General features: G+C 70.8%; 45 protein-coding genes, 2 tRNA genes and 3 pseudogenes. 32 read left to right on the top strand and 18 right to left on the bottom strand.

Features of this window, described 5'->3' with window-relative positions:
* Positions 1-97: 97 nt before the first annotated feature.
* The 3 genes from AB0I68_RS07445 to AB0I68_RS07435 form a co-directional block, all read right to left on the bottom strand.
* Positions 98-1,615 carry a DHA2 family efflux MFS transporter permease subunit gene (locus AB0I68_RS07445; RefSeq protein ID WP_363176259.1) on the bottom strand — a complete coding sequence of 506 codons (1,518 nt, stop codon included), beginning with the start codon at positions 1,613-1,615 and terminating at the stop codon, positions 98-100.
* Positions 1,616-1,773: 158 nt separating this feature from the next.
* Positions 1,774-2,895, bottom strand: coding sequence for an NUDIX hydrolase (locus AB0I68_RS07440; protein WP_363176258.1), 1,122 nt, complete (start codon positions 2,893-2,895; stop codon positions 1,774-1,776).
* Between the two features lie 72 nt (positions 2,896-2,967).
* The gene (locus AB0I68_RS07435) at positions 2,968-3,591 is read right to left on the bottom strand and encodes a LysE/ArgO family amino acid transporter (RefSeq protein ID WP_363176257.1); all 624 of its coding nucleotides are present in this window, start codon (positions 3,589-3,591) and stop codon (positions 2,968-2,970) included.
* 69 nt (positions 3,592-3,660) lie between these two features.
* Between AB0I68_RS07435 and AB0I68_RS07430 the strand changes: the two genes are divergently transcribed.
* The 7 genes from AB0I68_RS07430 to AB0I68_RS07400 all read left to right on the top strand — a co-directional run bounded on the left by AB0I68_RS07430 (position 3,661) and on the right by AB0I68_RS07400 (position 11,287).
* Entirely contained in the window at positions 3,661-4,581 is a 921-nt protein-coding gene (locus AB0I68_RS07430; protein WP_363176433.1) for a LysR family transcriptional regulator ArgP, read from the top strand.
* Positions 4,582-4,590: 9 nt separating this feature from the next.
* Positions 4,591-4,983: a TOBE domain-containing protein gene (locus AB0I68_RS07425; protein ID WP_363176256.1), complete on the top strand. Its 393-nt coding sequence runs from the start codon at positions 4,591-4,593 to the stop codon at positions 4,981-4,983.
* Between the two features lie 158 nt (positions 4,984-5,141).
* The gene (corA, locus tag AB0I68_RS07420; RefSeq protein ID WP_363176255.1) at positions 5,142-6,224 is read left to right on the top strand and encodes a magnesium/cobalt transporter CorA; all 1,083 of its coding nucleotides are present in this window, start codon (positions 5,142-5,144) and stop codon (positions 6,222-6,224) included.
* 362 nt (positions 6,225-6,586) lie between these two features.
* On the top strand, positions 6,587-7,414 hold the full coding sequence (locus AB0I68_RS07415) for a chitosanase (protein WP_363176432.1): 828 nt from the start codon (positions 6,587-6,589) through the stop codon (positions 7,412-7,414).
* 399 nt (positions 7,415-7,813) lie between these two features.
* Entirely contained in the window at positions 7,814-8,167 is a 354-nt protein-coding gene (locus AB0I68_RS07410) for a DUF805 domain-containing protein (protein WP_363176254.1), read from the top strand.
* Between the two features lie 216 nt (positions 8,168-8,383).
* Positions 8,384-10,603 (top strand): NADP-dependent isocitrate dehydrogenase, encoded by a 2,220-nt coding sequence (locus AB0I68_RS07405; protein WP_363176253.1) that lies wholly within the window; start codon positions 8,384-8,386, stop codon positions 10,601-10,603.
* A gap of 135 nt (positions 10,604-10,738) precedes the next feature.
* Positions 10,739-11,287, top strand: a complete 549-nt coding sequence (locus AB0I68_RS07400; protein WP_363176252.1) for a GNAT family protein — start codon at positions 10,739-10,741, stop codon at positions 11,285-11,287.
* 619 nt (positions 11,288-11,906) lie between these two features.
* On the opposite strand, the gene AB0I68_RS07395 is transcribed toward AB0I68_RS07400, so the two are convergent.
* From AB0I68_RS07395 to AB0I68_RS07385, 3 genes are all read right to left on the bottom strand, one after another.
* Positions 11,907-13,901 carry an FAD-dependent oxidoreductase gene (locus AB0I68_RS07395; RefSeq protein WP_363176251.1) on the bottom strand — a complete coding sequence of 665 codons (1,995 nt, stop codon included), beginning with the start codon at positions 13,899-13,901 and terminating at the stop codon, positions 11,907-11,909.
* A 169-nt stretch (positions 13,902-14,070) separates the two neighbouring features.
* Entirely contained in the window at positions 14,071-14,556 is a 486-nt protein-coding gene (locus AB0I68_RS07390) for a hypothetical protein (protein WP_363176250.1), read from the bottom strand.
* 44 nt (positions 14,557-14,600) lie between these two features.
* Positions 14,601-15,266, bottom strand: coding sequence for a hypothetical protein (locus AB0I68_RS07385; protein ID WP_363176249.1), 666 nt, complete (start codon positions 15,264-15,266; stop codon positions 14,601-14,603).
* On the opposite strand from AB0I68_RS07385, the gene AB0I68_RS07380 reads away from it, so the two are divergent.
* The 4 genes from AB0I68_RS07380 (at position 15,255) to AB0I68_RS07365 (ending at position 21,470) form a co-directional block, all read left to right on the top strand.
* A complete protein-coding gene (locus AB0I68_RS07380; RefSeq protein WP_363176247.1) occupies positions 15,255-16,928 on the top strand; it encodes a glycoside hydrolase family 71 protein in 1,674 nt (557 codons plus the stop codon). The two genes, AB0I68_RS07385 and AB0I68_RS07380, sit on opposite strands and share 12 nt — an antisense overlap.
* 155 nt (positions 16,929-17,083) lie before the next feature.
* Positions 17,084-18,634: an alpha/beta fold hydrolase gene (locus AB0I68_RS07375; protein ID WP_363176246.1), complete on the top strand. Its 1,551-nt coding sequence runs from the start codon at positions 17,084-17,086 to the stop codon at positions 18,632-18,634.
* A gap of 12 nt (positions 18,635-18,646) precedes the next feature.
* Positions 18,647-20,260, top strand: a complete 1,614-nt coding sequence (locus tag AB0I68_RS07370; protein ID WP_363176245.1) for an alpha/beta hydrolase — start codon at positions 18,647-18,649, stop codon at positions 20,258-20,260.
* 61 nt (positions 20,261-20,321) lie between these two features.
* Positions 20,322-21,470 carry an aminotransferase class V-fold PLP-dependent enzyme gene (locus AB0I68_RS07365; RefSeq protein WP_363176243.1) on the top strand — a complete coding sequence of 383 codons (1,149 nt, stop codon included), beginning with the start codon at positions 20,322-20,324 and terminating at the stop codon, positions 21,468-21,470.
* Between the two features lie 6 nt (positions 21,471-21,476).
* Here AB0I68_RS07365 and cobF read toward each other — a convergent pair whose 3' ends face one another.
* Complete coding sequence (cobF, locus tag AB0I68_RS07360; RefSeq protein WP_363176242.1) at positions 21,477-22,229, bottom strand: precorrin-6A synthase (deacetylating); 753 nt, start codon at positions 22,227-22,229, stop codon at positions 21,477-21,479.
* An 18-nt stretch (positions 22,230-22,247) separates the two neighbouring features.
* Here cobF and AB0I68_RS07355 point away from each other — a divergent pair, with 18 nt between their 5' ends.
* From AB0I68_RS07355 to AB0I68_RS07340, 4 genes are read left to right on the top strand one after another with little or no spacing between them, the layout of a single operon-like run.
* Positions 22,248-23,003 carry a (Fe-S)-binding protein gene (locus AB0I68_RS07355; RefSeq protein WP_363176241.1) on the top strand — a complete coding sequence of 252 codons (756 nt, stop codon included), beginning with the start codon at positions 22,248-22,250 and terminating at the stop codon, positions 23,001-23,003.
* Positions 23,000-24,550, top strand: a complete 1,551-nt coding sequence (locus AB0I68_RS07350) for a lactate utilization protein B (protein WP_363176240.1) — start codon at positions 23,000-23,002, stop codon at positions 24,548-24,550. The genes AB0I68_RS07355 and AB0I68_RS07350 overlap by 4 nt, the downstream gene beginning before the upstream one ends.
* Positions 24,547-25,182 (top strand): LUD domain-containing protein, encoded by a 636-nt coding sequence (locus AB0I68_RS07345; protein ID WP_363176239.1) that lies wholly within the window; start codon positions 24,547-24,549, stop codon positions 25,180-25,182. Before AB0I68_RS07350 ends, AB0I68_RS07345 begins: the two co-directional genes overlap by 4 nt.
* A 5-nt stretch (positions 25,183-25,187) precedes the next feature.
* A complete protein-coding gene (locus tag AB0I68_RS07340) occupies positions 25,188-25,577 on the top strand; it encodes a VOC family protein (RefSeq protein ID WP_363176238.1) in 390 nt (129 codons plus the stop codon).
* 132 nt (positions 25,578-25,709) lie between these two features.
* On the opposite strand, the gene AB0I68_RS07335 is transcribed toward AB0I68_RS07340, so the two are convergent.
* Positions 25,710-26,333: a DUF309 domain-containing protein gene (locus AB0I68_RS07335; RefSeq protein WP_363176237.1), complete on the bottom strand. Its 624-nt coding sequence runs from the start codon at positions 26,331-26,333 to the stop codon at positions 25,710-25,712.
* Positions 26,334-26,450: 117 nt separating this feature from the next.
* Here AB0I68_RS07335 and AB0I68_RS07330 point away from each other — a divergent pair.
* Positions 26,451-26,524, top strand: a tRNA-Pro gene (locus AB0I68_RS07330).
* A gap of 227 nt (positions 26,525-26,751) precedes the next feature.
* Here the strand turns inward: AB0I68_RS07330 and AB0I68_RS07325 are convergent.
* Entirely contained in the window at positions 26,752-30,372 is a 3,621-nt protein-coding gene (locus AB0I68_RS07325) for a serine protease (protein ID WP_363176236.1), read from the bottom strand.
* Positions 30,373-30,411: 39 nt separating this feature from the next.
* Positions 30,412-30,714, bottom strand: a complete 303-nt coding sequence (locus AB0I68_RS07320) for a trypco2 family protein (RefSeq protein ID WP_363176235.1) — start codon at positions 30,712-30,714, stop codon at positions 30,412-30,414.
* 321 nt (positions 30,715-31,035) lie between these two features.
* Here AB0I68_RS07320 and AB0I68_RS07315 point away from each other — a divergent pair, with 321 nt between their 5' ends.
* The 5 genes from AB0I68_RS07315 to AB0I68_RS07295 all read left to right on the top strand — a co-directional run bounded on the left by AB0I68_RS07315 (position 31,036) and on the right by AB0I68_RS07295 (position 36,508).
* The gene (locus AB0I68_RS07315; RefSeq protein ID WP_363176234.1) at positions 31,036-31,449 is read left to right on the top strand and encodes a hypothetical protein; all 414 of its coding nucleotides are present in this window, start codon (positions 31,036-31,038) and stop codon (positions 31,447-31,449) included.
* 13 nt (positions 31,450-31,462) lie between these two features.
* Positions 31,463-34,207 carry an AAA family ATPase gene (locus tag AB0I68_RS07310; protein ID WP_363176233.1) on the top strand — a complete coding sequence of 915 codons (2,745 nt, stop codon included), beginning with the start codon at positions 31,463-31,465 and terminating at the stop codon, positions 34,205-34,207.
* A 221-nt stretch (positions 34,208-34,428) separates the two neighbouring features.
* Positions 34,429-35,826, top strand: a complete 1,398-nt coding sequence (locus AB0I68_RS07305) for a hypothetical protein (protein WP_363176232.1) — start codon at positions 34,429-34,431, stop codon at positions 35,824-35,826.
* Positions 35,827-35,854: 28 nt separating this feature from the next.
* On the top strand, positions 35,855-36,286 hold the full coding sequence (locus AB0I68_RS07300) for a hypothetical protein (RefSeq protein WP_363176231.1): 432 nt from the start codon (positions 35,855-35,857) through the stop codon (positions 36,284-36,286).
* A 139-nt stretch (positions 36,287-36,425) separates the two neighbouring features.
* Positions 36,426-36,508 (top strand) — tRNA-OTHER (locus AB0I68_RS07295).
* A 302-nt stretch (positions 36,509-36,810) separates the two neighbouring features.
* Here AB0I68_RS07295 and AB0I68_RS07290 read toward each other — a convergent pair.
* On the bottom strand, positions 36,811-37,479 hold the full coding sequence (locus AB0I68_RS07290) for a rhodanese-like domain-containing protein (RefSeq protein ID WP_363176230.1): 669 nt from the start codon (positions 37,477-37,479) through the stop codon (positions 36,811-36,813).
* A 214-nt stretch (positions 37,480-37,693) separates the two neighbouring features.
* Here AB0I68_RS07290 and AB0I68_RS07285 point away from each other — a divergent pair, with 214 nt between their 5' ends.
* The 3 genes from AB0I68_RS07285 to nrtS all read left to right on the top strand — a co-directional run bounded on the left by AB0I68_RS07285 (position 37,694) and on the right by nrtS (position 39,494).
* Complete coding sequence (locus tag AB0I68_RS07285; protein ID WP_363176229.1) at positions 37,694-38,158, top strand: alkylmercury lyase family protein; 465 nt, start codon at positions 37,694-37,696, stop codon at positions 38,156-38,158.
* A 437-nt stretch (positions 38,159-38,595) separates the two neighbouring features.
* Positions 38,596-39,216: a DUF1326 domain-containing protein gene (locus tag AB0I68_RS07280; RefSeq protein WP_363176228.1), complete on the top strand. Its 621-nt coding sequence runs from the start codon at positions 38,596-38,598 to the stop codon at positions 39,214-39,216.
* Positions 39,213-39,494 carry a nitrate/nitrite transporter NrtS gene (nrtS, locus tag AB0I68_RS07275; protein ID WP_363176227.1) on the top strand — a complete coding sequence of 94 codons (282 nt, stop codon included), beginning with the start codon at positions 39,213-39,215 and terminating at the stop codon, positions 39,492-39,494. The genes AB0I68_RS07280 and nrtS overlap by 4 nt, the downstream gene beginning before the upstream one ends.
* Here the strand turns inward: nrtS and AB0I68_RS07270 are convergent, their stop codons facing one another.
* The gene (locus AB0I68_RS07270) at positions 39,495-40,301 is read right to left on the bottom strand and encodes a DUF2182 domain-containing protein (protein WP_363176226.1); all 807 of its coding nucleotides are present in this window, start codon (positions 40,299-40,301) and stop codon (positions 39,495-39,497) included.
* A 207-nt stretch (positions 40,302-40,508) separates the two neighbouring features.
* Here AB0I68_RS07270 and AB0I68_RS07265 point away from each other — a divergent pair, with 207 nt between their 5' ends.
* The 4 genes and pseudogenes from AB0I68_RS07265 to AB0I68_RS07250 form a co-directional block, all read left to right on the top strand.
* Positions 40,509-40,958 carry an SRPBCC family protein gene (locus AB0I68_RS07265; RefSeq protein WP_363176225.1) on the top strand — a complete coding sequence of 150 codons (450 nt, stop codon included), beginning with the start codon at positions 40,509-40,511 and terminating at the stop codon, positions 40,956-40,958.
* 25 nt (positions 40,959-40,983) lie between these two features.
* Positions 40,984-41,313 (top strand): TfoX/Sxy family protein, encoded by a 330-nt coding sequence (locus tag AB0I68_RS07260; RefSeq protein ID WP_363176224.1) that lies wholly within the window; start codon positions 40,984-40,986, stop codon positions 41,311-41,313.
* Positions 41,314-41,345: 32 nt separating this feature from the next.
* A complete protein-coding gene (locus AB0I68_RS07255; RefSeq protein WP_363176223.1) occupies positions 41,346-41,705 on the top strand; it encodes a hypothetical protein in 360 nt (119 codons plus the stop codon).
* A gap of 3 nt (positions 41,706-41,708) precedes the next feature.
* Positions 41,709-41,858 (top strand): annotated as a pseudogene (locus tag AB0I68_RS07250) (DNA-3-methyladenine glycosylase I); the annotation flags it as partial.
* Between the two features lie 47 nt (positions 41,859-41,905).
* Here the strand turns inward: AB0I68_RS07250 and AB0I68_RS07245 are convergent.
* Both AB0I68_RS07245 and AB0I68_RS07240 read right to left on the bottom strand, forming a co-directional pair.
* Positions 41,906-42,664 (bottom strand): MBL fold metallo-hydrolase, encoded by a 759-nt coding sequence (locus AB0I68_RS07245; RefSeq protein WP_363176222.1) that lies wholly within the window; start codon positions 42,662-42,664, stop codon positions 41,906-41,908.
* Between the two features lie 72 nt (positions 42,665-42,736).
* Positions 42,737-43,714, bottom strand: a complete 978-nt coding sequence (locus tag AB0I68_RS07240; RefSeq protein ID WP_363176221.1) for a helix-turn-helix domain-containing protein — start codon at positions 43,712-43,714, stop codon at positions 42,737-42,739.
* A gap of 385 nt (positions 43,715-44,099) precedes the next feature.
* Between AB0I68_RS07240 and AB0I68_RS07235 the strand changes: the two genes are divergently transcribed.
* On the top strand, positions 44,100-44,387 hold the full coding sequence (locus AB0I68_RS07235; protein ID WP_363176431.1) for a LysR family transcriptional regulator: 288 nt from the start codon (positions 44,100-44,102) through the stop codon (positions 44,385-44,387).
* Between the two features lie 12 nt (positions 44,388-44,399).
* Here AB0I68_RS07235 and AB0I68_RS07230 read toward each other — a convergent pair whose 3' ends face one another.
* On the bottom strand, positions 44,400-45,254 hold the full coding sequence (locus AB0I68_RS07230; protein ID WP_363176220.1) for a PhzF family phenazine biosynthesis isomerase: 855 nt from the start codon (positions 45,252-45,254) through the stop codon (positions 44,400-44,402).
* Entirely contained in the window at positions 45,242-46,135 is an 894-nt protein-coding gene (nadC, locus tag AB0I68_RS07225; protein ID WP_363176219.1) for a carboxylating nicotinate-nucleotide diphosphorylase, read from the bottom strand. The genes AB0I68_RS07230 and nadC overlap by 13 nt, the downstream gene beginning before the upstream one ends.
* Before the next feature lie 287 nt (positions 46,136-46,422).
* Here nadC and AB0I68_RS07220 point away from each other — a divergent pair, with 287 nt between their 5' ends.
* Positions 46,423-46,791: a helix-turn-helix domain-containing protein gene (locus AB0I68_RS07220; RefSeq protein WP_363176430.1), complete on the top strand. Its 369-nt coding sequence runs from the start codon at positions 46,423-46,425 to the stop codon at positions 46,789-46,791.
* Positions 46,792-46,841: 50 nt separating this feature from the next.
* Here the strand turns inward: AB0I68_RS07220 and AB0I68_RS07215 are convergent.
* A pseudogene (locus AB0I68_RS07215) lies at positions 46,842-47,114 on the bottom strand (helix-turn-helix domain-containing protein); the annotation flags it as partial.
* 69 nt (positions 47,115-47,183) lie between these two features.
* On the opposite strand from AB0I68_RS07215, the pseudogene AB0I68_RS07210 reads away from it, so the two are divergent.
* Positions 47,184-47,429, top strand: a pseudogene (locus AB0I68_RS07210) (hypothetical protein); the annotation flags it as partial.
* 188 nt (positions 47,430-47,617) lie between these two features.
* Positions 47,618-47,911, top strand: a complete 294-nt coding sequence (locus AB0I68_RS07205; RefSeq protein WP_363176218.1) for a DUF1330 domain-containing protein — start codon at positions 47,618-47,620, stop codon at positions 47,909-47,911.
* Between the two features lie 413 nt (positions 47,912-48,324).
* On the opposite strand, the gene AB0I68_RS07200 is transcribed toward AB0I68_RS07205, so the two are convergent.
* Positions 48,325-48,696 (bottom strand): hypothetical protein, encoded by a 372-nt coding sequence (locus tag AB0I68_RS07200; protein WP_363176217.1) that lies wholly within the window; start codon positions 48,694-48,696, stop codon positions 48,325-48,327.
* Positions 48,697-49,006: the final 310 nt, after the last annotated feature.

Genomic DNA, 49,006 nt, shown 5'->3' with positions numbered 1-49,006 from the left:
CAAGCCGGTCTCTGCGGCGGCCCCGGCCAAGCCGGTCTCTGCGGCGGCCCCCGCCAAGCCGGTCTCTCCGGCGGCTCCCGCGGCCCCCGGCACCCACTCACCGCGCTGAGGGGCGGCGGCCCCCGGGAGCGCCGTGTGCGCGCTCCGTGGACAGGCCGCCGGGAAGCAGGAGCAGGGTCAGCACCGCGCCGGCGGCGAAGATCGCCGCCGATGCCGTGAAGACCGTGTGGTAACCCTCCAGGGCAGACCGCGCCATCAGGTCCGGCGTGGGCTGCCGGCCCGCCAGGGAGCGGGCGATGGCTCCGGCGGCAAGGGTGCTCATGAGCGCCGTGCCGACGGAGCCGCCCGTCTGCCGCATGGCGTTGACCGTCGCGGATCCGACGCCGGCGTCCCGCGGGTCGATGCCCGCCGTGCCGAGGTTCATCGCGGCCGCCGTGATCAGGCCCATGCCCAGCCCCGTGGCCACCTGGCCCGGCAGGACGTCGACGACGAACGTGCCGGTCGCCGTCAGGTTCGTCATCCAGGCCATGCCGCACGCCGACAGCAGCATGCCGGTGACGATGCGCGGGCGCCCGCCGATCCTGCCGAGCAGCCCCATGTTGCTGCCGATCGCGCTGAGCATGGTGCAGCCGGACATCGGCATGAAGGCCAGGCCGGTCTTGGCAGGGCTGTAACCGCGGGTGTGCTGGAGGTAGTACGTGAGGAACAGGAACACCCCGAACATGCCGACCCCGGTGATGAACACCGCCGTGAGCGCCGTACCCCGGACCCGGTCGAGCACGATCCGCAGCGGCAGCAGCGGGTGCGCGCTGCGGCGCTGCCACCAGACGAACGCGGTGAGCAGGACGGTGCCGGCGGCCAGGAAGCCCAGCGTGTGCACCGACTGCCAGCCGTGGGAGCCGGCCTTGGCGAGGCCGTAGACCAGGCAGAAGAGCCCGGACGAAGCCAGTACCGTGCCCGGCAGGTCCAGCCGGGGAGGGGTGGACGGCGCAGGCCGCTTGAGCAGCAGCACACCCCCGACGACGGCGACGGCGGCGAAGAGCAGGTTCACGTACATGGTCGAGCGCCAGCTCAGGTGCTCGGTGAGGAACCCGCCCAGCAGCAGCCCCACGGCGCCCCCCGACGCGGCGAGCGACCCGAACACGCCGAAGGCCTTGCCGCGTTCGGCGGGGGCGGAGAACGTGGTGGTGAGCAGCGAGAGCGCGGCCGGAGCGAGCAGCGCCGCGAAGACGCCTTGCAGGGCGCGGGCGGTGACGAGGACCCCGAAGGTGGCCGCGGCGCCGCCGAGCGCGGAGGCCGAGGCGAAGCCGATCTGCCCGATGAGGAAGGCCCGCCGCCGCCCGAACAGGTCGGCCAGCCGCCCGCCGAGCAGCAGGAGGCTTCCGAAGGTGATCGCGTACGCGGTCACCACCCACTGCCGTTGGTCGTCGGAGAACCCGAGGTCGGCCTGGGCGGAGGGCAGGGCGATGTTCACGATGGTGGCGTCGAGGACGACCATGAGCTGGGCGAGGCCGACGATGGCGAGGACCCACCACCGGTGCGGATCAGGCCGTGCTGCGGCGTCGGGGACGACTGGGGAGGTGCTGGTTCCGGGACGGGTCGGCTCTGCGGACATGGTGGTACTCCATGGGTTCCGCTCGTTCTCGCTGGCGAGAGTGCGTGCGCGTGTGCGTGTGCGTGGACTGTCTGGTTCGACGATGCGTGAGACGGCCCCGTCACCCGCGCGCCACGCCACGATGCCGTCCGGATGGACCAGTGGAGCGTTCGCTTCTTCTACCGTTTCCCCTTGTTCTCCTTCCCCTTGTCGTCCTTCCTCTTGTCGTCCTTCTTCCTCTTGCGAGGGGTCCCGGCCGGGCGCCCGGCGTGGAGTTCCAGCGGGCCACTGCCCTCGGAGCGGGCGCGCAGGCAGGCCTCGATCTGGCGACGCAGGGACGGTTTGACCAGGGCGCGCAGCTCCGAGGCCGGCACCGCCCGCCAGCGGAGCAGTTCGAAGGGGGCGAGCCGGATCCGGGCCAGGGTGGCGGCATCGAGGACCCCGCCGTCGTAGAGGAAGCGGATACGGGCCGGGTAGCCGGGCTTGTGGGCCCAGTTGACGCCGAGCAGCCGGCCCGGTTCGAGGTCGAGGCCGAGTTCCTCCTGCACCTCCCGGCGGGCGGCGGCCCGGGGGGTCTCGCCCAGGTCGCTGTCGATCCCGCCGCCCGGCAGGTTCCAGCGGTCCGGCCTGCCGTACGTGGGCTCCACCAGCAGGATCCCGCCGGCGGCGTCGGTGTACAGCACGCTCGCCGCGGTGAGGGCCTTGGGACGGGCGGCCCGGTGGCTCGCGGCGTCGAAGGAACCGGCGTGTTCGAGGGCCGTGCGCCGCACCGGGTCCAGGCCGGCCGGGGAGCCGGGCTGGGCCACGCCGTCGACGAGGTGCGCGAGGGAGCCGGAGTACAGGGCGGCCAGGCCGGCGCGCAGCCGGGGCGCGATCCGGGCGGGCAGCGCCGCGTACGCCTCGTCCGGCGGGAGCCAGCGGGCCGCGGCGACCTCGCCGTCCGCGAAGGAGATCGCGGCGGCCTGCTCGGGCGAGAGAGGCCCGACGAGGTGGACGTGGGCGACGAGGGAGCGGCCCAGGGAGCCGGGCCGCCGGGAGTCCACGGCGAGCAGCCGCCCGACCGGCACGGAGAGGTCCAGCTCCTCCTTCAGCTCGCGGGCCAGTCCTTCCTCCGGAGTCTCGGTGTCCTCGACCGTGCCGCCCGGCAGTTCCAGGTCCTCCTTGTACGACGGCGTCAGTACGAGGACCCGCCCGTCGGAGTCCAGCACGATCCCGGTGGCGGCGACGAGCGGGGACGGCCGGGCGGCGTAGTACGCACGCACCGCGTCGGGGGAGGGACGGTCGGACGGGCGGTCGGGCACTGCGGGACTCCTGTGGTCGTGCGGCGGTACGGGGCGGATCCGTACTCCGCGCGGGCCCGCCGTGCTCGGCGGTCAGGCCCGGGCCAGGAGCATCCCGCCCATCGTGACCATGGTCGCCGCCACGAGCCCGTCCAGCACCCGCCAGGCCGAGGGGCGGGTGAGCAGGCCGCTGAGCAGCCGGGCACCGTAGCCGAGGGTGCCGAACCAGATCAGGCTGGCCAGCCCGGCCCCGATGCCGAAGGCCCAGCGCAGGTCGCCGCGGTCGGCGGCGAGGGAGCCGAGCAGCAGGACGGTGTCGAGGTAGACGTGCGGGTTGAGCCAGGTCATGGCCAGGCAGGTCAGCACCGCCCGGCGACGGGACCCGGCGGTGGCCCCCGTGGTGTCCAGGGCGGCGCCGGGGGTGGGCCGCAGCACCCGGCGGGCGGCGAGGATTCCGTAGCAGACGAGGAACCCGCCGCCGGCGATGGCGACCGCGGTCAGGGCGGCCGGCCAGGCGGTGACGAAGGCGCCGACCCCGGCCACGCCGAGGGCGATCAGGACCGCATCGGAGACGGCGCAGATCGCGACCACGGCGAGGACGGCGTGCCGGCGTGCGCCCTGCCGCAGGACGAAGGCGTTCTGCGCGCCGATGGCGACGATGAGGGAGAGTCCGGTGCCGAAGCCGGCGAGTGCCGCCGTGATGATGCCGTGTGTCATGTCTCCGACCGTAGGCAACGGCGTGGTTTCAGTACAGCTAAAGATTTTTACGTACCCTTAGCGATCGTGATGGAAGAACTTCCCCTGGACCAGGTACGGACCCTGCTCGCCGTGGTCGACGAGGGCACCTTCGACGCGGCGGCCGCAGCCCTGCACGTGACCCCGTCCGCCGTCAGCCAGCGGGTCAAGGCGCTGGAGCAGCGGACCGGGCGGGTGCTCCTGATGCGGACGAAGCCGGTACGCGCGACCGAGTCCGGGCAGGTGGTGGTCCGGTTCGCCCGGCAGCTGGCCCGGCTGGAGCGGGACGCACGCGCCGAGCTCGGGATGGCGCAGGAGTCGGGCGGCCCGGTGCGGGTGCCGATCGCCGTCAACGCGGACTCGCTCGCGACCTGGTTCCTGCCGGCGCTCACGCAGGTGCCGCAGGATCCGCCGGTCTTCTTCGAACTGCACCGGGAGGACGAGTCGCATACGACGGCGCTGCTGCGGGAGGGCCAGGTGATGGCGGCGGTCACCTCCTCGCCGGACCCGGTGGCGGGGTGCACCGTCCGCAGGCTCGGGCTGGCGCGGTACCTGCCGGTGGCCAGTCCCGGGTTCGCGGCACGGCATCTGACCGGGGCGATCGAGGACGGACTGCGGGAGGCCCCGGTGATCGTGTTCGACCGGCGGGACGTGCTCCAGGACGTGTTCGTACGGTCGCTGACCGGCGATCGGGACGCCGGGGCGGGGCCCCTGCGCCACTACGTGCCGACCTCGGAAGGGTTCTGCGACGCGGTGGCGGCCGGGCTGGGCTGGGGACTGGTACCGCAGCCGCAGGCGGAGCCGCTGGTGCGCGCGGGGGAGCTGGTGCTGCTGGCGCCTCGGCGGCCCTTGGACGTGCCGCTGTACTGGCAGCAGTGGAAACTCGACTCCCCGGCGCTGTCGACGGTGGCGGAGGTGATCGCGGCCGCGGCGGCCGAGGCACTCCGCCAGGACGGGGCCCGGCACCCGTAAGCTGCGGCCATGGAGTCCTACACGATCGGCCAGGCTGCGCGGCTGCTCGGCGTGAGCGTCGACACGGCGCGGCGCTGGGCGGATGCCGAGCGGTTCCCCACCCGCAGGGAGGGCACGCGGCGGATGGTGGACGGGCCGGACCTGGCCGCGTTCTGCGTGGAGGCCGCCCAGGAGGGCGACGACGGCGAGGAGGCCCCGTACACCTCGGCGCGCAATGCCTTCCCGGGCATCGTCACGGCCGTGAAGCTCGGCACCGTCGACGCCCAGGTCGAGATCCAGGCCGGGCCCCACCGCATCGTGTCGCTGCTGACCCGGGAGGCGGTGGAGGAACTCGGCCTCGAGGTGGGCGCGCGGGCCGTGGCCCGGGTGAAGTCGACGAGCGTGTTCATCGACCGGCTCTGACCGGAGGGACCTCGGCGGACCACGCCGGGCGTCAACGACCGCGGAGTCCCGCGGCGACCCGCGGCGGTGAGCCGGCCCGGCGGCGTCCCGAGGACGGGGAGGGCGGCGGCGGTGGCAGACTGGCCGCTGATCCGCCGAAGGGAAGTACCTCGTTGTCCATGTTCAGCAACCTGCGCCGGGCCGTGCGCCGCGGCTACCGGCGGGCCGTCGATCTCAGCCACCCGGCCCGCTCCCCGCTCGGCAGCGCGGTGGTCAACTGCGTGGTCTACGTGGACGGCGCACGGCAGGACGGCTGCGCCGAGGCCGAGGAGGCGCTGCGGCGGGTCCGCAAGACGGGCGACGGGTTCGTCTGGATCGGCCTGCACGAACCGGCCGCGGAGGAACTCGCCGGGCTCGCCGGGCTGTTCGGCCTGCACCCGCTCGCCGTCGAGGACGCCGTGAACGCGCACCAGCGCCCCAAGGTGGAGCGGTACGACGACATACTGTTCTCCGTCTTCAAGACCGTGCGCTACGTGGAGCACGAGGAGCTCACCGCGACGAGCGAGGTGGTGGAGACCGGCGAGCTGATGGTGTTCACCGGCAACGACTTCGTCATCACCATCCGGCACGGCGGCCGCGGCACGCTCGGCCCGGTCCGCGAGAGCCTGGAAGCGGCACCGGACCAACTGGCCAAGGGGCCGGCGTCGGTTCTGCACGCCATCGCCGACCATGTCGTCGACGACTACGTGGCCGTCACGGACGCGGTGCAGAACGACATCGACGCCGTCGAGACCGCGGTGTTCAGCGAGTACGGCGGCCGCGGCGACGCGGGCCGCATCTACCAGCTCAAGCGCGAACTGCTGGAACTGCGCCGGGCGGTGGCCCCGCTGAGCCGGCCGCTCCACCACCTGGCCACGCAGCCGATACCGGTCATCCCGGCGGAGGTCCGCGCGTACTTCCGCGACGTCGCCGACCACCTGACCCGGGCCACCGACCAGATCGGCGCGTACGACGCCCTGCTCGACTCCATCCTGCAGGCGCACCTCGCGCAGGTGACCGTCGCGCAGAACGAGGACATGCGCAAGATCACGGCGTGGGCGGCCATCGTCGCCGTGCCGACGATGGTCTGCGGGATCTACGGCATGAATTTCGACAACATGCCCGAGCTGCACTGGACGTACGGCTACCCGATCGTGGTCGGCGTCATGGCCCTCGCCTGTTTCGCCATCCACCGGGGCTTCCGCCGCAACGGCTGGCTCTGACCGGAGCCGGGCCCCCCGGGATCGAGGCCAGGGGACCCGCGCGCCGAACACCGCGATCGGGGCGCGGGGATCTCCCCTTCATCCCACGGGACTGCGCGGCGCGAGAGCCGCACACGCCGGCCGGTCTCCGTGGTGTGCCGCCAGTCGGGCAATCGGGCGGGTCCGAGGGCACTGGTCCCCGGTACGAAAACCGGCCACGGCGCGCCTCGCGCGTTGGTCGATGAACCAGCAGCCCCACCGGCACACACGGGTGTGCGCGGGTCTTGAGCTGTCGCGAATTCTGGTAGTAAAGTTTCCTAACGAAATCGGGTAAGCCTCAACTCCCCCATGGAGGTCTTGTGTTCACCCCCCACCGCAAGAGGATGGCCGTCGGCGCCCTGCTCGGCGGCGCGCTGCTCGCCGTACCGGTGACCGCCCACGCCACCGCGGCACCCGCACCCGCACCCGCTTCCGCATCCGCCGCCGCAGTGTCGGCCGCGGCCGTCGGGCTCGACGATCCGGCGAAGAAGGACGTCGCCATGCAGCTCGTCTCCAGTGCGGAGAACTCCTCGCTGGACTGGAAGGCGCAGTACAAGTACATCGAGGACATAGGCGACGAACGCGGTTACACGGCCGGCATCATCGGCTTCTGCTCCGGCACCGGCGACATGCTCGACCTCGTCGAGTACTACACCCAGGTCAAGCCGGGCAACGTGCTGGCCAAGTACCTCCCGGCCCTCCGCAAGGTGAACGGCACCGACTCGCACGCCGGCCTCGACCCGAACTTCACCAAGGACTGGGCGAAGGCCGCCCAGGACGGCGAGTTCAAGAAGGCCCAGGACCACGAGCGCGACCGGGTCTACTTCAACCCCGCCGTCAAGCAGGGCAAGTCCGACGGGGTCGCCGCGCTGGGCCAGTTCATCTACTACGACGCCATCGTCATGCACGGCGACGGCACCGACTCCACCAGCTTCCGCAACATCCGCAAGCGGGCCCTGTCCAAGGCCAAGCCCCCGTCCCAGGGCGGCAACGAGACCGCCTGGCTCAACGCCTTCCTCGACGCCCGCGTCTGGGCGATGAAGCAGGAGGAGGCGCACAGCGACACCAGCCGCGTCGACACCGCGCAGCGGGTCTTCCTCAGGAAGGGCAACCTGAACCTCAACACCCCGCTCGACTGGAAGGTCTACGGGGAATCGTTCCACATCGGCTGAACCGGCCGGTGAGTCCACGGCGTCCCGTGCCGGGCCCCTGCCCGGCGCGGGACGCCCGTGCGTGCAGGGGTGCATGTCGCAGAGCCGTAACGATGTGGACGCGGACGAGTCTGTTCCGCCCGGGATTCGGCCGTGTACGGGCCGCCGCCGGGCATCCCGGGAGGCTCTCCGGCATCACGAAACGGCTTCTATCGCCAGTGTTTCGTCACCCCGTGTGACCTGGGGCGACCGGTGGGTTCCAAGTGGCTGCCGGTGTCGGTGATTTTGACCGTTGAACCTTGGAAAAGCGGCTCTTTTGACGTCTTGTGAAGTGGCTTGACCGCCACGTAAGCGGGGCATAAGTTCTGCCCCGGCTTGCTCCAGCAGGACGGGCCCACGAACCGTCCTCTGGGGGGACACATGCACTACTACACCGACGTTCTGAAGAAGTACACCGTCTTCTCCGGCCGCGCCCGCCGGCAGGAGTACTGGATGTTCGCCCTCTTCAACGTGGCTGTGCTGATCGTCGTCGCCATCGTCGACAACGCGATCGGCACGTACCCGCTCCTCTACGCGATCTACGCGCTGGCCGTCTTCCTCCCGGGTCTCGCCGTAGGCGTCCGCCGCCTGCACGACACCGGCAAGTCCGGCTGGTGGCTGCTGATCGCCCTCGTCCCGCTGATCGGCGGCATCTGGCTCCTCGTCCTCATGGCGACCGAGGGCCAGCCGCAGCCGAACGAGTACGGCCCGAACCCGAAGGCCGTCCAGGCCTGACCAGGCCCGTACGCCTGAGTGCCTGAGCGCCGCCACTGGCTGGAAAACAGCCGGTGGCGGCGTTTTCGCCGTTCTGAGGAGTCCCGCGGGGCCCCGGGTGACGCGCGTCTCTTCGAGACTCGGGCAGGGGGCTGTCCGGACCGGCCCGATCACGAGATATCTTGATGTCGAGCAATGTTGCAGACGAGAGACGCAGACTGTGGAGCGGAGCATCCGGTGACTGACTCGACCATCATCTACACGCACACTGACGAGGCCCCGGCCCTCGCGACGTATTCCTTCCTGCCTGTGATCCAGGCGTACGCGTCGACGGCCGGTGTGAATGTCGAGACGCGTGACATCTCCCTGGCCGGTCGGATCATCGCCAGCTTCCCCGAGCACCTCGAGGAGGGCCAGCGGATCGCCGATGCCCTCGCCGAGCTCGGCGAGCTGGCCAAGACGCCGGAAGCCAACATCATCAAGCTGCCCAACGTCTCGGCTTCGATCCCGCAGCTGAAGGCCGCGGTCGCCGAGCTCCAGGGCCAGGGCTACGCGCTCCCGGACTACCCGGACGACCCGAAGACCGACGAGGAGCGCGAAATCCGCGCCCGCTACGACAAGATCAAGGGCAGCGCCGTCAACCCGGTCCTGCGTGAGGGCAACTCCGACCGCCGCGCCCCTGCCTCGGTCAAGAACTACGCCAAGGCCCACCCGCACCGCATGGGTGCCTGGACCTCCGAGTCGAAGACGAACGTCGCCACCATGGGCGCCGACGACTTCCGCTCCACCGAGAAGTCCGCCGTGATCGCCGAGGCCGGAACGCTCCGCATCGAGCACGTCGACGCCGACGGCGCCACCACCGTCCTGCGCGCGTCCGTACCGGTCCTCGCCGGTGAGGTCGTGGACGCGTCCGTCCTGCACGTCGACGCCCTGCGCACCTTCCTGAACGACCAGATCGAGCGCGCCAAGGCCGAGAACGTCCTGTTCTCCGTGCACCTCAAGGCCACGATGATGAAGGTCTCCGACCCGATCATCTTCGGCCACGTGGTCCGCGCCTTCTTCCCGAAGACCTTCGCCCGCTACGGCGAGACCCTGGCCGCCGCCGGCCTCTCCCCGAACGACGGCCTCGGCACCATCCTGAACGGCCTGGGCGCGCTGCCCGACGCCGACGCGATCAAGGCCTCCTTCGACGCCGAGATCGCCGAGGGCCCGACCCTCGCGATGGTCGACTCGGACAAGGGCATCACCAACCTGCACGTCCCGTCCGACGTCATCGTCGACGCCTCGATGCCGGCCATGATCCGCACGTCCGGCCACATGTGGGGCCCGGACGGCAACGAGGCCGACACCCTCGCCGTCCTCCCGGACAGCAGCTACGCGGGCGTCTACCAGGTCGTCCTCGACGACTGCCGCGCGCACGGCGCCTTCGACCCGTCCACCATGGGCTCGGTGCCGAACGTCGGCCTCATGGCCCAGAAGGCCGAGGAGTACGGCAGCCACGACAAGACCTTCGAGATCGCCGCCGCGGGCACCGTCCGCGTCGTCGACGCCGCGGGCAACACGGTCCTGGAGCAGGAGGTCGCGGCCGGCGACATCTTCCGCGCCTGCCAGACCAAGGACGCGCCGATCCAGGACTGGGTCAAGCTCGCCGTCACCCGCGCCCGCGCCACCGGCGTCCCGGCCGTCTTCTGGCTCGACGAGGGCCGCGCGCACGACGCGCAGCTGATCGCCAAGGTCAAGACGTACCTCGCCGGCCACGACACCGACGGTCTCACCATCGAGATCCTCTCCCCGGTCGAGGCCACCGCGTACTCCCTGGAGCGCATCCGCCGCGGCGAGGACACCATCTCGGTGACCGGCAACGTGCTGCGCGACTACCTCACCGACCTCTTCCCGATCCTGGAGCTGGGCACCAGCGCCAAGATGCTGTCGGTCGTCCCGCTGATGAACGGCGGCGGCCTCTTCGAGACCGGCGCCGGCGGCTCCGCCCCGAAGCACGTCCAGCAGCTGGTCAAGGAGAACTACCTGCGCTGGGACTCCCTCGGTGAGTTCCTCGCGCTGGCCGTCTCCTTCGAGCACCTCGCGACCACCACCGGCAACGCCCGCGCCCAGGTGCTGGCCGACACCCTGGACCGCGCGACCGGCACCTTCCTCAATGAGGACAAGTCGCCGAGCCGCAAGCTGGGCGGCATCGACAACCGCGGCAGCCACTTCTTCCTCGCCCTGTACTGGGCGCAGGAGCTGGCCACGCAGACCGACGACGCCGAGCTGGCCACCGCGTTCGAGGCGCTCGCCAAGACGCTGGGCGAGCAGGAGGAGACCATCGTCGCCGAGCTCATCGCCGTCCAGGGCTCCCCGGCCGACATCGGCGGGTACTACCAGCCCGACGCCGCCAAGGCCTCGGCGGTCATGCGGCCGTCCGCGACCTTCAACCAGGCGATCGCGACCCTCGCGTAAGGTCCGCAGGACCTGTTGGGTTCCGCCCCGGTCGGCAGCCGCCGACCGGGGCGGAACCGTCTGCGGCCCCGTACGCCTCCTCCACACGCCGGAAACCTGTTGCGGGGCGGCCCGGCCGACGGCTAGGAAGTCCCCGTGATCCAGGGAACTCTGGCCGGGCTGCGCGCCCGGCACGCCGACGACGTCGCCGTACTCCATGCCGAGCTGTACGAGGACGTGGCGACCCGCTCGCGCGCCGACTCGCGGCCCTGGCGCCCGCTGGCCGCCTCGGGTGGCCACTCCCCGTACGAGCCCGCCGCCCCGGCCGACGACGCGGCCGTCTTCTCGGTGGTCGACCGTGCGACGGGCGAGCTCGCCGGGGAAGCGCTGCTGTGGGGCATCGACACCCACAACCGCTGCGCCCACCTCGGCATCTCCCTGCGCCCCGGCAGCCGCGGCCGCGGCTTCGGGGCGGAGGTGGTCCAGCTGCTGTGCCACTACGGGTTCACCGTGCGCGGGCTGCACCGGCTCCAGGTGGACACCCTCGCCGACAACGGCGCCATGATCGGCGCCGCGACGCGCGCGGGCTTCACCCTGGAGGGCACGCTGCGGCGTTCCGCCTGGGTGTCCGGGGCCTTCGTCGACGAGGTGGTCCTGGGGCTGCCGGTGGAGGAGTGGAAGCAGCAGGCTCACGTGCAACAGTGAGCACTGGCACCGATATTGAGGGTGCGTTAGCGTGCCGCCGGGGATCCTGGGGGGAGAACTGGTGGCACATCGCGACAACCCGTCCTGCGCGGGAATCGGCTGCGCGGGCTACCTGCTGCTCAATGTCGTGGCCGGGCGGCGCAGGCCGGGATGCCGTACACGACGGCCCACTGGCCGGCGCCCGGGCGAGGTCTGGGTGGCCATGGTGCCCCTGCGGGAGGACCCGCAACAGCAGCCGCGGCACTACTGCGTGGTCCTGGCGACCGGGTCGGGCGGTGCCCGGGTCGCCCAGATCACCAGCAAGGACAAGGACGGCCGGCGCGACCACATCCGGATCCCGAACCACGGCTGGGACGAGGTCTCGGGCCGCCCCCACCGGGTGGAGATCGGCCGCGAGCCGCGTGTGGTGCCCTACCGCAGATTCCTCAGGTCCCGGCCCCAGGGCCCGTGCCCGGATGTGGTCTGGGCCCAGCTCCGGGCCCGCCTCCCGGCCGTCCCCGCGACCGCGGGGACGCCTGCGCGGAGGGCTTTCCGTCCCCCGGCTGCTGAAGCGGATCCTGCGCAAGTACCGGGGCTGACGAGACCGTGCCCGGCGGCCGGGCTGCCGCCCGGTCGCCGGTCAGTCGGCCAGGTGGACCTCCAGCGCCGTCCGCACGGCCGACTCCAGCGCGCCCTCGATCCAGGCCGGCTTGACGGACGTGTGGCAGCCGGCGAAGTGCAGCCGGCCCTCGGGGCGGCGTACGTGCGGGAACAGCTCGGTGTGCTGCCCCGGCAGCAGCACCGAGGCCTCGCCGTACGCGTACGGGTCGCGCATCCACGACTGGGTCGCGCCGACGCCGGTGTAGAACACCTCGATCCGCTGCCCGTACACCTCCTGCAGGCCGGCCAGGGCCCGCGGATAGCGCTCGGCGTCCTCGAAGGCGTCCCACTTCAGGGCGTCGTCGGCCCAGCTGTACGAGGCCAGGACCACTCCGCCCGCACTGCCCTCCACGGGGTGCGAGGGCTGGAACATGAAGCGGTTCGCGTTGTCGGTGGTGGAGCCGCCGCCGACCACGCCGGCGGCCTCCGGCTGGTCCCGGGCGACGAGCCGGCTGGCCGCGTAGTGCGCGCGCTGCGCCTGTGTGACATGCCCCTTCGGCGCGGACGGATGGGCAGCCAGCAGCGAGCCGTCGCCCGGCGTCCGGCCCAGCTGGTAGTCGGCGTACAGGCCCTTGCGCACGGCCTCCAGCTCGCGCTTCCAGTCGGCCTCGGTGAACTCCCACCAGCGGCGGCTGAATTCGAGCAGCACCTTCGTCGCCGCGTCGTAGTGCAGCTCGGTGACCGCGCGCCGCTTGCCGTACGAGAGGGCGGGCGTGACCGGGATGTGCCGCAGCCCGGAGAAGGGCACGGTGACGATGGCGATGTCACCGGTGAAGGTCTCCCGCACCACCGGGCGGCCGCCGCGGCCTTCCGAGACCGTCTCCACGGTGACCGACTTCTGCGCCGGGTCCTGGGCGATCCGGGTGACGCGCCGGTCGAGCCGCACCAGGTCCTTGACCCGGGCGTACATCGCGTCGGCCAGTGTGCCGGTGCCGTCGGGGAGTTCGAAGAAGGCGGTGTCCGGGCTGATCAGGGCGGAGGAGATGAAGGAGTGCAGGAAGGTGAGGTGGAGCCGGGAGGTGAGGTTCTCGACGGTGCCGATCAGGTCGACGGTCTGCTCGTCCAGCTTGGCCTCGTCGTTGAGGTAGCGGTACATCGACATGTGGCCGTAGCGCTGGATCACCTGCGCCCAGCCCTCGACGAGCGCGCGGCCCACCTTGCCGTCGATCAGCTTGCGTACGGGGGCCAGGGCGCCGCGTACGATCTGCGAGGCCGGGATGCTCTCGTAGGCGGCGGGGACCCCGAAGGAGCGGTTGACGGCACGCGGGTCGCGCGCGTAGTCGGCGCGCCGGACCCGGATGCCGTTGACGAGGATCCAGGTGCGGTACGCGGGGCGGCCCGAGCCGTCCACGTCGACCAGGTGGAAGGGGCGGCGCTTCAGCCCCAGGCCGTCCATCAGCCCGGTCACCAGCGGGTGGCTGTCGGGGATGCGCATGGCGCCGGCCTCGGCGTACTGCTTGGGGTCGGCGAAGGGCGCCGCGGCCTGCTCGTGGCCGCCCGTACGGAAGGTCTTGATGCGGCCGCCGACGCGGTTGGCGTTGGCCTCGATCACGGTGACCCGGTGGCCGGCGGAGCGCAGCAGGTGGGCGGCGGTGAGGCCGGCCGGGCCGGCGCCGATGACGAGCACCTTCTTGGGGGCCCGGCGGGAGCGGGGCAGTCCGGTCTTCAGCAGGACGTCGGAGTAACGGGGCACCAGGGGCTGGTCGTTGTCGTCCAGGACCAGGACGGCGCGGGCGACCGACAGGCAGGTCTTCCAGTCGGCGGAGGGAGCCGCGGCCGGTGCGAGACCGGGTACGAGGCCGGGTGCAGGCGCGGGCGCGAGGGCCGGCGCGGTCGCCGAGGAGGCCGGACCGGCGGTGGCGATCGCGCCGGCCACCGCGAGGGCGCCCGCGCCCGCTCCGGCGAGCAGGGTGCGCCGGGTGGTCGCGCCGGCGGTGGGGGAGTCCGCTGCGGGGGAGTCGGGTTCAATGATCATGGGCCCACCCTCGGGGCGGCCGGGAGGCCTCGTGGACCGGACGCGCGTAGACCGGGCCCGAACCACTCGAAGGTGGTCAACCCGGTGCTGACTGCGCACAGTTGGAGCCGCCCGACGTTCCCGGATCGAGGCGCTCGGATCAGCGGCGCCCGGATCAGCGGCGCCCGGATCAGAGGCGGTGCACGCGTTCCCCCTCGAAGGCCAGCGGGGACCGGCCCGCGGCCAGGATGCGCAGCCCCGGGGCCGCGGTGAGCAGGTTCCGCAGCCAGGCCAGCGTCTCCGGCGCGAGCAGCTCAGTGCCGTCCAGGACGAGCAGCATGTCCCGCTCCGCGAGCCACGAGACGGCGTTCGCCGTCCCGCACGGCAGGAAGGTCATGCCCGGTACGCAGCCCAGCGCGGCCGTCAGCTCGCGCAGGCCGAACGGGCGGTCCAGCGCGACCACGGCGACGCCGTCGCAGAAGTTGGACGAGAGCCGCTCGGCGATCTCGCGTACCAGCAGGCTCCGGGGCTCCCGGAACCGCCCGGTGATCGTCAGGACCCGTCCGCGCCGGACGGCGGTGAGCAGTCTGGACAGCTCGTCGGACGTCGCCGGCAGCGTGCCGGCACGGCCTGATTCCCTCATCGGCACGATGCCCCCCATTGCATGCGTGTCCATGCGCGGCCAAGGGTTCTTTCGAGCCGCGTAGCGATGATTATGCGTCAGTTCTGACGGAAGGCCAGGGGAATGTCGGATTCCGGAGAAGGGCCCCGGCCGCCCCCGTGCCGCCCGGCGGCGCGGGGGCGGCCCGCCGGGACCGCTCCGTCGCCGCCGTCACGCCACCCGGCCCGGTGCGGAGCCCGGGGCAGTGCCCCGGCCGCCGCCACCGGTTCCGTTCGCCGCGCGTGGTGCCGTTTCAGGTCCTCCTCCCGGTAGCGCCGGGTTCCCGCGTGCCAGGTGGCGATCGCGGCCATCCACTGCTTGAGCTCTTCCGCGTACCGGTCCAGCGCCGTCCGCGCCGCCGCGTCCAGCCCGAAGTCCCGGTACATGGCGGGGAACTCCTTTTCCAGCACGTGCTCGAACTGCTTCGTCCGCGACGTCATCAGATCGTTCACGACCCCGAGCGCCGCCCGGTAGTCGCAGCCGAAGAAGGTCTCCGTGACGACCAGCATGTTGAGCAGCTCGCCCTCGTACTCCACCTCCTTCTGGTACGAGTACACGTCGTTCATCAGCGCCGAGTAGTCGAACGCGGCCGTAGGCCGCGCTGCCCGGCCCTGAGGGTCCGGCCCCTGCGAACGGTTGTCCGGCAGCCGCCGATCGGCTCTACTGCTGTGCAGTCCCGCACCCGGGACGCACTGCAGGGGAGGGCACCCACGATGAGTTCGCACCGCCGCCGCCCGGGCTTCCGGGGCCGGCCGCTGCTGACCCTGCTGCTCGCCGCCTTCCTGCTCGTCGGCGTCTGCGCCGCCACCGGCATCGCCTGGGACCCCTTCACCACCGGCTCCCGCCAGAACGTCTCCGCGCCCGGGATCGGCACGCCCTGGCCGGCCGGACCCGAAGCGAGCGCCGGGAGCGCCGCACCCGGCGCTCCCGGCCCCGCCTTACCCGCACCCGGCCAGAGCCCGGCCGGCCGGGGCCAGGGTACGGGCGGCACCCCGGGCGCGGCGGACACCGGTGGCCAACGGCCCGCCGCCGCCCTGCCGTTCGACCTGCCCGAGCCGGCCGCCCTGCGCACCGGCGGCGCGGGCAGGAAGCTGGTGTTCGCGCACTACTTCACCCCGTACCCCCTCTCGCTGGACAACGCGAGCGCCGACGCCGACTACTACACCCGCAACTACCTGAACCCGGCGGGGGAGAACGGCAAGCACGAGCGGTACGGCGGCCTGCTGCGCGACCGGCCGCTGCCCGTCCAGCCCAAGGACGGCAACTGGGAGCTCGCCAACCTCGAGCAGGAGGTGCGCACCGCCCGCGCCGCAGGCCTCGACGGGTTCACCCTCGACATGCTCTCCCTGTCCGGGCAGAACCGGGACCGCGCCCACCTCCTGATGGAGGCCGCCCATGCGGTCGACCCCGCGTTCAAGATCATGCTGATGCCGGACATGACCTCGTTGAACACGGACGACCCGGGCGTGCTCGCCGACGCCGTGGCAGCCCTCGGCAAGGCCCCGGCCGCGCACCGCCTCGCCGACGGCCGGCTCGTCGTCTCCCCCTTCAAGGCGGAGGCGAAGGACGTCGCCTGGTGGACGCAGGTACTCGACCTCCTGGGGACCCGCCACGGCATCCGCGCCGCCTTCGTCCCGACGTTCCTCGACTTCGACGCCAACCACGCACGGTTCGCGCCCATCAGTCACGGCTTCTCCGAGTGGGGCAGCCGCAGCTACGTCGGCCAGGAGAGCGCCACCCGCGACGTGCAGCGGGCCCACGGCATGGGCAAGATCTGGATGCAGCCCGTGTCGGTCCAGGACGCCCGTCCCAACCAGGGGATCTACGACGAGGCCGGCAACACCGCCACGCTGCGCTCCACCTGGACGCACGCCATCGACGACGGCGCCGACTGGGTGCAGCTCACCACCTGGAACGACTACTCGGAGGGCAGCCAGTTCGCGCCCTCCCTGCACAACGGGTACACCTACCTGGACCTGACCTCGTACTACCTGACCAAGTTCAAGACGGGCAGCTGGCCGAAGATCGTCCGCGACACGCTGTACGTCTGCGCCCGCACCCAGTTCGCCGCCGCCGACCCGACCGGCGCCCAGTCACTGCTGATGTCCCCGCGCAAGGGCAGCGCCGCCCCCCGCGACACGGTGGAGGTCCTCAGCTTCCTGACGGCCCCGGCGACCGTCCGTACCGTGGTGGGCGCGGCCCGGGACACGCACGAGGCCCCGGCCGGCGTCCACTCCGAACTCCTCCCGCTGCGGCCGGGCACCAGCTCCGCGGTGGTGGTCCGCGACGGCGAGCCCGGCACCGAGGTGAAACTGCCCTACGCGGCGGACCGCACGGTACAGGTCCAGGACCTGCAGTACTACGCCGTCACCAGCGGGCGCGACTGAATCCCGCCGCAAACCAGTGGCGGCCGTTTTCCCACCGTATGCACGGTTTCGCGCCAGCCGGTACCGTCGAAGAGGTGCGTTCCACCAACCCGCTGCCGCGGCCGCCCGGCCGGGCGGCCGGGCGGCCGCGGATGTCGGCACAGGAACGGGAGCACATGGCAAAGCACAGCGTCAACGCGGCGGCTGCCGCGGCCGCTCTGGTCTGCCTGACGGCGTTCGTCGGGACACCGGGCAGTGCCGCGTCGCCGCACTCCCCGTCGACCGGGCCCGGCCCGACCGCTGCGCCGCGGTTCGTGCCCGGTCCCTGTCCGAAGCCGCCCGAGCCGATCGAGGCGCTGAGCGGCGCGCGGTGCGGTCTCCTGGAGGTACCCGAGAACCGCGCCCGCCCCGGCGGGCGGACCATCAAGCTGCCCGTGGCGGTCATTGCGGCCAAGGCGGCGAAGCCCGCCGCGGAACCCGTCGTGTTCATGGCCGGCGGCCCGGGGTCCGACACGTTCGACGACATCCCCTTCCTCGTCGACTCCGGCCTCAACCGCGATCGCGACCTGATCATCATGGCTCAGCGCGGCAACCTCTACGCCCAGCCGCACCTCGCCTGCCCGGAGATCGACCGGTACAACAGGCAGGCCGTGGGCCTCCGCTACGACACAGAGGCGTCGAAACGGCCCCTGCTGGACGCGGTGAAGAAATGCCGCGACCGCCTGGCGGCCGACGGAATCGATCTGAGCGCCTACAACACCACCGAGAACGCAGCCGACTTCGCCGACCTGCGCACCGCGCTCGGCATCAAGCAGTGGAACGTCTACGGGTACTCCTACGGGACCAACCTGGCCCTCACCTACCTGCGCGAGCATCCCCAGGGCATCCGCGCGGTCGCGATCGACTCCCTCGCCCCTCCGGTGCTCACCGTCCTGCCCGTGACCTGGAGCAGCGCGCAACAGGGCATCGGCGCCATCCTCGACGCGTGCGCGGCCGAGCCCCGCTGCAAGAGCCGCTACCCCGACCTCGACCGCACGCTGACCGAGCAGGTGCGCAAGCTGGAGGCCCACCCGCTGGTACTGAACGCCCGGCCGCCGGGCGGGGGAGACCCGGTCAAGGTCGACCTCGACGGCGGTGCCCTGCTGAACGTGCTCGTGGCCAACGGCGTCAAGCCCGTCGACGTCCCGGCGGCGCTCGACGAACTCAGCCGCGGCCGCCCCCAGCGCTTCGCGCAGGCCCGCGCGGCCGACTCGGCAGGGGCCGTAGGAGTGTGGGGCCACGGCCTGACGGAGTCGGTGGCGTGCAGCGAGTGGGTGCCGGGCTCCTCGGAGGCCGACCTGCTGAACGCGGGGCGCAAGGCCTTCCCCGGATGGCCCGACACGGTCCTCGCCCAGGCACCCCAACTCCCCTTCCAGCACGAAGCGTGCCGCATCTGGAACGTCCCGGACCGCACCGCCGTCCAGCGGGTCGCCACCAAGAGCGCGGTGCCGGCGCTGATCGTCTCCGGCACGTTCGACACGAAGACCGGGGCGAGCATGGCGAAGGACGCCGCCCGAACCCTGTCCCGCTCCACGTCCGTGGTGATCCCCGGGATCGGCCACTGGGTCGTCCCCCAGTCGCCCTGCGCGCAGCAGGTGCTGGCCTCGTTCTTCGCCCGTCCGACCGCGCCCGACACCGCTTGCGCGGCCGATGTGAAGCCGAAACCGTTCACGATCGTCCCGAAGTGACTGGGAGGGCAGATGGCTCTCGACCACGCGCCCCGTCGTCGCCCCGCCGCACCACGGCTGCACGCCAGGTCGGCCGCGGTGGCCACCGGGATCCTCATCACGGGCCTGCTGGCCACACCCGTCCACGCGCAGCACGGCACGGCCACCCCGTCCCCCGGCACCGGCGCGCCGATCGGAACGGTGGCCCGGACGGTGGGCGACGCCCGCTTCGAGCCCGGCCCCTGCCCGAAGACGCCGGAGCCGGTCGCCGCGCTCCAAGGGGCCCGCTGCGGAACGCTCACCGTGCCCGAGAACCGCAGCAAGCCGGACGGCCGGAAGATCACCCTCGGCGTCGCGATCGTGTCGGCGGCGTCCGCCGAGCCGAAGCCCGACCCGATCGTGTGGCTGGCCGGCGGACCCGGCGACGACGCGGTCGGGGAGGCGAAGATGGCGATCGACGGCGGCCTGAACCGCGACCGCGACGTGATCTTCATGTCCCAGCGCGGGACGTACTCGGCCGACCCGGTGTTCACCTGCCCCAACATCGACGAGTTCAACGCCCGCGCCGTCGGCCTCGTCTACGACGCGCCGTCCACCGGGCGGCTGCACGTCGACGCGACGCGGGCCTGCCGCGAGAAACTGGCGGCGACCGGGGCCGACCTCGGCGCCTACAACGACACCGAGAGCGCCGCGGACTACGCGGACCTGCGCGCCGCGCTGGGCATCAAGCAGTGGAACCTGTACGGCATCTCCTACGGCACCCACCTGGCGCTCGTCTCCATGCGCCTGCACCCGGAGGGACTTCGGTCGGTCGGCATCGACGGCATCCTGCCGCCGTCCACGGCAGGGTCCGCCCTGACCTGGAGCGCCGCCAGGCAAGGCTTCGACGGCCTGTTCAAGGCCTGCGCGGACCAGCCCGCCTGCAACCGCCGCTATCCGAACCTGTCGGCCACCTTCGACCGGCTCGTGCGCCGACTCGAAGCCAAACCGGTCACGACCACCGTCACCCTCCCCGGCAACCCGAAGCCGGTGAAGGTCGTACTGGACGGCGGAGCCCTGGTGAACTGGATGACCTCCGCCACCCACGTGGCGCCCCAGGTGCCCCGGGCCCTCGACGAACTGGCACACGGCAAACCGCAGCGGATCGCACAGCAGTGGGCCGGCGGCAAGCTCAGCCCCCAGGCCATCGGCAGGGTCGCGCACGGGCTCGTCTACGGAATCTTCTGCAGCGAGTGGACCCCGTACGAAACCCAGGCCCAGGCGCTCAAGGGCGGGCAGGACGCCTTCCCGACGTTTCCGCGCTCGGTGCAGGCCCAGGCCCCGCAGCTGACCTTCCTCCGGCCGGACTGCAAGGCCTGGAACGTCCCCGCGGCAGCGCCCTCGATCCGTGATGTCACGCGGAGCGACATCCCCACCCTCGCCCTGTCGGGCGGGTTCGACTCGCAGACCGGGGCCGAAAACGGCCCGTACGTCGCCCGCACCCTGCCCAACGCCACCGTCGTCACGGTCCCGTACGAGCCGCACGTGGTGTTCGCCACCTCGACGTGCGCACAAGAGATCGCCGTCTCGTTCTTCGACACTCCGACCGCGCCGAAGACCGGCTGCCTCAAGGGCCTCCGGCCGCCCAAGTTCGAAATCGGCCCCTAGGTTTGCATGGCTCCGGGCGCGATGATGCGGGCGACAGCCGCGCCGCACACCCGGAGGTCCCATGAACCAGCCGCTGCCGATCCAGCCCGCCGAGTTCCCCGGCGGGCGGGCCCTGTTCCGGCTCGATCCCGCCGTCTCCCATCTGAACCACGGGTCGTTCGGCGCCGTGCCGATCCCCGTCCAGGAGGCCCAGACCGCCCTGCGCGAGGAGGCGCATGCCGATCCCGACGCCTTCTTCATCGGCGCCGCGGACCGGATCGCCGGAGCCCGCGCCCGCGTCGCACGGCACTTCGGCGCCGACCCCGAGGGCATCGCCTTCATCGCCAACGCCACCGAGGGCGCCAACCTCGCGCTCGACGCCGTCCCGTTCGCCGACGGCGACGAGATCCTCGTCACCGACCACGGCTACGGCACCGTCGTCGCGGCCGCCGCCCGCCGCGCCCGGGTCACCACCGTCGCCCTGGACCCGTACCTGCCCGACGAGGACGCCGTACGCGAGACCGTCCTGGCCGCACTGACGCCGCGTACCAAGGTGGCGGTGCTCGACCACATCAGCTCGCCCACCGCCCGGCTCATCGCCTCGCCCCGGCTGCTCGCCGACCTGGCCGCCCGCGGGGTCACCACCGTCGTCGACGGCGCGCACGCCCCCGGCATGGTCGCGGACCCCCTCGCCGGAGGCGCCGACTTCTGGTTCGGGAACCTCCACAAATGGGGGTACGCCCCCTCCGGCAGCGCCGTCCTCGCCGTCGCCCCCGGACACCGCAGCCGGGTCCGGGCGCTGGTGCCCTCCTGGGAGGACGCGGACGGGTTCCCCCGCTCCGTCGAGAACCGCGCCACCGCCGACTACACCGGCTGGCTCGCCGCCCCCGAGGGCCTGGACCTCCTCGACCGGCTCGACGCCGGGAAGGTGCGGGCCCACAACAGCGCCCTCGCCGCCCACGGCGCGGCCCTGCTCGCCGAGATCCCCGGGCTCACCCCGCTCCCGTACACCGAGGGCCTCGCGATGCGCGCCCTGCGGCTGCCGCCCGGCACCGCCGAGACCCCGGAGACCGCCCGCGCCCTGCGCGAGCGGATCGCGGCGGAGCAGGGCATCCGGGTGCTGGTCTGGCCCTGGCCGGGCGGCGGCGGCATCCGCGTCTGCGGGCAGGTCTACAACCGCCCCGAGGAGTACGAACGCCTGGCCACCGAGCTCCCGGCCTACGTGGGATGACGCGGCTCAGCCACGCCTGAGCAGGTACGTGTCCATGATCCAGCCCTTGCGGGCGCGGGCCTCGGTCCGGAGTTCCTCGATCCGGCCGGCGACCTCCGCCAGCTTCCCCGAGACCAGGATCTCGTCCGGGGTGCCGACGTAGGCGCCCCAGTAGATGAAGAGGTCCTGGTCGAGGTGGGCTGTGAAGGCGTGCCGCGCGTCCAGCATCACCACCACGTCGTCCACGTCCTGCGGCCAGCCCTCGGCGAGGCGCCGCCCGGTGGTGATCTGGACCGGCCGGCCGACCCGGTTCAGGTTGGTCCGGTGCCGGGCCAGCAGCGAGGAGATGCTGCTGATGCCGGGCACGACCTCGTGCTCGAAGCCCACCCGGCCCCGCTCCAGCACCTCGTCGAGGATGGCGAGGGTGGAGTCGTACAGCGAGGGGTCGCCCCAGACCAGGAAGGCCCCGGTCTCGCCGTCCGCCAGGTCCTCGGCGATGAACCGCTCGAAGATCTCGGCCCGCGCGCTGCGCCAGCCGTCCACCGTCGGCGCGTACCGGTCCGGAGTCCGGTCCCGGTCCGGGTCGCGGCCCTCCACGAGCCGGTGGCCGGGGCGGGCGTGCTCGTCGAGCATCGCGCGCCGCAGCCCGGTCAGATCCGCCTTCTCCTCGCCCTTCTCCAGGATGAGGAATGCGTCCGCCGCGCCGATCGCCTTGACCGCCTGGAGGGTCAGGTGGTCCGGGTCGCCCGCGCCTATGCCGATCACTGAGAACTTCTTCACGCCGCTATTCTGCCCGTCATGCGCGCCGCCCTGTTCGTCACCTGCGTCAACGACGCGCTGTACCCCCGGACCGGCATCGCCGTCGTACGCCTGCTGGAGCGGCTCGGCGTCGGCGTGGACTTCCCGGCGGCCCAGAGCTGCTGCGGCCAGCCGCAGTACAACACCGGCTACCGGCGTGAGAGCGAACCGCTGCTGCGGCGCACCGCCGAGGCCTTCGTGGGGTACCCGTACGTGGTCACCCCGTCGGGTTCCTGCGCCGCGATGGTCCGCACCCACTACCCGCGCATCGGCCGTCAGGCGGAGCAGGAGGGACGGGGCCCGGAGCTGGCGGCGCTGGCCGAGGACCTCGTACCGCGCGTCTACGAGCTGACCGAGTTCCTGGTGGACGTCCTCGGGGTGACCGATGTGGGCGCGTACTTCCCGCACAGCGTCACCTATCACCCCTCTTGCCACGGTCTGCGGGGCCTCGGGCTGGGTGACCGCCCGCGGCGGCTGCTCGCCGCCGTCAAGGGCCTGGACCTGATCGAGCTGCCCGGCGCCGAGGAGTGCTGTGGCTTCGGCGGCACCTTCGCCGTGAAGAACCCGGACGTGTCCGCGGCCATGGGCACCGACAAGACCGGCAGCGCGGCCGGGACGGGCGCGGACGTGCTGTGCGGGGCCGACAACTCCTGCCTGGCCCACCTCGACGGGATCCTGCGCCGCAGGGGACACGGGATGCGGGTCCTGCACCTCGCCGAGATCCTGGCGTCGACGGAGGAGGAACCGCTGCGATGACGGACACGTTCATGGGGATGCCGGCCTTCCCGGACGCGGCACGGGAGGCCGTGGCGGACGGGGTGCTGCGCGCCAACCTCCGCCGCGCCACCCACACCATCCGCGACAAACGGGCCCGGGCCGTCGCCGAGCTGGCCGACTGGGACCGGCTGCGCGCGGCGGGCAAGGCCGTCAAGGACCACACCCTCCGCCACCTCGACCGCTACCTGCTCCAGTTGGAGGAGTCCGTGACGGCCGCGGGCGGCACCGTCCACTGGGCGGCCGACGCGGCCGAGGCCAACCGGATCGTCACCGGGCTGGTCCTGGCCACGGGCCGGCGCGAGGTGGTCAAGGTCAAGTCCATGGCCACCCAGGAGATCGGCCTCAACGAGGCCCTCGAGGCCGCCGGGATCGCCGCGTACGAGACGGACCTGGCCGAACTCATCGTCCAGCTCGGCCACGACCGCCCCTCCCACATCCTGGTCCCGGCCATCCACCGCAACCGGGCCGAGATCCGGGACGTCTTCGCCGCCGAGATGGGCCGCTGGGGCCGCCCCGCGCCGGACGGGCTCGGCGACGACCCGCGCGAGCTCGCCGAGGCCGCCCGCCTCCACCTGCGCGAGAAGTTCCTGCGCGCCGAAGTCGCCGTGTCCGGCGCCAACTTCATGGTCGCCCAGACGGGCACGATGGTGGTCTTCGAGTCCGAGGGCAACGGCCGCATGTGCCTGACGCTGCCCGAGACCCTGATCTCGGTGGTGGGCATCGAAAAGGTCCTGCCGACCTTCCGGGACCTCGAGATCTTCCTCCAGACGCTGCCGCGCTCCTCCACGGCCGAGCGGATGAACCCGTACACGACGATGTGGACCGGCACGACGGACGGCGACGGCCCCTCCGCCTTCCACCTCGTCCTCCTCGACAACGGCCGCACCGACACCCTCGCCGACGAGGTGGGCCGCCAGGCCCTGCGCTGCATCCGCTGCTCCGCCTGCCTGAACGTCTGCCCGGTGTACGAACGCGCCGGCGGCCACGCCTACGGCTCCGTCTACCCCGGGCCGATCGGGGCCATCCTCAGCCCCCAACTGCGCGGCACCGGCAGCGAGATCGACGCCTCGCTGCCGTACGCGTCCACTCTGTGCGGGGCCTGCTACGAGGTCTGCCCCGTCGCCATCGACATCCCCGAGGTCCTCGTCCACCTGCGCGAACGGGTGGCCCAGGGCGGCCCGGTGACCCGCGAGGGCATCCGCGTCCGGGTCCGCCCCGCCCACGGCCACACCGCCGAACGGGCCGCCATGCGTGCGGCCCGGCTGCTCCTGGACCGCCCCGGCGCGCTGCGCGCGGGGGAGCGCCTGCTGGCCCGGGCCCGGCGGCTGCGGCCGAGGCGGCTGCCGGGGCCGGGGCGGGCGTGGACGGACAGCCGGGAGCTGCCGGAGCTCCCGGCGGAGTCGTTCCGGGACTGGTGGGCGCGGAAGCGCGGCGACCAGGGCGACGGGCACGTCCGGAAAGGCAGGCAAGACAGGCAAGACAGGCAAGACCGGCGAAACGGGCTAGATCGGGGAGGGTGGGCATGAGCAGCAGGGACCGCATCCTGGGCCGGATCCGCCGGGCGGTGACGAGCGGACCCGACCCCGTCGTCCCCCGGGACTACCTGCGGGTCCACGGCACCCGTACCCCGGCCGGGACGGCCGACCTCCTCGCCGCCAACCTCGTCGAGTACCGCGCGAAGGTCCACCGCACGGACGAGGCCGGGCTCGCACCGCTCCTCGCACGGCTGCTGGCCGAGCGGGGCGCGCGCGCGGCCCTCGTCCCGCCCGGCCTGCCCCCGTACTGGCTCGACGGTGCGGACGTGCTTCGGGTCCCCGACCGCGCCGCCTCCACCCCGTACGAACTGGACGCGGTGGACAGCGTGGTGACCGGCTGCGCCCTGGCCATCGCCGAGACCGGCACGATCGTCCTCGACGGCGGCCCCGGGCAGGGCCGGCGCCGCATCACCCTGATCCCGGACCACCACATCTGCGTGGTCCGGGTCCCGGACCAGGTGGTCGGCTCCGTGCCGCAGGCACTGCCCCTGCTGGACCCGACGCGTCCGCTGACCTGGATCTCCGGCCCGTCCGCCACCAGCGACATCGAACTCGACCGGGTGGAGGGTGTGCACGGCCCCCGCACCCTGGAGGTGGTCCTGCTGGCCGGACCAGCACAATGAGAGCCATGTCCGCATACATCGCCCTCACCGCCCTCGTCGTCCACGACTACGACGAGGCCATCGATTTCTACACCCGCGCCCTCGGCTTCACCCTCGTCGAGGACACCGAGCGCCCGGACGGCTCCCGCTGGGTCGTGGTCCGCCCGCAGGGAGCCACCGAGGCGGCGCTGCTGCTGGCCCGCGCCAAGGACGAGGCCCAGCGCTCCCGGGTCGGAGACCAGACGGGTGGCCGGGTCGGCTTCTTCCTGTACACCGACGACTTCGCCCGGGACCACACCCGGATGACCGCCGAGGGCGTCCGCTTCCTGGAGGAGCCGCGCCACGAGGCGTACGGCTCGGTGGCGGTCTTCGAGGACCTGTACGGCAACCGCTGGGACCTCCTCGAGCCCGCGTAGGCCCTGACGGGACCGGCCGCATCGGCAGCCGCCGGAGCCCGGCGGAGCGTGTCCGCCGGCCTGCGCCGCCCCGGCCCCGGCCGGCCGTATCGGCTGCCGCCCGGTCCCCCGGCATCGGCCCGGCGCCCGAGGTCAGGCGGGGTCCGGCCGATCCGGCAGTGAAGCGAGCCGCGGGGCCTCGGCCGCCGCGTCGACCGTCGGCCCGGCCTCCACCCGCAGGGCCAACTCCCGGGCCCAGCGAACCAGGCCCGGCACGTCGATCCCATACGGAGCCCCGGCCCCGCCGGCCCCGCCGACCGCGCCGGCCGCGCCGGCCCCGCCGACCGCGCCGGCCGCGCCGGCCCCGCCGACCGCGCCGGCCCCGCCGGCCCGGGCGGTTTCCCCCGGCCGGGCGACCGCGTCCGGCCCGGCCAGGGCAAGGGCATCGGCTCCGCGCCGCAACAGGCGGGCCCCGCCGACGGAGTTCCCGCGCGCCGCATGGGTCAGCCCGACCGCCAGCTGCGCGAGCCCGCGCCACAGCGGGGCTTCGGCATCCGGGCCGGACTTCCAGGCGTCCTCGAACACCTCGTGCGCATGGAACGGCATCCCGGCGTCCAGCAGCTGCTGTGCCTCGTCCAGCGTCTCGGCGGGCGTCCGCACGACCCCCTCGGGCTGCCGCTCCACCCCCGGCTCCCCGTAGGGCAGCGGCCGCCCCAGCCCGTCCCTGGGCCGCGCGCTGCGTGCCCGCCCCTCACCGTCCCGATCCCGTACGTTCACCCGGCCATCCTCCCTCCCGACGGAAACCGGTGCATGCGCACCCCTCTACGTGGGGTAATGTTCTGCATGTGCCGCCGGGACGGAAACCCCAAGTGGGAAGCCCAATCGGAAGCACAACGGGACGTGGCGCAGCTTGGTAGCGCACTTGACTGGGGGTCAAGGGGTCGCAGGTTCAAATCCTGTCGTCCCGACTCGAAAGAGTCGCAGGTCAGGGGCCGTTTCAGAGCAATCTGAAACGGCCCCTTGATCATTTTGGGGACCAGTTGGGGACCAGTGTCAAGGTCCCGCAACGCTTCTTGACCCAGTCAAGGTGCACTACAGGCCGCAAGTCGGCAGCATGGACGGAGCGCCTGCCGATGGTGGCCAGGTGGATTCGCAGTAGACAGCGGCGGCCTTGTCGTAGAGCCTTCGAGGCCGGTCAGCGCGGGGCAGGCGATCCTGAGTCGACTCCGAGTTGTTCCCGCAAGGCGTCGCGCCGCGTTTCCGCGTCGAGCGCCGAGCGGAGGCGATCTGCGTAGGGCAGTTCTTCGTGCCGGGTCAACCAGCTGGCTGCCAGGCGCATCACGTGGATTCTCTGGCTCGGCGAGAGCGCCGGGAGGGAGAGCAGGTCCTCGATGACCAGACGTACCTTCGGCCCCATGTCGTGCTCTTCGAGCCAGCTCAGAGCGCTGTCGACGGCGCGGGATCGTCGGTCCTTGTCGAGGGCCGGGTGGCGCAGGACACCAGAGAGCACGGAGCGGGACTTCATCGACCGGTCAGTGCTCAGACGGTCCAGAGCGATGTCGATGCCGGTGCGTGCCTGCTCGACGGACAGGTCTGGGCGTGTGAGGAAGGAGGCGAGCACCGGGCGCTGGATCTTGCCGCCGTGGCAGGCGAGCCACCGCAGGCTGACGTCCGCGAGGGACCGTGCCTGATCGCGCGTCAGCTCATCGAGCTGGCTGAGCATGACGGCCATGAGCACGTGATCATCTGGATGTGCGAGGAGCGCGGCGCATCCGAGACGGATGGCACGCTGTAGCTGTGCTGACGGCAGGTCCGGCACGCGCAGGAACGCGCCTAGAATGGAACCGAACGCCTCGTGCTTCGGGTGGCTGTCGAGCCACGTGAAGGCGAGCGTGGTGGCGGTCCGAGCCTGGTCCTGGGTGAGTTCCTCGCAGTGGATGAGCAGGCGAAGGAGAATGACCGGGCCGGACTGGGCGTCAGGTTGCGACCTCAGTCGTTCCAGGAGAAGGGCGGCGGCGTCCGCCACGCTGTCGGCGGACAGCAACGTGCCAAGGACGCGGGAGCCTGCCGGGTGGCCGGCAGGGCCCTCAGCCGCCCACCAACGGGCGACGGCGATCATCCTGGGACGCAGCTCCGGCGGGCACCGGTCCGTGGACAGCAGTCTTTGCACGACCCGGCCCGTGCTTGGGTACACCTGCCCAGTCTCCAGCCACTCCAGTGCGCTTCGGATCAATGTCGAGCGGTTCGGGTCCGGGAGGTGGTCGTCCTCGAGCAGAGCACACAGTTCCGGACCGATGTTCAAGCCCGGGCGCAGATCAGAACGCAGCCACACGAGGCCGTGGTCCACGAGCTTCCGGCGGGCGACCGTGTCGATGTCCGCACGCTGCAGGAACGCACGGATCACGGGTGCGATCCCGAGGGACCGATACGGAGTGAGCCACGCCAGTACGCCCGCGACCACTCTCTCCAGTCGATCCCTGGAGTGCTCCATGCCGAGCAGGCGTTTCAACAGCGCGGGCGTATGACGCCAGTCGGGCCGGGAAGACACCCAAGCGAGGGTGCAGTCGACCACCAGTTCCTCGGACCTCGGCGAAAGGTCGGGGCGCTCGATCAGTGCGAGCAGAAGATGCTCCGTGTCGGTCTGTCCGCCCCGGCGAACGAGCCATCCGACGGAAGCCTCGACAAGGAACGCAGGAGCGGGATCCATGCCTCTCAGGGCGGCGGTTAGGAACGGCTGCGCGGTGTGGTTGGCCTCGGCGCGGGAGAGCCAGGGAGCAACCAGCGTGTTCCACACAGAACGGTCGAACCCTTGCCAGGGCCGGCTCGTCACCATCGTCAGCAGCGCCTGGCCGCCGTCGTCACCGGCGTTCGCCAAGAGGTGGCCGAGCGGATCCACCTGGGCCGTGAGCCATTCTCCGCAAAAGCGTTCCAGGGCAGCGATCCGATGGGCGGGGCCATGCGCTGCCATGTCGACGGCCAGCCGTCGGAGATGGCCGGTGAATACGGAGAATGTACGTGCATGCCGCGTGAACGCGTCAAAGAGCGCACCGGCAGCGGCTGCGTCGATGCTCCATCCGGGAGAAGGCATCAGTGACTGCAGCAGGAGTTCGTCGGTGACGATGTCGTGCACCACAACCAGCTGACCGCCAACCTCATCGAGCCACCCAAGAGAGATCAGCGTGTCGACGACACGCCGCCCTCCGAACGGAACGGCCAGCCCACCAGCCACCCTGAGGAATGTGTCGATGGCCTGTTCGACGACCATCCGAGACTGCGGGCTCGCTGCGACCGCCACGGTGAAGGCCAGCTGCTCGATGGCGGGGGTGGTCATACCCAAGGGGGAGGGGCTGAGCGCGGGGCTCGTGGCGAGCGCGTCCCGGCGCATGCCCTCGCGCAGCCAGTCCAGCAGCTCGCCAGGCCGGACAGATGCCGCCACCCCCTGCTGGGCCAGCCCCTGCTCCTCGATGGCCCGCGCGATCAACAGCGCGATCACCGGACGCCGCCCGCAGATCTGGGACAGCGCCTCGTTCCCCCATCGGCGCACGGTTTCAGGTGCCGCGTGGCGGACTACCTGGTCGATGATCGCGGACTGGTGTGGCCAGTCCTCTCGTACATAGATCTCGTCGAGCACTCGGCTGCTGCCACGGAGCTGAACGTGGTGCAGGGATCCGGGCCGCACAGAGGCCAGGCACGCCACGGTCACGCCACGTCGCTTGGCCTCGGGGATCAGCACTTCGGCGAGGACGCGCAGGTCGACCTGTGAGCAGGCGTCGAGGTAGTCCAGTATCAGCAGCACCCGTCGGCGGGCGCACGAGAAAATGGATGCGGCCACGTCGTCGACCGTCACGGCGCTGTCGGGCTGGACGTGAAGGACTTGCCAGCCCGCGCGGTCCGCCCGGTGCGCGACCTCGAAGCACGTCCGCGTCTTGCCCGAACCGGCTGGTCCGACCAGCAGTGCCCCTCGTGAACGGCCAGTGCTCAGCCGGGCGAACAGGTGGTCCGGATGCGATGCGTGGTCCATCCCAGGATGGATGAAGGGCAGGTGCTCCTCGTCGAGAAAGCTGCGTCGTCCGAGCAGGCGCCGCATGACCTCGGCATGAGTGTGTACGCGACCGCGCACGGCTGGGTCGAACGGCGTCGGTACGACGTCCCCCGGCGGCATCGGCACCACCCCGTGCTCGGCCAACAGGCGCACGAATTCAGGATCTCGGGACACCTGGGAGAGGTCGGTCGCGGTGAGGCTCGCCGCGCCGGATGGAACGTGGTGGCTCGTGCACACGCCGACGAGAACGCCGTCTTGTGTGATGACCCCTGCCCCGGACAACCCCCGCCAGGGAGATCCGCTTGAGTCCAACGGCGCAGGGCTGCTGAGGGACAGCTCCATTTCGTGGCTCCCCAGGAAGGAGCCCAGAAGGATTGCCCCGGTCAACTGACGCGTTTTCGGCACATCCTGACGCGCCGCGTGGTTGGGGAACCCGATCGCGATGAACGGTACCGCCTGCACGGTTCGGGGCAGGACGCCCCACAGGGCGGGAGGGATGACGGGCCCGCCCTCCCCAAGAACCAGGAGGGCCAGGTCCACCTCGTCGATCCGGTGACGCAGCACCGCGGTGACCTGAAGCCTCTGCGTGGGCTCCCCCGGAAGCCTCACCTCATAGCTGTCACCCGGCTGGGTAAAGCCGTGGCCAGCGCAGATGGCCAGTCGTGAGGCGAGTATGAATCCGGAAGCACTGAATCGAGGGACGCCGTCGGATCCGCGGCGCACCACCATGGCCACGCGCTCCAGGGGCTGCTGCGCAGCGATCACATCAGCCACAGCCGACGCCACTCTCGGAGGACCGACTCATCCACGAGGTCAGTCCTCCAGAACGGCCCCACGCCCCGAATCTGTCAGGACGGAGCCGCCGGTGGCCGTCTCGGCCGAGAGTTCCAAGGACACGGTGTGCGTGGCAGAGACGCCCCCAGTCGCCTTACCGCCAGCCGACAGCACCCAGAACTTGACCCCGCCCTGGGCCTCTGCCGATGCTGTCACCGCGACCTGTACGTCTAGCTTCACCGACTGCACTCGAAGCCGGACCGGTTGACCCTCGGCGTCTGCCATCGCCTGCGCCAACTCACCACGCAGTGCCTTGATTGTCTCCGCCAGGCCGATCTCCACCAGTCCCCCTCTTCCGAACCGCTCCCGGCCGCCATCGTCCCCGTACGGAGATGGTGGTAGGAGACGGCCTACGTGATCACCCAACCATGGTAGAGGGCCGGGCCGAAAATGCAGGGGGATCGGCGCCAGAACCAGACGACTGCGAGGAAGAGGAGGGGAAGCTCGCGCTCTTTGAGGCCTGGCCGGGAGAGTATTCAATGAACCCTCGTCGGACCTCGGCCTGTTCGGTGGCGGTGCCTCAGCTGTAGTGCAGGTGGGCCTCTTTCGGACGTTTGATCACATCGGCGTCGTGGCAACAGTTGCGGTGCGATGATGTGCGGCATGGTGCTTCACGTGGGGGTGGCTGCGCTCCGTAAACGGCGGACGCAGTTGCGAGACAGTGCGGGCAAGGTGGCGGACAGCGGGGATACGGTCACTTCCTGCCTCCTTCTCTTCTATGCAGCGGAGTGCGCGCTCAAGGAGAGGGTGCTGGCGCGCCGAGGCCTTCGGGACACTTCGCATCTCGAGCCGACACACGATCTCTGGAAGTTGGCAAGGGACCTAGGCCTGCCGCGGCGTCTGGGAACTGCGCTGAAGGGGATGAAGAACTGCCGCGCTGCCGGGCACCCCGGAGTGAACGTGGCCCTAGCCGATCTGCATCAGGCCTGGCGTTATGGTGTGAAACTGCACGTCGAGGACGAGAAGAAGGCCCGTGACCTGCTGGACGAGCTCATCTCATGGTGCGAGCAGGACTGAGGGGGATCGAGTCGTGGCAGAACTGGGAAAGCTGGAGATCATGGACAGCGGAATCGTGCCTCCTAGCCACCTCTTCAGCTGGGTGGATGTGGATGAGCATTTGACCAGGCTGGCTCTGGCGGGGGAGTGGCCCGACTGGCTCGTCGCGGCGGACGGCTGGTGGGACTGTCTGGAACTGGTCACCAGGAGTGCTGTCGAGCCCGAAACAGTGAAGCGCTGGCTGGACGCAGTGTTCGGCACCGGGTCGGCCGGGTGGGTTGACGGCGACCTATTGCTCGGGCTCGATGATCCTCGGACCACCGAGTTCACCGGATTGCGGGTCGAACTCAGCGTGGACGCTGAGCAACCTGGTGTGGCGAGGAGACGCGTGCCGTTGCTTCGGGAGAAGCACATCACGCGTCAGCTGGCAGAACCTCTTCGCCGGCCTGACGCGCCGACTTTTGCTGACGATGTGCAGCTCATGGCATTCCACTCCTTCAAAGGGGGAGTTGGGCGTACGGTACACGCGGTGGCAGTCGCCGACCGACTGGCACGGAGCGGGGGCAAAGTCCTGCTGATCGACGCCGACCTGGAGGCCCCTGGTATCACCTGGATGCACAAGGAGCAGGGTGGACAGTGCGACTTCACTTACGAGGACTTCATCACCCTTCTCCAGGGCGCGGAGAACGGCGACTCTGCGACTGCGGTCGACATTGCAACCGCCTATCTGCCCAATCAACAGGCCGGCCACTATGCGAGTGGCGGGAGCGTCACTGTCATGCCGTCGAGCCGCCGTGTGACGTTGGCTCCGCCTCGGATCGAGCCGGCGGACCTTCTTTCCCCTGGGAGGTCGGTGTACTTCGTGACGGAGGCGCTGGCAGCTCTGGGAGCACGGCTCGGGGTGGACACGGTGGTCGTCGACCTCAGAGCGGGTGCTTCTGAACTGTCTGCTCCGGTGCTTCTCGACCCTAGGGTTCAGCGCATCTTCGTGACTACGCTAAGTCATCAGTCTCTGGCCGGCACGGAACTGATGGTTCAACAGCTTGGAGGAAAAGCGCCCACCGTTCAAGGTACCGACCCTGCGACGGCGGTCATTGTCACCCAATACCGGATGGATACTCACACTGCTCAGGCCGATGCTGCGCGCAGCATGCTCTCGGTAGCTCTGGGAGCTGCGCTTCGCAGACCGGCGGGGACTGACGGAGACGACACTGAAACCGTCGATGCAGCGCTGCTTGCCCAGCCAGTATTGAGCCCCTTCAGGGAGGAGCTTCTCGCACTTCCTTCCTCCTGGGATGCGGTGTTGGACGTGATTTCGTCGTGTGGAGTCGCCGACGGACTCGAGTCCCTCCTCCCGGCCCCCGCAACCCGCACCACGGCTGGATCGGTGCCCGGGGCAGCGGTGGACTACGGTCAACTGCGGCGCAATCTCGCTCGGACCGCGGGCAAACTCGTCTATGCAGAACAGAGCGGGCTCTCCTCGGCCGGCGGATTCCTCGTGACGGAACCACTCCGTCGTCTGCTTGCTGACCACCGGACCGAGCTGCCGCAGGCCCTCGTAGTGGGGGCGAAGGGAGCGGGCAAGACTTTCATGTACGCGAAGGCATGTGCCGCGCGGACATGGCAGACGTTCGCGGAGCAGTCCGGGATCAGAGGTGTCACGGTCGAAGCGCCCATCGTTCCTGTTCTGGAGTCAGCGAACCTGGAGTACGGGGATCTCGAGCCACAGGACCTGCGTGATGCCTTCGCCTCGGCACACGAAGACTTGCCGCCACGGGATGTCACCGCATCCAGTATCTCGGACAGACTGAAGGCTGGTCTGGGAAGGCTCGATGGTCAGGATGAACTCGGCTGGCGGAGTCTTTGGCTGGAATGCTTGGCTATGGCCTGCGGACTGGAAGTCTCCGAGCAGCGGACTTCAGAAGAGGCATTGATCGATCTTGGTCGACGGGCCAAGGCGGTCTTCGTGATCGACGGCCTCGAGGACCTCATGCAGAACCTGGACAGCGATACGAAGCGCACTGCATTGAGGGTTTTGCTGATCGACGTCCTGGGATGGCTTCGCTCGCTGCGCGGCCGGCCCTTCGGCCTCGTGGTCTTCGTTCGGCGCGACCTTGTCACCGGGGCGGTTCGGCAGAACAGCGGCCAGCTCCTCGGTAGATACGATCACTACGCCTTGCATTGGAGCAAGGACGAGGCGCTGCGTCTTGCGCTCTGGGTGACTGCACACGCCGAAGCAATGCCCGAACCAGTTCCGCTCTCCGGGATCACCGATCTCTCGGCGGATGAGCTGATCGACAGTCTCATCCAGGTGTGGGGTTGGAAGATGGGCAGCGCGAAGTCTCGCGAGGCACGCTCCCACCTGTGGGTCCCTGCGGCTCTCGGGGACTTCAACGGCCAGGTGCAGGCGCGAGACGTAGTCATGTTCCTCGCGACAGCGGCCAAGAAATCCGAGCAATACAACGACACGGTGGACGATCGCGTGCTCGTCCCCACCGCAATGCGTAAGGCCTTGCTCGAATGCAGCAGGAACAAGATCGCTTCAGTTGGGGAGGAGGACAAGGAGATTGGCCGGCTGCTGGTGCACATGCAGGGACTCGGCCACTCTGTCCTGGTTCCGTTCGAGCTCGAGCAGGTCCAGCTGACCGTTGCGGATGCGGACCTCCTGATCGAATCCGGAGTTTTCAGCAAGGGGTCCGACGGACGCTACTGGGTGCCAGAGATCTATCGACACGGTCTCGGATTCAATAGTGAGCGTCGTGCGAGGGTGCTCTGGTAGCAGGCGGCGACCTCAGATACCGGTGTGAGGGGTCCTGAGCGCGTGGGTCTCCCGGGGATCAACCTCCCGCCCGACCTTCGGCGGGAGTTGCCGCTACTTCAGGTACGCCGGTATGCGGTTGCACTTGCGCAGTCGCCGACCGGAAGGGTGAAGGGTTCTTCGTCTGGCGGCGAGTGTCAGTGCTCGGCCCTAAGCTCGCAAGGCAGGAGAAGGGGGAGTTCGTGCGCGACCGCATGCTGACAGCCGACGTACAGCTCGGGCCGTTCGAGGGCACCAAGATCACCGTTTACTCGGCGAGGGGCAAGAACGCCAGACTGCATGTCCATAGGGAATGCGGCCAGCTCCGCACGGCCAACGTGACGAAGACCGAGGTCCCGTTGAACGCGGACGTGGTGGACCGGTTCTGCTCGGGTTGCGCGGACTGGGGGCCGAGGGCGCGGCCGACGTCCGGGCTGGGCATCCTCATGGGGGCGCTCGGCGGCGTGGGACTGCTTCACCAGTTGCAGGCTTATGCGGAGCCGGACGAGGACGTGTACTGGACTCAGGACGAGGTGCGGGCCGCAGCCGAGCTCCTGCGCTCGAAGCGGGATGCTGCGGACGAGGATGACGAGGACGACGACGGGCGGTGGGAAGCGCGTAGGGACGCCGACGAGCTGCAGGAGCAGGTCTTGTCCCTCTGGCGTCATGCCGCGGGGAGCCTGCACCGAGCGCAGGCCGTCATCGCCCACTTCCCTTGGCTGACGGTCTGGGCGCGGCCGAAGCTGTTGGCGAAGGAGGGCTACCTTGAGACCCTGCGGGCGCAGGCGGCCCTCTTCGTGGAGCCGGCCGGTCTCGTTGTAGCCGCAGCAGCTGCGGCACTGGACACGCCCACGTTGCCCGCCGACGATCATGCCTTCGCGGTGCTCGGCAACCGCAGTCAGATCTCCATTGGCCTGAGCGCGCTATGGCGCAGGTGGCAGTATGCGGCCGAGCGGGGCTGGGAGGGACCGGCATCCCGGGCGTTCAGGCGTTATGACCTGGTGGAGGGCATCAGGTCCAACAAGAAGGGGCACGCGGAAGCTCTGGAAGGAGCGGCCCGCCTGATCCAGTCGTGGGAGTACGAGGCCCGCGCCGCTGCTGCGGCGACGGATTCGACACCGACGGTGTGGGTCACGGCGCGCTTGCCGGAGGACACGGAGGAGCCTTCGCGCGGGGATGTACGCGATGTCCTGGACGGCCTGGATCGGTGGACCCTCGGGGTGTTGGTGACCTGGACCGTGACCGCCGACTGGAGTCGACGCACCTTGACGCTGAAGGTCCCGACCTTCGTCGCCGACAGACTCCTTGCATCCTCGAGCGCCCTCGCCTGCGAGCGCGGGGCCGAAGCCGCGCCGGCGGAGGCCGTCCCCCAGGCACAACCCGGCTCCGTGCGCCCCGGGGTCTTCGACGACACCGCTGTCTTCGATCGCCAGCCGGTTACCCTTGCTCATTTGCGGGCGCTGCGTAACTTCTCGTACGCCGCCGACCAGCTCTACATCGTCTTCTCGACGAGCGGAGGAGCGGAGGTCTTGCCCCTCAAGGCCATCGAGAAGCGCGTCGCGCAGGGCTGCGCCCAGCACCGACCGTTGGCGCGGCGGTAGCGGCCTACCACTGGGCGTTCTGGGACCGGTGCAGATCTACGCCACGAACGCGGATCCCGCGTTCGAAGGCAAGGGACATTCACCCTTCTGCCGGCACACACGGGACAGAGGTATCGCGCAGAGCGACGACCTCCTCAGCCTCTCCGACCTGCTGGCCCGTGATGACTGGGACTGGTGCAGCAAGTGTGGCGGCTACTCTGCGCGCCGGCTGACCGACACCCAACTCTCCTACTATCGCGCAGCCCACCAACTCCACGACGTCGCCGGCCAACTCGACGACGAGCGCACCTACCGCGCTCCTGTCGAACCGGAAGCCCTGCTCAAGCAGCTGGACGAGCTCGCGGACTGGGAGCCCGGCGGCCACGAGAACGGCAACTGGGACGGAAGCTGGCGTTGGCGTGAGGTCGTCAGCGACCTTCGCCGCCGGGCCGAAAGGAAGCGGCTCCACACCGCTCCCTGACTCGCCGCCCCCGCCCAACGGTCCGAGACGGCTCGGCGGGTCGAGGTCAGGTGGCCTACCTTGGGGACCAGTTGGGGACCACCGCCCACGTCGATGGGCGCACGGCAGGTGCATAAGTACACGCTGTGCACCCTGAGATTGGGGCGTATGTCACGATTTTTTCTCCGACCCATCGATCTGGGGGTCAAGGGGTCGCAGGTTCAAATCCTGTCGTCCCGACCATGCTTCATGCAGGTCGGAGGCCGTCTTCTCAGAAATGAGAAGGCGGCCTTTCGTACGTCCGGAGCCGTGGTGGTCGCAATGTGGTCGCACGTCTGGTCTGCGGCCGGTCGGCCGTGGCGCTGAACCCGGCAACGGCGCGGGAGCGGAGTCGGTGCAGGCCATGGGCTGCGGGGTCCGCAGCGGTGGATCGGGGCGGCGCAGACTCTGGAGGGGGCGATCTCCCACGGCGGGCAGTGGAGCTGGGTGGCGAAGACGCGCCGCTCGTTCTTCGTCAGCTGGAGTCGCGCCCTCCGGCCCTCTGGTCAGCGGTGGGTGGGGTGCTCTGTGATCCAGCGGGCCACGAGGAGTCCTGAGCCGGCCGTGAGGACGGCCGCCGCGATGACGGTGGCGTTCAGCCCGAAGGCGTCGGCGAGGATTCCGGCGACGAGGGCACCGGCGGCATAGCCGATGTCGCGCCAGAAGCGGTAGGTGCCCAGCGCGTTGGCGTGCCAGGCGGGATGGGCGTGGTCGGAGACGGAGGCGATGAGGGCTCCGGGGATGTGGCCGGCCGCGTAGTCGGCCGCCGTGCGTACGTCGACCACCTGACCACCACTGGCCGGCAGGGCCTTGACCTGCCCGGCGTCGAGGGCCGGGAGCAGCGGGGCGGAGGTCAGGACGGCGGACCCGCGCCGGTTGGCCTCTGCGAGGCGGTCGAAGTAGCCGGGGTAGGCGCCCAGGCCCGCCACCAGCTGCCGCACGAAGGTGTCCTCGTCGGGAGCGGCGAGCAGCGGGTTGCTCTGCTTCTGCGCGCCGATAGTGGAGGTGCGCTCGTCGCCCTGAACGGCGGAGCAGAAGGAGCCGGCCCCGTGGGTGGGCCAGAGCGCGGTGTGGTCCGGGAGCTCGGCCAGGCTCCGGAGCGATCGGTACTGGGCGCGGGCGAGTGCCTCGGTCCGGTGGGCGCCGAGGAGGTCGGTGCGGGCGGCGGAGTTCACGATCCACGAGCGCGGGCAGCGCAGCCTCGGACTGCTGTGCCCCGCAGCCGCTGGACGTCGTCGGCAGAGCCGGCCGTTGGCGGCGCGCGCCCGCGGAGAGGGGCCTGCGGGCGGTGCACCAGCGGGTGCTGCGTTCCTTCGGCGCGACCGGGAGCGCACCCGGCCAGGAGGCTCTGGCAGCGGTCGCCGCGGAGGCCGGCCGGGAGTCGGCGCGGTGTTGGCGGAGCTGGCCGAGGAGGACTTCCTCACCCTTGACGCGCGGGGGCACATCCGTGCCGCGTACCCCGTCTCCGCCACCGCCACCCGCCACCGGGTCCGTGTCGCGGGAGGCGCGGAGGTGTGGTCGATGTGTGCGATCGATGCCCTCGGTATCCCTACGATGCTCGACCAGGACGTGGTGATCTCCTCCGCCGCCCCCGTGACCGGCGAAACCGTCGGGGTCACTGCCACCGCCGGGATCCTGAGCTGGGAACCCGCGAGCACTGTGGTGTTCGTCGGCCAGCGGCCCGGCGGCGGACCGGCGGCCACGGCCTGCTGCGACGCGTTGAACTTCTTCACCAGTGACGAGACGGCACGGACCTGGATGAAAGCGCATCCGGAGGTGCCCAGCCGTGTCGTCTCCCAGGCCGGTGCCGAGCAGATTGCCTGCCAGACGTTCACTTCCTTGCTCACCCCCTGAGAGGACCTCGACGACCGGACCCGGCGGCACCGCCTCTACGGAGAAGAGGCCGTGAGGCAAGTCGGCTCACACCCTGCACCCGGAGCAGCACCATGTGCCACCATGAGCGGGCCCTGCCCGGGGTGCCCGGCACCCGAGGCTTGAGCTGCCCTGGGGCGGCGTCGTGGACGAAGCCCTTCGTCACCCGCTGGCAGGCCGCTCATCCGCGACCTGCCGTAGGGCGTCGTTCCCGCGATCGAGACACCCCGCGACGGCAACCGGCGGTTTACAGACCACATCGAGCACGCCTAGCGTGAAAGTACCGGCGCTCCCCGACGATCCCGCGGAGCGGAGCACATCACCATGTCCACCTCCCGCTCACCACCGACCCACCCAGCCCCCGACGCCGTCCGGAAGGGCCGGACGACGGGGTCCTTGAGCGAGAGGAAGCCGGTTCCATGTACACCATCTCAGGGCAGTACCTGGTCAGCTGCTCGTGTGCCGTGATCTGCGGCTGCAGTGTCGATGCCCAGCCGAGGGACAGGCACGGCGGCACCGAGTGCCGGGGCGCGGCGGTGTTCCACATCGCCGACGGGCGGATGGACGACGCCGACCTCTCCGGGGTCGATTTCGCCTTCTACTTCCACTTCCCCTCCCACCTGACGGCCGGCGACTGGAAGGTCGGGGTCGTCATCGACAGCGGCGCCAGCGACCAGCAGGCCGACGCGCTCGGCCGGATCCTGTCCGGCAGCGAGGGCGGCATGCTGGGTGAACTCGCGCAGTTCATCGGCGAATTCGTGGGCACCGAACGCGGCGAGGTCTCGCTCACCGACGGTGAGCGGCCGGGCGCGAGCGTCGCCGGGCGCACCCGGCTGACGTACGAGCCGCTGCTCGGCGCCGACGACGCACCGACCACGGTCAAGAACGCGTTGTTCGGCTTCGCCCCCGAGTACGAGATCGGCCGTACCAGTGGCAACTCGTCCGCCTTCGGCCTGGAATTCGAACCGGTCTACGGCGAGAAGGCCGACTTCGTCTTCACCAGCGAGCCGGCGGCGGGGGCGCCCAAGGGGCGCATGTGAACCGCGCCGCCGCACCGCGGAGGAGGCCGCAAGGGCCTCCTCCGCCTCTGCTCGGCACCGTCTTCTCGCACGCCTCACTGGCCAAGTGCATCCCGATCGCCCTGGTCGTCGGCACCCTGCTCTCCCTGGTCAACCAGGGATCGGTGCTCTTCGCCGGCACCGCCACCCCCGTCACCTGGGTCAGGGTGGCGGTCAACTACGCGGTACCGTTCTGCGTATCCAGCGCCGGCTTCTACGGCAGCCGGCGGGCCATGTGGCGCGAGCAGCATCACCGCTGATCACATCGTCGTCATCCCGCTCGGAGTCAGTGCCGGCAGCAGCCAGTCCTGGAACGGCGCCAGCACGGCCAGCACCAGGAACGCCACGCCCGTCACCCGGGCCAGCAGCGGGCCGCGCCGCCACAGCTTCTCCAGGAAGATCACCACCGCAATCGCGGCCATCGCCGCCACGTTCATCATCCCGAGCGGTACCAGCACCACCATCAGCGCCCAGCAGCAGCCCACGCAGTACCCGCCGTGGTGCAGCCCCACCCGCAGGTCACGCACCGGCGGCCGGAAGTCCGCATACCGCATCAGCTGGGTCATCGGGCTGCGGCAGTGCCGCAGGCACACGTACTTCAGCGGCCCCAGCTGGTACAACCCCGCCAGGGCGAAGGCCGCCGCACCGATCCACTTCCCGGCCTGCGGGTCGCGGTCGACCAGGCCGCCGGTGAGCGCCAGCCCGCCGTACGCCAGCAACCCGAACGCCGTCCACGCCAGCAGGTACCCGCCGAGGAACTCGGTGATCCGCACCGCCCTCGTCATCCCGCTCGACTGCCGGGCGATGCCCCTGGCCCAGGTCACCGCCACCGGGGCCACCGAGGGCAGCATCATCGCCGCCATCATCGCCAGCCACAGCAGCAGGAACAGCGGCAGCGCCATCCCCATCGTGCCCGGCTCGACCCCCATGTCCCGGGCCTGCCCGAGCGTGATCACCCAGGCCAGCGCCGCGATCACCACGATCAGGCCCCACGCCACCGCCAGATCCCTCGCGGGCATCAACACCCCGGGCCGCAGCGGCTGCTTCTCCACGGTGACGAAACGCATGGCGCCTCCCTGAAAGGCACTCCCAGGACAGCACACCGGCGCCCGCGCGCGCCAGTGCCACGGCTTCTGCGGCGTTGGCCGGGGTGCAGTAGCCGGCGGCCGAGCAGCAGTGGCCCCGAGCGCGCGACGGCTTGCGTCCGGTTGCCGGTGCCGGGCCGGGGTGGGTCGATGGAGGGGACACCGGAACGGGGCGGAGGCGGGCGGCGCATGGGCATCGACGTGACGGCGGAGCGGGTGATCCCGCTGCCGTGCGAGCGGGTCGCGGCCTTCGCGATGGACTGGCGCCATGACGCGGAGTGGACACAGGGCATCCGTACGGCGGAACTGACCCGCCAGGCCGACGGCGGCGGCTTCGGGATCGGTGCCGAGGTGACGCGGACCGCGTACTTCCTGGGCAAGCGGATCGACTACGTGCTGCGCGTCGCCGCCTACGAGCCTCCGCGGCTGCTGGACATGGTGTCGGTCGCGGGCCCGATGCCGATGCACGTGACGTATACCTTCACCCCGACCCCGGACGGCGTCACCCTGGCCCGCATCCGCGTCCAGGGTGACGCCTCCGGCCTGTACGGTCTCGCGGCGCCGTTCATGGCACGCAAGGTGCGATCCTCGCTGGTCAAGGACCTGCGGGACCTGGAGCGGCGGCTGAGCGGGCCGTAGCGGCGCATGCGGAGGGCGGAACGAGATGGCGTACGACGAAGGGCTGGCCGAGCGGATCCGGGACCGTCTGGGGGAGGATCGGGCCATCACGGAGAAGCGTATGTTCGGCTGTCTGGTGTTCCTGTGCAACGGCAACATGGCCGTGGGCGTGACCAGCGACGATCTGATGGTCCGCGTCGGTCCGCAGGCCACGGCCGGCGCCCTCGCGCGCCCCGGTGCGAGGATCTTCGACTTCACCGGCCGGCCGATGCGCGGCTGGGTCGTCGTGGACGCCTCGGCCCTCGTGGAGGACGGGCCCCTGGCCGAGTGGATCGATACGGGCCGGGCCTTCGCCGCAGGCCTGCCGCCCAAGTGAACGCCGGACTGCCGTAAGGCCGCCTCATCCGGGTGAGACACCCTCATGGGGGCAAGGCGGCCAGGGACGTCTTCGACGACGGGCAGTACGTGGAGACCAGAACTACCCGCTGCCCTCGGACCTCGACGGTCGAAGTGCTCGAGCGTCAGCATCTGGTGCGACCGGTTCGACGTCTCTGGATCCGCCAAGGAGTGCAGGACGGGGTCTTCCTGCTGGTCGGCAGCCTCCAGCCCGGTCAGGGCGGTGCCGTACTCGCCCATGACACGACCCTCGAAGACCTGCGGAATCGGGTCGCGGCCGATCCGTTCGTCGCCCATGAGGTCGTCTCGGCCGAGATCATCGAGATCGCCCCGAACACCACCGACCCGCGGCTCGCGTTCCCCGCGGCCTGAACCATGACCCTGTTCATCGCCCCTGACGGCGAACCGCGATGCGGATGGGCGGGCGGCGCCCCCGAGTTCCTGGACTACCGCGACAGCGAATGGGGTTACCCCGTCGGCGACGACCGGCGGCTCTTCGAGAAGATCAGCCTGGAGGGCTTCCAGTCGGGGCTCAGCTGGCGCACCATCCTGGCCAAGCGGGAGAACTTCCGTCAGGCCTTTCCGTCTGCCGCACGGGTGCGGATCCGCCCCGCCGCTTGGAGCCGGGACAACCGCTGGTGTTCCCGGGAGGCCCAGCGTCGTACGCGGCCGGGGGCGAGGGGCGTGCCGTGGCCGACGTGGAGTCTGGCGGGGTTCAGGTCGAGCATCTTGTGCAGGCTGGCGAGGTTGAGCAGTGGATCGTCGTGGAAGGGCGGGTTGGCAGGCCGGCCGCGCACGAGGCCGAAGAAGGAGTTGGCGATCAAGTCACCGGCGACGAGGTCGCCCTGGTCGGTGAGGACGGAGATCGATCCGGCGGTGTGCCCCGGGGTGGGCATGATGCGCGCTGCGATCCCGAAGTCCTCCAGGTCGGTCTCGCCGGTCACGAGGACGTCGGGTTCGAACGGCTCTACCTGCATGTGCAGGTCCTTGTTCTTGGCCATGAGGTGGCCCATCGAGCCGGTGGACAGGTAGGGCTCCCGGACCCGGCCGGTGCGGAACGGGCCGAGGTCGGCGACGTGTCCCGCTATCGGCGCCCCGGTGAGGCGGTGCAGTTCGGCGGCGGAGCCGAAGTGGTCGATGTGGCCGTGCGTGACGATGATCAGCGACACGTCGGTGGGGTCGACGCCGTGGGCGGCGACCTGGTCGTGGATCCTGCGGCCGCTGCCTGGTGTGCCGGCGTCGACGATGACGGGCCGGCGGCCCAGCAGCAGGTAGGCGTTGATGTTGTGCCGGCCCATGACGGGGATCGGGACGACCTTGGTTCGGGACACGGTTCTCTCCTCGGACATGGCTGTCTTCCGCCGCGCGGTGGTTCGCGGGCGGTCGGGATGGGGACGGTCGGTCTAACGGAAGCGGCGCCGGTATGCGGCGGGGGTGGTCCCGAGGTGGTGGCGGAAGGAGCGGTGCAGGCTCTCCACGGAGCCGAGTCCGCTGAGGGCGGCGATCTCGGGCAAGCCGTGGCCGCTGTCCTGGAGCAGCCGGCGGGCGGCCTCCAGCCGGACGGATTCGACGTAGGCGGCGGGGGTGGTGCCGGTGCGCCGCCGGAACAGCCGGGAGAAGTGGCGCACGCTCAGGTGCAGCCGCGCGGCCAGGACCTCGGCGGACAGATCCTCGGCGAGGTGTTCGCCGATCCACACGCGCAGGGCGTCGATCCGGTCTCCGGGGTCGGCGGGAGCCGTGAGCGGAACGCTGAACTGGCTTTGTCCGCCAGCGCGTTTGACGTACATGACCATCGTGCGGGCGGTGGCCAGGGCGAGTTCGGGCCCGTGGTCCTCGGTGACCATGGCCAGCGCCATGTCCATCCCCGAGGCGATGCCGGCGCAGGTCCACAGACGGCCTTCCCGGATGAAGATCGGGTCCGGGTCGACGGTGACGCGCGGGTGATCGGCGGCCAGCCGCGCGGCCGTCCGCCAGTGGGTGGTGGCGGAAAGCCCGTCCAGCAGGCCCGCCGCGGCCAGCAGGTGCGCGCCCGAGCAAACGGAGCCGATCCGGTGGATACCGGGCTCCGCTTCGCGCAACCAGTCGATGATCCCGCCGTCGAGCACCGGCTCCACCCCGTGGTCGTCGACACGGACGGCACCGGACACGAGGAGGGTGTCCACGTCGCCGTGCACCTCGTCCAGTGTCAGGTCGGCCATCAGCCGGATCCCACTGGCGGTGGCCACCGGTTCACCCCCGGCGGTCGCGATGCGGATGGTGTATCCGGGCCGGCCGGTGCCGGCGACCCGGGTGGCGACCGAGAACACCTCGGCCGGACCCGTGACGTTGAGCAGTTCGACGCCGGGGAAGGCGGCGATGACGACCCTGTGCGGTTGGAGCATGGCCCGATCATTTCGCCCCGCCGCGAGGGCCGCAATGACCATGTTCTGTCACATCCGGACACGGGCGCATGGTCGGGCTCCCGGACCGGACTCATCGCGTTGTGACCGTGGGAGCCGCCCAGCGGGAGACACCCAGTGCTGCGGGTGGCTTGCACAGGAGCTGGTGGGAGCCTTCTGGCGCTTCCTCCCGGCCCGTGCATTTCGAACGCGGGCATGTCACGGTACGTCTCTGGGCCGTACCCGCAGTCGAGCGATCGGCCGGCCTGCCCGGCCCCTCTACTCGGCAGGCCGCACCGGTGGCCGGCTGAGCCTTGCCGCCCGCCGCGTCACTACTACCGCTCGCCCGCAAGGGTGAGAAGCGTCCCAATGAGAGCGGGTCCTCGGGATTTCCCAGCCGAGCCTGAGCCAGCAGATCGGCGCCCTGGAGCGCCACGTCAGAGCGCCGCTGTTCCACCGCAGGCCCAAGGGGATGGAGCTGACCGAGGGCGGCCGGATCCTGTACGCGGGAGCCGGCCGCGCCCTTGCCAAGATCGGGGCATCGCTGGTGATGGCGCGGGACGTGCGGCTGTCGGCGCGGGTGGGTGTCCGTGTGACGATGCCCGAGGACCTCCTGGCCGCACCGGCCGACAGCCCGTGGGCGGCTCTGCTCGGCACGCAGCCTGACCGGCCCTGAGTACCGCAGGCCTCAGCGCACGACCGTTCGCGCGATGGTCGCTTGGCCGCCGACCCGGATTCGGTGCTCCACGCCGTCGTGGTGAACGGTTGCTGTGATGGTCGACGGGCAGCCGAGGTGGTCGCCCATGTCGACGATGAGGCGGTCCGTACCGGATCCGGCCGCGTGCGCGGCCAGGCAGGCCGTGCTGTTGGCGTTGGCGATGTCCTCGGGGACTCCGATCGACGGCGCGAACATCCGGGCTGCCACCCGGCCGTGCCGGTCCGGGAGCGAGTAGGCGTAGCAGCCCAGCAGACCGTGGCGGTCGCAGGCTGCGCGCAGCAGGGTGAAGTCCGGGGTGAGTTCGGCCAGCACGGCGCGGGACCGGACGGGCAGCAGAAGCCTCGGCCGCCCGTTCGACGCCACGCAGGCGTCCCCGGCGACTGCGTCCTCGGGCAGTCCGAGGCCGTATGCGATCGCCTCCAGTTCGGGCCCTTGGGCGTCGCTCAGGCTGACCGGGCCTGGATCGAACGATGCTGTCAGGCTGTCACCGTTTCGGGTGGCCCGGCCCTCGAAGCTGCGGTGGGTCGTCCGCAGGACGGCGCAGTAGTCGTCGCCGCCTTCACGTTCGGCGAGCAGCGCGAGGGCGGCGACCGTGCCGTGGCCGCAGGCGGGCAGTTCGCCTGCGGCGGTGAAGAACCGGAGGGTGTACGACGGACGGGCGCGCTCGGTTCCGGTCGCGCGGAGGAAGACGGCGTGCGACGTTCCCAACTCCGTGGGAACACGGCATCGTTCCTCGTCGGCCATCGGCGCGTCGTCCAGAACGGCGGTCGCGCTGCCACCCCTGCGCTGTCGCTGACACGCGTCGACGATCGCTACCTCGGGCACGGCACCGGGCCGGTGGTCAGCAGCATCGTCAGGTCGAGTGCGGGCGCGCTGTGTGTCAACGCTCCGACCGAGATGAGGTCGACGCCCGTTTCGGCGATGGCGCGGACACTGTCCAGGCGGACGGTACCCGATGCCTCCAGCAGGATCCGGGGAGCGTCGGCCCGTCCGGCCCGGATCTTCACCACCTGCTCGATGTCGGCCAACGGCATGTTGTCGAGCATGATCCAGCGGGCCCCGGCATCGAGCGCCTCAGCAGCTTCTGCCACGGTCTGCACTTCGACATCGACCTCCACCGTCTGCCCGGTACGCGCCATCCCGCGGCGGACCGCCTCGACCGCTGCGGTCACCCCGCCCGCCGCGGCGATGTGGTTCTCCTTGAGCAGGACCATCGCCGCTAGGTCGAGCCGGTGGTTGCGGCCACCGCCGACGGTCACCGCGTACTTGTCGAGGGCACGCAGGCCCGGTGCCGTCTTGCGGGTGTCCAGAATGCGGGTCTTGGTCGCGGCCACGGCCTGGACGTAGCGGTCGGTCAGTGTCGCGATGCCGCACAGGCGCTGCAGGAAGTTCAGCGCCGTGCGCTCGCCGGTGATCAGGCTGCGCGCCGGACCGGACAGGCGCAACAGGACGTCGCCGTCGGTCAGCCGGGCGCCGTCGGCGACGCTCGCCTCGATCTCGACCTCGGGATCGACCTGCGCGAAGACCTCGGCGACCGCGGGGAGGCCGGCGGCAATGCCGCTCTGCCGGGTGCGGACTTCGGCCGTGGCCGCCAGGTCTTCGGGAACACTCCACGCGGTGGTGATGTCGTTCCCCGAGGCGTCCTCGGCCAGGGCGGCGGCGACGGCGGTTCGTCCCGCAGCCGAGGGAAACTGTGTCGTGGTCATCCGGTCTCCATCTCCGAGTGGGCGTTGAGCCTCGCGGTCACCACCACTGACGCAGCTGCAGCGCAGGTAGTGCTCCCAGGCGGTGATCGTGGGATTCCGCAGCGCACGGTGCGGGGCGACGCGGGTGGGTGGTTGCCACGACGGTCCCCTTCGTTTCGTTTTCCGAAGCGACCTCCGATGGTAGCGTTTCGGAATCCGAAGCATCAACCTTGGAGGCTGGACTCCACGCCATGCCAACCCCAAAACCCGGCAAGCCAGTTCGTGGTTCGACCACCGGTCGCCCCCTCATGGCCGCACTCGACCTGTTCGGACGGCGGTGGAGCCTGCGCATCCTTTGGGAGCTGCGCGGGGGCCCCCTTGGGTTCCGCCCGCTGCAGAAGCAGTGCGACGACATGTCCTCCAGCGTGATGCGGCAGCGCCTGACCGAACTGCTGGATGCCCACGTGGTTCACCAACTACCCGACAGCCGGTACGAGCTCACTCCACTGGGACGGGATGCCTGCCTCGCACTCGGCCCCCTCGCCCAGTGGTCGGAGCGCTGGGCGGCGATGCTCGACCCGCAACCGGCGCACCGCAACAGCGAGCGGCCCGCCGACGGCACCTCGCGTCCCGACGCCGTGGGCGACGGGACGCCCGAGAGGGGTTCTGCCGGCTGACGCCCGCGCTGCCTGGGCTGACGGCGCGCTCGGAACCTCCGCCCGGCACCCAGGTCCTCGCCAAGCTGGGTGAGGTGATGGGCGTCGCCGTGCAGAGTGAGCACGCGGGCGCCGGTCAGCTCGCCCAGCCGGGTGCTGAGCACGCTCGATGACATGCGTTCACAACGGCGCTGCAACTCCCGGAAGCCTGCCGGGGCTTGGCTCAGTTCCCACAGGATGCGCAGCGTCCAGCGCCGCCCGAGCAGATCGAGTGCAGCCATGACCGGGCGCCGTGAATCGGACCCTCGTACCGGTGAACCCGGCCGAGGCGTTCTGGCTTCCACGCCTACTCCTTGCGCTTCGGGTTTCGAAGCATCATAGTGATTCGAAAACCGAAGCAGGAGGTGCCCGTGCCGCGCATTGCGGCACTGCTCAACGCCGTCGACGAACTGCACGACACAGCACAACTCTCACAACCCGCCTGGGATTCGCTGGGCGTCCACTACGAAGACGCCCAACTCCTGGAGTTCCTCGTGCTGGCCGGCTGGTACCGGACCATCAGCTACCTGGCCAACGGGCTCCTCCTGGAGGAAGAGCGAGGACGGCTTGGGCGGGACATCGTTCACGACTTCACCAGACAGGGATGCCTGGTGCAGTGAGCGATTGGTACGAGTTGTAGGCAGGGTTCCATCGCCAACTGAGACATCGTCTTATCTCAACAGCACACCACAATCAGCCAGTCCCTTGCGAACCGCCCTCTGAAATGCCCGGTGATACGTCGCCGGGGCCGATCAATCTGAGTGTCGACTCGAAGCCTGGCACGCTTGTCCGAACACAGGAGGTTTCCATGGCCAAGGGCTACTGGGTCAGCGTCTACCGCACCATTTCCGACCCCGAGAAGCTAGCCGCCTACAACAAGCTGGCCGGTCCGGCCGTCCAGGCCGGGGGCGGGCGGGTGCTCGCCCGCGACGGTCAGGTCGTCGCCCACGACGCCGGAATCGCCGAGCGCACCATCCTGATCGAGTTCGACACCTTTGAACAGGCGGTCGCGGCACGCGAGAGCGCGGCATACCAGGAGGCGCTGGTCACCCTTTCCGACGCCGTCGAGCGCGACTTCCGCATCATCGAAGGCGTCGACTGACCGGCGCACTGACGTTCAGGCCGGCCTGGCGGCCCCGCTGGCCTCGTCGGCAGAACTCACGCTCGCCCGAAGCGAACCGCGAACCGGTACGCATGCGACAGATCGGTCCAGCGAGCAAACGGATCTGATGACCAGCGGCACGTCCAGCATCCATCTGCTGTGTGACCCGTCGGGGCTACTTTCTTGAGGCTCTGACCTGGACGTTTGCCGGACTGCGTGGACTAGATGGACGGACAGGAGTGGGCCTCAGCTTCTGGGGGTCAAGGGTCGCAGGTTCAAATCCTGTCGTCCCGACTTGCTTTTCGCAGGTCGGAGGCCGTCTTCTCAGGAATGGGAAGGCGGCCTTTCGTGCGTTCGTGCGTTCGGAGCCATGGTGGTCGCGGCCACGCCGGCCTCCAGGGCGGGCGGACGGCTCAGCGGGAGCCTGCGGCCGCGTCCGCGAAGGGGGCCGCGCGGGCCGGGAGGGACGCGAGGACGCGACCCACGAGCCGTCGGCGAAGACGATGTCCAGGCGGCCCTTCTGGAAGACTCCCGTCGGGTTGGCGCGCACTGCGGCGAGCGACGGCCGCGCGCGGTGCTTCCCCGTACTGCTTCGGCTCGGGCGCCATCCGCCAGAGCGGCGAGACGTCGAAGAGGCCGAACCAGCGCCGGTCGGTGACGGCGAGTACACCCGTGACCGAGCCGCGGGCGCTCGCACGGCTGATGAGGAACCGCCCGGCCGCGCTCCGCCAGTCGCCCTCCGTGCTCTTGCCGTGCATCAGCCGCGAGCCGAGCTGCTCCACCACGTCCGGTGCGCGGTCGATCGCGTCCGCGACGGCGGGCGGGCAGGAGATTGCCTCCCAGAGGGGCCGGAGGTCCGGTGGCGGGATTCGGCCGATCCTCGGGGCGGGGTGAGGCGCCTCCGGGCGGGGTGCGGGGTGGGTGGAGGGCGGGCACCGGCTGCGCGGGCGGGGGCAGCGTGCCGTGTGGCGCCGGGGCGGGGCACGCGCGGGTTTCGGCCAGATGCGGGAACGTCAACGCGCTTGGTGTGTCCGGATCATGACCTGCTGTCAAGGGCCGTGCATATAGACGCTAAGATTCCGGGCCGTTGTCATA

The organism is Streptomyces sp. NPDC050448, assembly GCF_040655295.1.
GTDB lineage: Bacteria > Actinomycetota > Actinomycetes > Streptomycetales > Streptomycetaceae > Streptomyces.
The sequence above is the reverse complement of the archived record's forward strand: the minus strand, read 5'-3'. Positions and strand labels throughout refer to the sequence as shown.

Excerpts from the sequence above, each read along its gene's own strand:
- AB0I68_RS07220 (WP_363176430.1), top strand. The coding sequence starts at position 46,423 with ATGGCCGCACTCGACCTGTTCGGACGGCGGTGGAGCCTGCGCATCCTT.
- AB0I68_RS07350 (WP_363176240.1), top strand. The coding sequence starts at position 23,000 with ATGACGGACACGTTCATGGGGATGCCGGCCTTCCCGGACGCGGCACGG.
- AB0I68_RS07445 (WP_363176259.1), bottom strand. The coding sequence starts at position 1,615 with ATGTCCGCAGAGCCGACCCGTCCCGGAACCAGCACCTCCCCAGTCGTC.
- AB0I68_RS07375 (WP_363176246.1), top strand. The coding sequence starts at position 17,084 with ATGGCAAAGCACAGCGTCAACGCGGCGGCTGCCGCGGCCGCTCTGGTC.
- AB0I68_RS07395 (WP_363176251.1), bottom strand. The coding sequence starts at position 13,901 with ATGATCATTGAACCCGACTCCCCCGCAGCGGACTCCCCCACCGCCGGC.
- AB0I68_RS07315 (WP_363176234.1), top strand. The coding sequence starts at position 31,036 with ATGGTGCTTCACGTGGGGGTGGCTGCGCTCCGTAAACGGCGGACGCAG.
- corA (WP_363176255.1), top strand. The coding sequence starts at position 5,142 with ATGTTCAGCAACCTGCGCCGGGCCGTGCGCCGCGGCTACCGGCGGGCC.
- AB0I68_RS07355 (WP_363176241.1), top strand. The coding sequence starts at position 22,248 with ATGCGCGCCGCCCTGTTCGTCACCTGCGTCAACGACGCGCTGTACCCC.
- AB0I68_RS07340 (WP_363176238.1), top strand. The coding sequence starts at position 25,188 with ATGTCCGCATACATCGCCCTCACCGCCCTCGTCGTCCACGACTACGAC.
- AB0I68_RS07415 (WP_363176432.1), top strand. The coding sequence starts at position 6,587 with ATGGCCGTCGGCGCCCTGCTCGGCGGCGCGCTGCTCGCCGTACCGGTG.
- AB0I68_RS07410 (WP_363176254.1), top strand. The coding sequence starts at position 7,814 with ATGCACTACTACACCGACGTTCTGAAGAAGTACACCGTCTTCTCCGGC.
- AB0I68_RS07280 (WP_363176228.1), top strand. The coding sequence starts at position 38,596 with ATGTACACCATCTCAGGGCAGTACCTGGTCAGCTGCTCGTGTGCCGTG.
- AB0I68_RS07365 (WP_363176243.1), top strand. The coding sequence starts at position 20,322 with ATGAACCAGCCGCTGCCGATCCAGCCCGCCGAGTTCCCCGGCGGGCGG.
- AB0I68_RS07345 (WP_363176239.1), top strand. The coding sequence starts at position 24,547 with ATGAGCAGCAGGGACCGCATCCTGGGCCGGATCCGCCGGGCGGTGACG.
- AB0I68_RS07370 (WP_363176245.1), top strand. The coding sequence starts at position 18,647 with ATGGCTCTCGACCACGCGCCCCGTCGTCGCCCCGCCGCACCACGGCTG.
- AB0I68_RS07390 (WP_363176250.1), bottom strand. The coding sequence starts at position 14,556 with ATGGACACGCATGCAATGGGGGGCATCGTGCCGATGAGGGAATCAGGC.
- AB0I68_RS07425 (WP_363176256.1), top strand. The coding sequence starts at position 4,591 with ATGGAGTCCTACACGATCGGCCAGGCTGCGCGGCTGCTCGGCGTGAGC.
- AB0I68_RS07380 (WP_363176247.1), top strand. The coding sequence starts at position 15,255 with ATGAGTTCGCACCGCCGCCGCCCGGGCTTCCGGGGCCGGCCGCTGCTG.
- AB0I68_RS07260 (WP_363176224.1), top strand. The coding sequence starts at position 40,984 with ATGGCGTACGACGAAGGGCTGGCCGAGCGGATCCGGGACCGTCTGGGG.
- AB0I68_RS07270 (WP_363176226.1), bottom strand. The coding sequence starts at position 40,301 with ATGCGTTTCGTCACCGTGGAGAAGCAGCCGCTGCGGCCCGGGGTGTTG.
- AB0I68_RS07205 (WP_363176218.1), top strand. The coding sequence starts at position 47,618 with ATGGCCAAGGGCTACTGGGTCAGCGTCTACCGCACCATTTCCGACCCC.
- AB0I68_RS07240 (WP_363176221.1), bottom strand. The coding sequence starts at position 43,714 with ATGCTCCAACCGCACAGGGTCGTCATCGCCGCCTTCCCCGGCGTCGAA.
- AB0I68_RS07435 (WP_363176257.1), bottom strand. The coding sequence starts at position 3,591 with ATGACACACGGCATCATCACGGCGGCACTCGCCGGCTTCGGCACCGGA.
- AB0I68_RS07430 (WP_363176433.1), top strand. The coding sequence starts at position 3,661 with ATGGAAGAACTTCCCCTGGACCAGGTACGGACCCTGCTCGCCGTGGTC.
- nadC (WP_363176219.1), bottom strand. The coding sequence starts at position 46,135 with ATGACCACGACACAGTTTCCCTCGGCTGCGGGACGAACCGCCGTCGCC.
- AB0I68_RS07265 (WP_363176225.1), top strand. The coding sequence starts at position 40,509 with ATGGGCATCGACGTGACGGCGGAGCGGGTGATCCCGCTGCCGTGCGAG.